The sequence below is a fragment of the Sphingobium cloacae genome (genome assembly GCF_002355855.1).
Classification (GTDB): Bacteria; Pseudomonadota; Alphaproteobacteria; order Sphingomonadales; family Sphingomonadaceae; genus Sphingobium; species Sphingobium cloacae.
The window spans coordinates 733,624-790,271 of the sequence record NZ_AP017655.1; the positions used below are offsets into that span (position 1 = coordinate 733,624).

A 56,648-nucleotide genomic window follows, 5' to 3' on the forward strand; every position below is an offset into this window, starting at 1 on the left:
GGCACGCCGTTCGTCACTGTCCATCGTGACCTTGGTCATCTTGGTGTCGACCAGGCTGGGCGCGATGCCGTTGACGCGGATGCCTTCGCCTGCCCATGCGATCGCCAGCGCCCGGACCAGGTTGACTGCGCCCGCCTTGGACGCGGCATAGGCGGGATTGCCGAAGGTCGCCTTGAACGCGCCGATGGAGCTGACGACGATCACCGCGCCCTTCGCGGCGGCCAGCGCCTCGCGGAAACGGTTGGAGATGTGGAGCACGCTGTCGAGATTGACGGCCATCACCTTGCTCCAGCCCTCCGGCTCGAACTCCTGCCGGCGATAGAGCACCGCGCCCTGCGAATGGATCAGCACGTCCAGTTGCCCGAACGGCGCGGGCGCGGCGGCGATGGCGGCGGGATCGCTCACATCGACCTGCGTATAGCCCAGCCCCTCCATGTCGGAGCCTTCCTCGCCGGCATAGTCGGCGCCGCTGGCGCGGGTGCCCCAGACATGGACCTGCGCACCCCGCTGGTGGAAGGCTTGCGCCATGCCGTTGCCGATGCCGCTCGATCCGCCGACCACCAGCACGGTCTTTCCGGTGAAATCCAGTTCGTGGCTCAAAGGGAGTATCCTCTCTGCATGTCAGCGGATCAGGGTTTCTGCGCGTTCGAACAGGTGAACGGCGCGGCCGTGCAGTTTCTCGCCAGTGTCGCGCGGCGCTTTTCCGGCGCAGGCGCGGGCGTAAGTGCCTTCCAGCAGGATGCCGAGTTTGTAGCAGGCCAGCACATGATACCAGTCCACCGCCGACAGATCGCGCTCCGACCGGCCAGCGTAGCGTGCCACCAGTTCATCCGCGCTGGGGAAACCTTCCCACGGCCTCACCGAAACCGTGCTTCCCGACTTGCCGTCCGGCCATGTCGCCAGCACCCAGCCAAGGTCCAGCAGCGGATCGCCGATCGTCGCCAGTTCCCAGTCGATGATGGCGGCCAGTTCCGGCCCGTCCTTGCGGTACATGACATTGGCGAGGTGATAGTCGCCATGCATGATCCCCGGTTTGAAATGAGCGGGCCGATGCCGCTCCAGCCATGCGCCCACGGCTTCCACCGAAGGCAGGGCATCCGGGCCGGGCCAGCCGTCGAACTCGGCATAGCCAGCCATCTGCCCGCGCCAGCGGTCGACCTGCCGCCCCAGGAAATTGTCCGGCCTGCCGAAATCGGCGAGGCCCAACGCCTCATGATCCAGAGCGCCCAGTGCCGCGATCCCGTCCATCAGGGCAAGGCCCATGGCATGGCGCATCGCCGCCGACCCGGCATGAGGCTGCGGTAGCTCTCCCACCGGATTGAAGCCGTCCACCGGCTCCATCAGATAGAAGGCGACACCCAACACGCTCTCATCCCCGCAATCGGCGATCAGGGCGGGGTGGGGCACGTCCGTCCCCGCCAGGGCGCGCAACACCCGCGCTTCGCGCCGCATGGTTTCATTGCTGTTTGCGCGCAGATGAGCGGGCGGGCGGCGGAACACATAGTCACGGCCATCGCGGGTGAAGCGCAGCAGGATATTCTGCGTTCCTCCAGCCAGCGGCGTGACATCGGCAACCGGACCGGAACCAAGTCCCCGATCCGTCATCCACGCCGCCAGCGACTCGATGTCGACTGCTGATTCCACTTAGGCATCCCTCGCTTTTTCGACTGTTGAGCCGTCGATTAGGTCAAATGGATAATGCACTTGACGAAAAGCGATTGCAATGAGATTTTGCACACATGGTTAGACTTCAACTCGCCAAGACCGATGACGCCCCGCGTGGCGCGGCCGCCGAACACATCAAGAAAGTCGCCCTGCGCCTTTTCGCGGAACGGGGCGTGGACGGCGTAACCGTGCGGGAAATCGCGGCGGCGGCGGGCCAGAAGAATCATGGCGCGGTCGGCTATCATTTCGGGTCGAAGGAAGCACTGGTCCGCGCCATCGTCATGGATGGAGCCATGGCGCTGGACCGGGACCGCAATGCCGCGCTCGACCGGCTGGAGAGCGAAGGCGGCCCCCGCTCGATTCGCGAGGTGGTGGACGCGCTGATCGAGCCGGTGCTTGCCCTGTCTGACGAACATTATGTCCCCTTCATCGTCATCTTCGCGATGACGCACCGCGACATGATGCTGGATGCGCTCGATCCTGCGGCCAACAGCGCCTATGGCCGGGGTCTCGACCATTTGCGGCGATTGATGCCCGATCTGACGCCTGCCCTCCAGAACCAGCGTTTCGTGTTTATGGGCGCTTATATCTCGGCGGTGCTGTCAGCGCGGCAGCGGGCGCTGACGGATCATAGCCGCGAACATCCCATGTGGGGCAGCGAAGCCAGCGTCGAACATTTCCTGCAAACACTCGTCGCGCTGCTGGAAGCGCCCGTCGATTTACCACCCTCCCTCCTAAAAGGGATAGGCAAGCGCGGCGAGCTTGTGCCACAAGTTTCCGGTCCGGTCGGTTAGATCGCAGAACATAAGAAACGGGGAGTGGAGCAGGGCAATGACGGGGACGGACGGATATATGGCCATGCTGCGCGACATGCCGCTGGACGATCTCATGGCGCGCGCTGCCGCGTTGCGGGATGAAGGGCATGGGCGGGTGCAGAGCTGGTCGCGCAAGATATTCATCCCGTTGACGCAGCTTTGCCGCAACCTCTGCCATTATTGCACCTTCTCCCAGCCGCCCCGGCCGGGCGAGAATGCCTATATGACCCGCGAGCAGGTATTGAATGTCGCGCGCGCGGGGCAGGCGGCGGGCTGCACGGAGGCGCTCTTCACCCTTGGCGACAAGCCGGAACTGCGGTTCCGCGCCGCGCGGGAGGAACTGGCGGCGCTGGGGCACGAAAGCACTCTGTCCTATCTGGCGGAGATGGCCGCGCTGGTGCGCGACGAAACCGGCCTCCTTCCCCATATCAACGCCGGTGTCATGAACCGCGAGGAGATGGCGGCGCTTCGTTCCGTCTCCGTGTCGCAAGGATTGATGCTGGAGTCGATCTCCGACCGGCTTTGCCAGAAAGGTGGGGCGCATTACCGCTCGCCCGACAAAGAACCGGCGGCGCGGCTGGAAACGATCCGGCTGGCGGGAGAGCTTCGGATTCCCTTCACCACCGGCATTTTGATCGGCATCGGCGAAACGCGCGAGGAACGGATTGAGGCGCTGGAAGCGATCCGCGATCTGCACCGGACCTACGGCCATATCCAGGAAGTGATCGTCCAGAATTTCCGCGCCAAGCCGCGCACGGTGATGGCCGACGCGCCGGAACCGGACATGGACGAACTGCTCTGGACCATCGCGGCGGCGCGCATCATCCTGGGGCCGCAAATGAATATTCAGGCTCCCCCCAATCTGTCGGCGGCGGACTTCCCCCGCCTGATGGCGGCGGGGATCAACGATTGGGGCGGCGTCTCCCCCGTTACGCCCGACCATGTGAACCCCGAAGCGCCATGGCCCGAAGTCGAACGGCTGCGGATGGCGACCGAAGCCAAAGGACGGATGCTGGTTGCGCGCCTGCCGGTCTATCCCGCCTGGGCGTTGGATAATGACCGCTGGCAGGACGCCGCCATGAAGGGGCATGTCATGGCCCATGCCGACGCCTCCGGCTTCGCCCGCGAGGATGCATGGTCGCCCGGCATCGCGCTGGATGCGCGGATATCGCGCCCGTCCACCCTGCCGGTCGATCCAAAGATCGCCGCCATCGTGGACCGCGCCATGGAAGGCGCACTGTTGGAAGAGGAGGAGGTCACAACCCTCTTCGAAGCACGGGAAGCCGATCTGGAGCATGTCTGCGACAGCGCCGACCGCCTGCGCGAAGCGGTGATGGGCGACACGATCACCTATGTGGTCAACCGGAACATCAACTACACCAATATCTGCGCCTATAAATGCGGCTTCTGCGCATTTTCCAAGGGCGACAAGGCCGAAGCCCTGCGCGGCAAACCCTATGACCTCGATCTGGAGGAAGTCATCCGCCGCGTACGCGAGGCGTGGGACCGGGGAGGCACGGAAGTCTGCCTGCAAGGCGGCATCCACCCCCACTATACAGGCGACACCTACATCAATCTCGCCCGCGCCGTGCGGGCCGCCGTGCCGCAGATGCACATCCACGCCTTCTCCCCGCTGGAGGTGATGCAGGGCGCGGTGACGCTCGGCATCCCGGTTGAGGATTATCTGCGCTGCCTGAAGGAAGCAGGGCTGGACACGCTGCCCGGCACGGCCGCCGAAATACTCGACGATGAAGTGCGCGACCTGATCTGCCCCGACAAGCTCAACACGCAGCAATGGCTGGACGTGGTGGAAACCGCGCATCGGGTCGGCTTCACCACCACCGCGACGATCATGTTCGGCCATGTCGACACGCCCCGCCATTGGGCGCGCCACCTGATCCGCATCCGCGATCTCCAGCGGCGCACTAGCGGCTTCACGGAGTTCGTGCCGCTGCCCTTCGTCCATATGGAATCGCCCATGGCCCTGCGCGGGCGGGCGCGGCGCGGCCCCACCTTCCGCGAGGTGCGCCTGATGCATGCCGTCGCGCGGCTGGCGCTGCATCCGCATATCCGTTCCATCCAGACAAGCTGGGTGAAGTTGGGCGAGGAAGGCGTGAAAGCCTGCCTCCAATCCGGCGCCAACGATCTGGGCGGCACGCTGATGAACGAGAGCATCTCTCGCGCGGCGGGCACGCAGCACGGGCAGGAAATGCCGCCCGCCGCCATGGAGGCGCTGATCCGCTCCATCGGCCGCACTCCGCGCCAGCGCAGCACCGCTTACGGCCAGGTTGCCCAGGACATTCACGATCGCGGCATGACTGCCGCCGAACTCGCACCCATGGTCCAGACCCCGCCGCGCAAGCATCGGCGGGACACGGACCCGAAGAAACTGGAGAGGTTTGAATATGCAGAATGCGGCTTCGGCGACCATCGCCGTTCTGGGCGGCACCGGCAAGGAAGGCGGCGGGCTCGCCCTGCGCTGGGCGCATAAGGGGCACCGTGTCATCATCGGCAGCCGCACCGCCGAGCGCGCGCAGGAAGCTGCGGCGGAAATGAACGCGACGCTGGGCACGAACAACGTCACCGGCGCGGCCAATCCCGACGCGGCGGCGCAGGCGGACATTGTCGTCCTCGCCGTGCCCTATGCCGCGCAGCAATCGACGGTGAAGGAAGTCGAAGGCGCGCTGGCGGGCAAGATCCTGATCGACGTGACCGTCCCACTGGTCCCGCCCAAGGTCAGCCGGGTCCAGCTTCCCGATGGCGGATCGGCCGTCGAAGCGGTGCAGAAGCTGCTCGGCGAAGGCGTGAAGGTCGTCTCCGCCTTCCAGAACATCAGCGCCCATCACCTCACCCATCTGGACGCGGAGATCGAATGCGACGTCCTCGTCTGCGCGGACGATGTCGAAGCGGGCGACACGGTGGTCGCGCTGGCGCAGGAAATCGGCCTGCGCGCTTGGTATGCCGGGCCGCTTTGCAATTCCGTGGTGGCGGAGGGGTTGACCTCCGTGCTGATCGCTCTCAATCGTCGTTACAAGGTGCCCGGTTCGGGCATCCGCATCACGGGGGTTTGACTATTCCATCATGACTGCCGCCGCATCGGCCACGGCCACGCTGCTTGCCCTGGGCGGCATTCCCATGATCGGGCTGGGCGACGATCTGGCCGCGATCATCCTCGACGCGGTGGAGCGGTCGGGCGAAGCCCTGCGGGACGGCGACATCCTCGTCCTCGCGCAGAAGATCGTGTCGAAGGCGGAAGGGCGGGTCGTGCCTCTGGCGCGGGTCACGCCGTCCGCCGAAGCGGTGGACCTCGCCGAACGTTGCGACAAGGACCCGCGCCTCGTCGAACTCATCCTGTCTGAAACCGACAAGGTGATGCGTGTCCGCAAGGGCGTGTTGATCGTCCGGCACCGGCTGGGGCTGGTGCTGGCCAATGCGGGCATCGACCAGTCGAACATCGCGCAGGAAGGGGAAGGCGTCGCTCTCCTGCTCCCACTCGATCCCGACGCCAGTTGCGCGGCCATCCGGCAGGAAATCGCGCGTCGGACGGGCAGGGACGTCGCCATCCTCATCATCGACAGTCTCGGCCGGGCATGGCGCAAGGGAACCTGCGGCATCGCTATCGGCGTCAGCGGCATGGCGGGCTTGCTGGACCTGCGCGGCGCGCCGGACCTGCACGGGCGCCAGCTTCAGACCAGCGAACTCGGCCTTGCCGACGAAGTGGCGGCGGCCGCTTCCCTCGTCATGGGGCAGGCCGATGAAGGGCGCCCCGTGGTGCTGGTCCGCGGCATCGGACGCGGACGCTCCGAAGGCCGCGCCGCCGATCTCATCCGCGAACCCGAAATGGACCTTTTTCCATGAGCGTCCTCGCGTTGGCAGGCGGCGTGGGCGGCGCAAAGCTCGCCAATGGGCTTGCCGCGATCCTGCCGCCGGGAACGCTGACCGTGGCGGTCAACACCGGTGACGATTTCGAGCATATGGGGCTGCTCATCTGCCCCGACCTCGACAGCGTCACCTATGCGCTGGCGGGCATGAACAATACGGAACTGGGCTGGGGCGTGGCGGGCGAAAGCTGGACCTTCATGGACGCCACAGCACGGCTCGGTGGGGAAACATGGTTTCGCCTCGGCGACCGCGATCTGGCGACGCACATCCTGCGGCGACAATTATTTCAGCAGGGCAGCCTTTCCACCGCCACGGACGACATCCGCCGCCGCCTCGGCATCGTGCAAAGGATCGTGCCGATGAGCGACGATCCCGTCCGCTCCATCGTCTCGACGGACCGGGGCGACCTCAGCTTTCAGGATTATTTCGTGCGCTATAAATGCGTGCCACGCTTTCTTTCGATCCATTTCGAAGGCGCGGAGACAGCGAAACCCAGCGCGGGGCTGCTGGCCGCATTGGACGATCCCGCGCTGGAGGCCATCATCCTCTGCCCCTCCAACCCGCTGCTGTCCATCGCCCCGATCCTGGCGATTCCCGGCATCCGCGAGCGTCTCGCGGGAAGGACCGTGCCTTGCGTCGCGCTCTCGCCCTTCATCTCCGGCCAGGCGGTCAAGGGACCGGCGGCCAAGATCATGGCCGAACTGGGCATCGCGCCGACGCCATCCGCCGTAGCCGCCCATTATGACGGCCTGATCGACGGACTGGTGATCGACACCGCCGACGCAGCCGCGATACCCGGCGAGCGGCCCGCCCTTTTCGCGACGGACATATTGATGCGCGATCCCGCCGATCAGCAGCGTCTGGGCGGGGAAGTGCTGGACTTCGCGCGCAGCCTGACCTGACCTTTCATGACTGCCGCCATCGTCATTCCGGTCAAGCCGTTCGACCAGGCCAAGGCCCGCCTCGCTCCCGTCCTGACGCCGGAGGAGCGGGAAATGCTCAGCCGTGCTTTCTTCCGTCATGTCCTGACGCTGGCGACGGACCGGGCGCTGGATGCGGACGTGATCGTCGTCAGCCGGTGCGAGCAGGCGCTCGGCATGGCGCGCGAGGCAGGCGCGCAGGCCATGGTCGAACAGGGGCAGGGTCAGAATGAAGCGCTGGAGCAGGCGATGGAGCTGGCCAATGGCCCCGTCCTGTTGCTGAGTTCGGACCTACCCTTCCTTGCCATGCAGGACATCGCCGTCATGTTGACCCTTGGCGCAACGACGGACTTGGGCATTGCAACGGACCGCGCGAAAACCGGCACCAATGCGCTTTTCCTCGCCCGCTCCGGCATGATCCGGACTCGCTTCGGTCCGGACAGCCGCGCCTTGCATCAGGCGGAAGCGGAAAAGGCGGGATTGCGCTGGACCTTGATCGAGCGCCCCGGCCTAGCGTTCGATGTGGATCGGCCGGAGGACCTGCCTTTTCTCCATAACGAGTCATAAAAGGGTTAGACAAAATCCCTCCCGCCATGATAGCCAAAAATTGCATTATGGTATAGTATTGGAGGCAAGTGGATGGCGGAGGCATATATCGCCGCTCTGGCGCGGAGCGCGGGCGGCAGGCGCGGTGGCAGGCTGGCGGGCGTTCATCCCGCCGATCTGGCCGGGAAAGTCCTGTCCGCGCTGGTCGAACGCAGCGGGATCGATCCGCAGGCGGTGGAGGATGTCATCATGGGCTGTGCCTGTCCGGGCGGCGAGCAGGGCGCGAACATCGCCCGCAACGCCGTGCTGGCGTCGGGCTTGCCCGAATCCGTCCCCGGCACCCATGTGGACCGCCAGTGCGGATCGTCGCAGCAGGCGCTGCACTTCGCCGCCGCCACGGTCATGTCGGGCATCATGGATGTCGTCATCGCCGCGGGCGTGGAAAGCATGACCCGCGTTCCCATGGGCCTGCCCTGGACCTTGCCCGCGCAGCACGGCTTCGGCACCTATCGCAGCCCCGGCATCGAAGCGCGCTATCCCGGCAAGCCGTTCAGCCAGTTCGGCGGCGCGGAAATGCTGGCGGAGAAATATGGTTTCGAGCGGCCTGAACTGGACGCCTTCGCGCTGGAAAGCCACCGCCGCGCCGCCGCCGCGTCGCAGGCGGGCAAGTTCGACGCGGAAATCGTCCCGCTGGAGGTCGTGACGCCCGAAGGCGAAACGATCGTCCACAAGACCGACGAAGGCATCCGCTTCGACGCCAGCCTCGAAAAAATCTCCAGCGTGAAGCTGTTGCAGGAGGGCGGCGTCATCTCGGCCGCCAACGCCAGCCAGATTTGCGACGGCGCGGCGGCGCTGCTGGTCGTCAACGAGCGCGGCCTCAAGACGCTGGGCCTCACGCCGCTGGCCCGCGTGCATCAGATGACGGTGCTAGGCCATGATCCGGTCATCATGCTGGAAGCCCCCATCCCGGCGACGCAAAAGGCCCTGGACAAGGCGAGCATGAAGCTGTCCGACATCGACCTCTACGAAGTGAACGAAGCCTTCGCTCCCGTCCCGCTGGCATGGACTCAGGCGCTGGATGCCGATCCGGCCCGGCTGAACGTCCATGGCGGCGCGATTGCGCTGGGTCATCCGCTGGGCGGATCGGGCGCGAAGCTGATGGCGACGCTGGTGAGCGCGCTCCATGATCGCGGGGGGCGCTATGGCCTTCAGACCATGTGCGAGGCGGGCGGCATGGCAAACGTCACCATTGTCGAGAGGCTGTAAGGCCATGGCGCGCATCGCTTTGCCGGAAGGCGAGGGGGAGGAAGGCCAACGCATGTGGTCGCTGCGCCCCACACTGGGCGAGGCCGCGCGCGCCTTCGGCGAAGCGTTGCAGGATGAAGCGCGGCTGCCGGTGCGCGTTCGCGAGGCGGCCCGCATCCGCATCGCGCATATCAACGGCTGCATCCCCTGCTCGGAAACGCGGGTGGAAGATGGCGAAAATCTGGGTTTGGACGAAGATTTCTACGCCCATGTCGATGACCCGGCCCGGCGCGGGGACTATAAGCCGCGTGAGGCGCTTGCCATCGGCTTCGCGGAACGCTTCGCCGTTGGTCCCTCGGCCTTCGACGATGCTTTCTGGGCGGATTTGAACAGCCATTTCAGCGCGGATGAACTGGTGGAGCTTGCCGCCCATTGCGCCAAATGGCTGGGCCTTGGCCGCCTGAACGCCGTGATGGACATCAGCGTCTCCTGCCCGATCCGCATCCCGGCAGGGCAGGAGAATTAGGCGCGCCGAACAGCCTTTTAACCTTGCCCGGCCTGCTTCTTGTTCGCTGACGCCATGGCCTTCGCGTCCAGCCCGCCGACGAGGTTCCCCGTCATCAACTGGTTATGCGCATGGGCCAGATGGTGCATGTGGAACACGCCGTCCATCGCCTGCCGCTTGCCGCGCAGGTCTTCCACGAAATTGAACGCCTGCTTGGTGAGCGCCAGTCCAAAACGGTCGCGCTCGGCGATCTCGGCGGCGATCTTCGCCACTTCCTCACGCAGCGTCTCGCGCGGGAAAATCTCGTTCACCATGCCGAACTGATAGGCTCGCTGCGCCGGCATCCGCCGCCCCAGCAGCAGCAGTTCGCGCGCCACGCGCGGCGGCAGCTCGAACGCATGGGCGAAATATTCCACCCCCGGCTGCGCCATCCGCAGCACCGGGTCCTGGAAGAAGGCATCGTCCGACGCGACGATCAGGTCGCACACCCATGCCAGCATCAGCCCGCCCGCGATGCAGGCGCCCTGCACCATGGCGATCATCGGCTTGGGAATATCCTGCCAGCGGCGGCACAGGCCCAGATAGCCGTCCTGTTCCAGCACATATTGCCGTTCCGCGCCGCCCTTGTTGCGATGATCCCACCAGAGCGTCGTGCGCTCGCGGGCCATGTCGCTGTCCTTTTCGGGGGTGCCGATGTCGTGCCCCGCGGAGAAATGCTTGCCTTCGCCGCCCAGCACGATGACCTTCACCTCGTCATCCTCGACCGCCCGCTTGAACGAAGCGTCGAGCTGCGCCAGCAGCCGGTAATTCTGGGCATTGGAATATTGCGGGCGGTTGAGCATCACCCATGCCACGCCATCCTCGACCTTGTAGGTCACGAATTCCGGCTGATCCTGTGCTGCGTTATCGGTCATCGTCTCTCCTCCTCAGCGCGGAGCCATGCGGATGGCGCCGTCGAGACGGACATCCTCGCCATTCCAATAGTCATTCTCGATCATCGCCACGGCCATCGCCGCGAACTCGGCGGGCTGGCCGAAACGCTTGGGGAAGGGCACCGTCGCGGCCAGCGACTGGCGCACCGTGTCGGATGCCCGCGCCATCAGCGGCGTATCGAAAATGCCCGGCAGGATCGTGTTCACCCGGATGCCGTCATTCATCAGGTCGCGCGCCATCGGCAGCGTCAGGCTGACCACGCCGCCCTTGGACGCGGCATAGGCGCACTGGCCGATCTGCCCATCCTCGGCCGCCGCGCTCGCCGTGTTGATGATGACGCCGCGCGCGCCATCCTCCAGCGGCTCCAGATCCAGCATTCCCCTGGCCGACTTGGCGCAGCAGCGGAAGGTGCCGATCAGGTTGATCTGGATGATCCGCTCGAACGCGTCGAGCGGGAAATGCCTGGTCTCGCCCGTCGCCTTGTCGCGGCTGGCCGTCTTGACCGCATTGCCGGTGCCCGCGCAATTGACGATGATCCGTTCCTGCCCATGGACGGCGCGGGCCTTTTCGAAACCGGCGTCGACCGATGCCTCGTCCGTCACGTCGACCTTGCAGAAGGTGCCGCCGATCTCCGCCGCGACCTTGTTCCCCGCTTCCTCGTTGAAGTCGAACAGCGCGACCTTCACGCCCCTGGCGGCCAGCGCCCGCGCCGTGGCCTCGCCCAGTCCGGAGGCTCCGCCCGTCACCACGGCGGCCACATTCTCGTTCAGTTTCATGCGTCGGTCCTTTCCTTCTTGCGACGCTGGGCGATGGCGCCTTCCGCCGTCAGCGCGTCGAGCGCGCCGTCGTCGAGGCCGAGCCATTGCCCCAATATGTCGCGGGTATGTTCGCCGACATGCGGCGGGTGATAGCGATAGTCGGCGGGCGTCGCCGACAGCTTGCCGGGATAGGCGACGGTCGGGATCTCGACGCCATCCTCCTCGCGGCGGAAACGATGCACGGTGTTGCGCGCTTCGATGAACGGGTCTTCGAACACGTCCTTGATGCTGTTGACGGGACCGGCGGGCACGCCGCGCGCCACGAAGCGTTCCATCAGTTCGTCGCGCTTGAACGGACGCACCATGTCCTGCACGGCCGCTTCGATCTCGTCCCGGTTGGCGAGGCGCGCGGCGCTGGTGGCGAAGCGCGGATCGGTGCCCAGTTCGGGCCGCCCCATCTCGTCGCACAGGGCGCGGAACTGGCGGTCATTGCCGACCGCGATGATCATGACGCCGTCCGCGACGTCGAATGTCTTGTAAGGCACCACGGTCGGATGCCGGTTGCCGAGGCGGCCTGGCACGATGCCTCCGACCAGCCAGTTCATTCCCTGATTGGCCAGCATCGCGATCTGCGTATCGAGCAGCGACACGTCGATCCGCTGCCCTTCGCCCGTGCGCTCGGCATGGCGGAGCGCCGTCAGGATCGAAACCGTCGCATACATGCCGGTGGAAAGGTCCGCCATGGCGACGCCCGCACGCAGGGGACCGCCGCCTTCCTCGCCGGTGATGCTCATGAAACCGCCCATGCCCTGCGCGACGAAATCATAGCCGCCGCGATCGGCATAGGGGCCGTTCTGGCCGAATCCCGTGATCGAGCAATAGACGAGGCGCGGATTGATCGCGCGCAGGCTTTCATAGTCGAGGCCATATTTGCGGAGGCCCCCGACCTTGAAATTCTCGACCAATATGTCCGCTTCCGCCGCCAGCTTGCGGATCAGTTCCGCGCCCTGCGGCGTCGCCAGGTTGATGGCGGCGGATCGCTTGTTGCGGTTGCAGGACAGATAATAGGCGCTGGTGCCGATCTCCGGCTCGCCCGCTTCATCGGTCAGATAGGGCGGCCCCCATGCGCGGGTGTCGTCGCCCTGTCCGGGCAGTTCGATCTTGATGACGTCCGCGCCGAAATCCGCCAGAATCTGCGTCGACCATGGCCCGGCCAGGACGCGGGAAAGGTCGAGGACCTTCACCCCCTCCAAAGCGCGCCCGCTCATCCGGCCCGCCTGTCAGACAGCCTGAATATCGCATGGGGAGAATGTCGCATCCGCTCCGCTTCCTGTCGCCTGTTCCGATAATACGGGGATACAGATAACGGGCAGCGGAGCGAAGTACAATAATTATTGCACCATGGGATACTTTTCAGTCTATTTTTTCGTGGCCGCCGCGAGATAGGCGATCAGATTGGCGCGGTCGGCGGCATTGGGGATGCCGGCAAAGACCATCTTGTTGCCCGGCACCAGCGCGGACGGCCTGGCGAAGAAGCCGTCCAGCGTCTTCGCGTCCCAGCGGATCTTCGCCTTCTGCATGGCCGGGGAATAGACGAAGCCGGGGACCGTCCCGGACGTGCGCCCGAAAAGGCCCGCCAGCGACGGCCCGATCTTCTTCACGCCAGGCTCGACCGAATGGCAGACCGCGCAGCGGAGGAACACCAGCTTGCCCTTGGCGGCGTCCCCGCCCTGGGCCATGGCGGGCGCGGCGGTAAGGGCTGCGGCGGCGAACGCCACGATCCCCATGAATGGCGCAATCGGCTTCATATTTCCTCTTTTCTTCCCTACAGGCTCAAAATTATACCCTTATGCATGAATGGCCATAAGGCCGCCAATCTGAACAAAGGTTGAAGGCCGTCAACCCCTCTCGCCGCCGGCGACAACAGGAAAGATTCTCGATGAAGGACAAGGCCGCAACCGGGCAGATCCGCCTTGGCGCAGGCGCGCTCATGCTGGCCTTGCTGGTCAATGTCATGTTCGCCCTCAACGTCATCGCCATCAAGGTGGTGGTCGACGCCACCGCGCCCCTGCTGGCGGTGTCGTTGCGGATGGGCGTGGTTTTCCTGCTGTGCGGCTTCGCCTTGCGCCCGACGCCGGGCAAGGTCAAAAGCCTCGCGCTGTACGGGATCTTGAATGGTGGCCTGTTCCTGCTGCTGATGAACGTCGCGATGGCCATGGCGACCAATGTGGGGGCGCTCGCCATCGCCGGGCAGCTCAGCGTTCCCTTCTCCCTCCTTCTCGGCGCGCTGCTGCTGGGGGAGAAGCTGAGCCTCCGCAAGCTGGCCGGCGTGTTGCTGGCCTTTGCGGGCGTCGCGGCGCTGGTGTTCGATCCCCATATATGGAGGGAGGTGCCCGCCGTGCTGGTGATGGCGCTCGCCGCCCTTGTCTGGGGCGGAGGGACGCTGGTGCAGCGCCGCCTGACCGGCGTCAGCGTGATGAACGGGCAGGCATGGAACGGGCTCATGGGCGCCGTGACGCTCGCGCCTTTCGCGCTGATGTTCGAGCGGCCCGCCATTGCGGGGCTGGCCCATGTCGGCGCGGCCCCGATCGGATGGTTCGTCTTCAGCTGCGTCGGCGCAACGGTGATCGGGCAGGGGGCTCTGGCCTGGCTGCTGCAACGCTATCCCATTTCCTCGATCATGCCGTTGATCCTTGCCTCGCCCGTCATGTCCACGATCTTCGCGTCGCTCTATTTTTCGACGCCCATCACCCCCATCATGATCGCGGGCGGGACATTGGCCCTGATCGGCGTCGCCATCATCGCCCTCTCTCCCGATCGCAAGCTGGCCCCATGAAGAGGCCGGAACGGGCCTCCACCGCGGATCAGACCGCCGCCGTCGCCGACATCACCTGCCTGCCGTCCCCGGCGAAGGCGCCGATCCCGACCGCCTCGCCGCCGCCGCGCAGGACGAGGTTCAGCGCCTCCCCCGCCACCGCGGGCGACATGCCCCGGAACGCGAAGCGCTTGAGCGCATTGTCCCCGAAATGCCGCTGCGCCAGATCGAGCAGCAGCGTGGCCGTCAGCGGCCCATGCACCACCAGCCCGCGATAGCCTTCCTCATCCCGCGCATAGGGCGCGTCATAATGGATGCGGTGGCTGTTGAAGGTCAGCGCGGAATAGCGGAACAGGAGCGGTTCCGAAGGCGTCAGCACCCGGTGCGCGTCCCATCCCGTCGGGTCGAAGCGCCCCTCGCCCGGAGGCGGCGGCGCGGCGGGCGTTCCGGCGGGGGGGGCCTCGCGATAGACGATGGACTGCACTTCCCTTACGCACGGAACGCCGTCGCCATGGGTTTCATGCGCCACGTCCACGAAGACCAGCCTGCCCGATCCGCCCTGCTTTTCCGCCACGGACGCGATCCGGGACGTGCGCGAGACGCTCTGGCCGGGACGCAGGGGCGCAAGGAACTCGACCTTGCTCGACGCCCACATGCGGCGGGGGAGGGGAACCGGCGGCAGGAAGCCGGCCGGGCTGTCGTCGTCGCGCAGCGGATGCCCGTCCGGCCCCAGCTTCGCGGTGGGCGCGTCCGGCGTGCAAAGACACCAGTGGAACGCCTGTGGCACCGCGCCGTCCGCAGGCGCGGCCCGATCCAGCGTGGCGAGCCAGCGCGTGAACAGCCCTTCGTCGACGCGGTCGGTCCGCTTTTCCTCGCGGCCGATCCAGTCCTGCCATTCGCTCATCAGTTGCGGCCCCCGATCAGGCCCTTCGCGATCACCTGCGCCTGGATTTCCGCCGCGCCCTCGAAGATGTTGAGGATGCGGGCGTCGCACAGCACGCGGCTGATCTCATATTCCAGCGCATAGCCGTTGCCGCCATGGATCTGGAGGCTGGCGTCCGCGTTCGACCATGCGGCGCGCGCGCCCAGCAGCTTCGCCATGCCCGCCTCGATGTCGCAACGCTTGCCCGAATCCTTGGCGCGCGCGGCGGCATAGCTCAGTTCGCGGGCGGTGACGAAATCCACGAGGCTGGCCGCAATCTTGTCCGACACGCGGGGGAAATGGAGGATCGCCTTGCCGAACTGCTTGCGGTTGATCGCATAGTCGAGGCCGAGTTCCAGCCCGCGCCGCGCCACGCCGACGGCCCGCGCCGCCGTCTGGATGCGCGCGCCCTCGAACGTGCGCATAAGCTGCTTGAAGCCCTGGCCTTCCTCGCCGCCCAGCAGGGCATCGGCGGGCGCGCGCATCCCGTCGAACTGCAACGCATATTCGCGCATTCCCCGATAGCCGAGCACCTCGATCTCGCTGCCCGACATGCCTTCGGCGGGGAAGGGGGCGTCCTCCGTCCCACGCGGCTTGGGCACGAGCAGCATGGAAAGGCCGCCATAGGCCTTCTCATTCGGCAAGGTCCGGGCCAGCAGCGTCATGAGGTCCGACCGCGCCGCATGGGTGATCCAGTTTTTCGCCCCGTCGATCACCCATTCACCATTGGCGTCCCGCCGCGCCCGCGTTTGCAGCGAACCGAGGTCGGACCCGGTATCCGGTTCGGTGAACACCGCGGTCGGCAGCACTTCGCCGCTCGCGATCTTCGGCAGCCAGTGCGTTTTCTGCTCGTCCGTGCCGCCCAGCACGATCAGTTCGCCCGCGATTTCCGACCGGGTGCCGAGCGACCCCGCGCCGATCCATCCGCGCGAAAGCTCTTCGGTCACAAGGCACATGACCAGCTTGTTGAGGCCCAGCCCGCCAAACTCCTCCGGGATGCAGACGCCGAACGTGCCGAGATCGGCCATGTGCTGCACCGTCTCGTCGGGGATCAGGTCGTTCGCCAGATGCCACGCATGGGCGTTGGGAATGATCTCCGCATCGGTGAAGCGGCGGAACTGGTCGCGGATGGAGTCCAGCTCCGCGTCATGGAAACTCTCGGTCGGCCAATGCCCCTGCGCCAGCGCTTGCGCCAGCGCCGCGCGGGTCGGGGCCTGATCCTCGTTCAACAGGGCTTCGCAGGCGTCTTCCAACGAACGGCCCGCCGCGCCGATGCCCAGGTCGGAAGGACGGAGCAGTTCATTCTGACCCATGGGCAGGCCGCCCGCCAACTGACCGATGGTTTCGGCAAAGGCGATGCGCGCCACCCTATTGTCGAGCGGGTTCGCGCCATTATTGGCCTGCGCCCATTCCAGCGTCGCTTCCAGGGCGGCGACGCTGGTCGCGATCCAGGCGAAGCCATGGGCCGCGCGCTGGTCTTCGTCGATCCGTCGCGTGGCCAGCCGCTCCGTCAGGGCCGCCTGCGCCACGGAGCGGAAGGATTGCGCGGCTTCCAGGCAGGGCTTCAGGTCGTCAATGGTGGTCGTCATGGTCAGGCGGCCCGTTCGAAGATGGCCGCGATGCCCTGACCGCCGCCGATGCACATGGTTTCAAGGCCATAGCGCCCATCGCGGCGAACCAGTTCGCGCGTCAGGTTGGCAAGGATGCGCCCGCCCGTGGCGCCGATGGGATGGCCCAGCGAAATGCCCGAACCGTTGACGTTCAGTATGTCGTTGCGGCTGTCGTCCTCGCTCCAGCCCCAGCCCTTGAGGCAGGCGAGGGCTTGCGGCGCGAAGGCTTCGTTGAGTTCCACCAGATCGATGTCGTTCCAGCCAAGGCCGCTGCGCGCGAACAGGCGCTCCACCGCCGGGACGGGGCCGATGCCCATGCGGCTGGGATCGCAGCCCGCCGCCGCCCAGCTATGGAACCAGGCGATGGGTTCCAGGCCCAGTTCCTCCAGCTTGTCCTCCGCCACGACCAGGCAGGCGGCCGCCGCGTCATTCTGCTGGCTGGCGTTGCCCGCCGTCACGACCGCGCCGGGGATGGTCTTCGCCTCTATGGCCTTGAGCGCGCCCAGCGTTTCCATGCTGGCGTCCGGGCGATAGCCTTCGTCATGGGCGAAGATCACCGGATCGCCCTTGCGCTGGGGCACGGCAACGGGGACCAGTTCATCGTCGAACAGGCCGTTCTTCCACGCGGCGGCGGCCTTCCGGTGCGACTTGACCGCGAAGGCGTCGCAGGCTTCGCGGCTGATATGATAATCCCTGGCGAGGTTTTCGGCCGTTTCGATCATGCCGGTGATGACGCCGAAGCGTTCGACCGGCTGCGACATGACACGGCCGCGCGTCAGGCGGTCGTGCAGCATCATGCCGCCGCCGCGCGTTCCGCGACGGCCTTCGGTCGTGTAATATTCGACATTCGACATGCTTTCGACGCCGCCCGCGACCACGACATCGGACATGCCGGTCTGGATCATCATCGCGGCGTTGACGATGGCCTGAAGCCCCGACCCGCAACGGCGGTCGAGCTGATAGCCCGGCACCTCGATCGGCAGCCCGGCGGCCAGCCAGGACCAATGCCCGATGCACGGCGCTTCGCCATTGCCATAGCCCTGCGAGAAGACCACGTCGTCGACGCGCGTCGGGTCGATCTTCGTGCGCTCGATCAGGGCCTTGAGCACGACCGCACCGAGCTTCCCGGCGTCCAGGCTGGCGAGGCTGCCGCCGAACTTGCCGACAGCGGTGCGAATGGGGGCCACGATGGCGGCGCGTCTCAACGTCATGGAATGATCCTCCGGTCAGGCATTGCCGACGATGCCGGCGTCGATCAGGCGGGCGATCTCGCCCGATGAAAGCGAAAGAAGGGAAGCCAGCACCTCTTCGCTGTGCTGGCCGTTGCGGGGCGCCGGACGCGGCGCCTGCCGTTCCAGTTGCGGCACGGTCGCGAACGCGCCCGCCGCGGGATAGGAAAAACCGCTGGGATTGTCGGTCGCGCCGAAAATGGGGTTGTTCTTCACCAGCTCCGGGTCGTTCGCGGCATCCAGCATCGTCCTGTAAGCGGAATGCACGACCCCGCCCGCATCGAAAGCCGCCGCCAGATCGGCATGGCTGCGCGCGCCCACGGCTTTCTCGACGATCGGGAACAGGGCTTCGCGATGCGTGAAGCGGATGCCGTCATCCCGGGCGAAGGAGACGCCGAGCTTCGCCTCCAGCGCGGCCACCTCATCGGCGATGCCAAGCGCGGCGAGCAGGTTGCTCCACTGGCGCGGCGTCACCACCGCCAGCATGGTGCGCACGCCGTCCGCCGTCACGAAATCGCGCCCGAAAAGGCCATAGATGGCGTTGCCCAGGCGTGGCCGGTTGGCGCCTTCATAGAGGACTTCGGCGATGCCGCCGACATTGGCGACCGTTCCGATCGCGACGTCGGACAGGGGGATGCGAACCTCGCTGCCCGCGCCCGTCTCCGCGCGGCGGCGCAAGGCGGCGAGCAGCGCGAAGGCTGCATAGGCCCCCGATAGCAGATCCCATGCAGGAAGGACATGGTTCACCGGCTCCGGCCCCGGCCCGGTCAGCATCGGATAGCCGACCGCATTGTTGACCGTATAATCCAGCGCGGGCGAGCCGTCGGCCCACCCCATGACACGCACCGTGACCAGATCGGGCCGCCCTTCGGCCAGCACTTCATGCGCCATGAAGCCCTTGGCCGGAAAGTTGGTGATGAGCTGGCCGGTCGCCCGCACCATCTGCTGCAACAATTCCCGCCCTTCCGGCCTGGACAGGTCCAGCGCGACCGACTTCTTCGCCCGGTTGAGATTCTCCCAGTAAAGCGAGTCGTTGTTCTTCGTCACCGGCCAGCGATGAAAGTCCGGCCCGCCCCCGACCTGATCGACGCGGATCACCTCCGCCCCCAGTTGCGCGCAATAAAGGCCCGCGCTGGGGGAGGCGACGAAGGAGGAAGCCTCCAGAACCGACAGACCGGAAAGCAGGTCGTACATGGTGGCCGCCCTTATGCGTTCGCGTGGAACTCGCGCAGCATATGCTTCGCGATCTGGAGTTGCAGGATCTGCGTCGTGCCTTCGTAGATGCGATAGATGCGCGCATCGCGGAAGAAACGCTCGGCGTCATATTCGGCCAGATAGCCCGCGCCGCCATAGACCTGCACGCAGGCGTCGACCACGCGGCCGCACATTTCCGAAGCGAACACCTTGAACGCAGCCGCCTTGCGCAGGACATTCTCGCCCGCGTCGGCGCGGCGCGTCACGTCCTCCAACATGCATTCGGCGGCATAGATGTCGATCTCGCTCTGCGCCAGCATCTGCTGGATGAGCTGGAAATTGGCGATCGGCTCGCCGAAGGCCTTGCGCTCGGTCGCATAACGAACGGCGGAATCCAGCGCGCGGCGGGCATAGCCGGTCGCCGCCGATCCGACCGAGATGCGGCCATTGTCGAGGCTCTTCATCGCATAGACGAAGCCCTTGCCGGTCTCGCCGCCCAGCAGGGCGTCGTCGGGCACATGCACGTCTTCCAGGATGATGTCCGCGATGGTGCTGCCCGCCTGGCCCATCTTCTTGTCGGACTTGCCGACCGAAACGCCGGGAGTGTCCATCAGCACGATGAAGGCCGAGACATGGGCGTTCTTGGGCAGGTTCTCCTTGCTGGTGCGCGCCATGATCAGCGCGACCTTCGCGTAGGGGGCATTGGTGATGTAGCGCTTCGTGCCGTTCAGTACCCAGCCATCGTCGGTCTTGACCGCCGTCGTCTGCATGCCAGCGGAATCCGATCCCGCGCCCGGTTCGGTCAGGCCGAAGGCGGCGATTTCACCGGCGGCCACGCGCGGCAGCCATTCCGCCTTCTGCGCCGCCGTGCCGCCATTCTTGAGCGCCGAACAGAACATGCCGATGTTGATCGAGACGATCGACCGGAAGGCGGGCATCGCATAGCTGATCGCATGGATCGTGCGCGCATATTGGCTGACGTTCATGCCCGCGCCGCCGAACTCCTCCGGCATGGTGAGGCCGAACAGGCCCATGTCGCGCATTTCCTGCACGATCTCCTCGGGGATTTCGTCATTCTCGATGATCTCGCGCTCGGCGGGGATCAGCCGCTCGCGAACATAGCGATTGAGCTGTTCGAGAAACTGTTCGAACGTCTCGGCATCCATGCCGGGATGGGACGTGGTCATGATGCGCGTTCCTCAGATCGGGTCGTAGGGGAAGACGTCGGCCGACACTTCGTCGGCGCGCGCGAAGGAAGGACGGAAAGCCGGGATCAGTTCTTCCGCGATGGCTTCGGGCGTCCAGCCTTCGCTCTTCGCCATCGACCGGACCGGGCGCGGCTTGCCGAACAGCAGGATCTCGTTGCGGCGGACGCTGAATATCTGGTTGCTCACGTCCTTCGACAGATCGGACGCCAGATAGGCCACCAGCGGCGCGATCTTGTCCGCGCTCATCGACTGGAGGCGTTCGACCCGACGCTTCTGGTCCTCCGTTTCCGCGGGAATGGAGGATGTCATGCGGCTCCACGCGAAGGGCGCGATGCAGTTGGAGCGGACGCCCGCGCGCGCCATGTCGAGCGCGATCGACTGCGACAGCGCGACCACGCCCAGCTTGGCTGCCGAATAATTTGCCTGACCCACATTGCCGATCAGGCCGCTGGTCGAGGTGAAGTGGATGAAGCTGCCCGACTGCTGATCGCGGAAATAGGGCGTCGCGGCCTTGGACACGTTGAAGACGCCGGTCAGGTTGACATCGATGACGCTCTTCCAGTCCTCATAGCTCATCTTGTGCCAGATGGTGTCGCGCAGGATGCCCGCATTGTTCACCACCGCGTCGATGCGGCCGAAACGCTGCACGGCATCCTCGATGATGCTGGTCGCGCCCGCCGGATCGGCGACGTTGCCCAGATTGGCATAGGCCTTGCCGCCCGCCGCAACGATGTCGTTGACGGTGGTTTCCGCCGGGCCCGCATCCCCGCCTTCGCCTGCCTGGGCCACGCCCGGATCGTTGACGACGACCGCGGCGCCCTGACGCGCGCAATGCAGTGCGAGCTCGCGGCCAATGCCGCGCCCGGCGCCGGTGATGGCGACGACCTTGCCTTCCAGAATCATGAGTCCGCTCGCTCTTTATGATGAAAAGGATGCGGCACCCGATAGCCCTTTCAAATAATACTTGCAAGATGAGGAATTATTTTTCACATATATGAAAATAAAAGGATTCGAATGACTGGTCCCGTCCGCTCCGTTTCTCAGGCTTTCGCCATTATCCGGCTTCTGGCCGAAGGGCGTCCCCTGTCGCTTTCGGACATCGGGCGATCCCTGGGACTCAGCCCGTCCAGCGGCCTCAACCTGTTGCGGACACTGGTGGAGGAAGGCATTGTCGAGCGCGACGCGCAGGGGAAGCGGTATCAGTTGGCGCAGGCGTGGAGCCGGTTCGATGCGCTGAGGGAAGGGGGGGCGCAGGGCGTCGTGGACCGCTCGCGGCCCTTACTGGCCCGGTTTGCGCGGACGCATGATGTTTCGACGGCCTTGTGGCAGCTTGTTCCCGGCGGGCGTCTGCGCCTGGTGGCCTATGGCGAAAGCGCCGGGCCCATGCGGATTCACCTGACGGAAGGGCAGCGCCAGCCCCTGGGCGGCGGCGCGGTCGGCCGTGCCCTGGCGGCGGCGCAAGAGGTGGACGATGAGGAACTGGAACGGCGCTTTTCCACGGTGCGTTGGCAATCCGCGCTGTCCTTCGCTGAGTATAAGGAGCAGGTCCGCAACGCGGCGCTGCATGGCTTTGCGGTGGACGATGGATATGCGCATGCGGGGATTTGTTCGCTGGCGGTCGCGATGCCCCATTTGCGGACGGGCTTTGGCCTTTCCGCCTCGATCTTCGCCCGTTCGCGTGATGAGAAGGGGCTTTCGGACCTGGGAGAGGCCCTCATCCGCCTGGCCGGCGCACCGGCCTTCCAGTCCTGAAGGGGGGATGATGAAAGGCGCGTTTCTTGACGATCCGGGAAAATTCTTTCTGACAACCGGTCGAAAATCGAGCATGCTTTCCGTCGGTTTCCGACAGAAACGGGACTATGACGACAGGGGGCAAGCGGCGCTGGCCAACAGTTTCGACAGGACGCCCGGTAAAGGCCTGCTCTCCCCCCAAGCTGGAAAGATATGATGACGCAAGTTTCCCCAGGCGGCCTGTTGGTGATCGCCCCCATCTTTGTCCCCGCGACTCGTCCGGAACGCTTCGCCAAGGCGGCCCAGTGCGGCGCGGACGCCATCATCGTCGATCTGGAGGATGCCGTCACCGCCGCCGACAAGGATGCCGCGCGCGAAAGGCTGATGCAGGTGGAACTGCCGCCCGTGACGCGAATCCTGCGGGTCAACGCGGCCGGCACCCCATGGCATGAACGGGATCTGGCCGCCGCCGCCCGCCTTCCCTTCGACGCGGTGATGCTTCCCAAGAGCGAGGAAGCGGCCGACATCGCCGCCATACGCGCCGCCGTGCCCGGAAAGCCCGTCATCGCGCTCATCGAAACCGCGCTGGGCGTGGCGCAGGCGATGGCGCTGGCACGGTGCGAGGGGGTGCAGCGCCTTGCTTTCGGCTCGATCGATTTCTCCGCCGATCTGGGCTGCGCCAATGAATGGGACGCCCTGCTTCATGCGCGTTCGACGGTCGTCCTCGCCTCCAGGCTGGGGGGCATCGCCGCGCCGATGGACGGCGTGACGCTGGAACTGGACGACGCCACGAAAGTGCGGGACGATGCGCGCCGCGCCGCCGCGCTCGGTTTCTCCGGCAAGCTGTGTATCCATCCCAGGCAGATCGCGGCGGTTCTGGAAGGCTTCGCCCCCACCGCCGAGGAAATCGACTGGGCGCAGCGGGTGGCGAGCGTCGGGGATCAGGGCGCGGTCAGCATCGACGGCATCATGGTGGACCCCCCGGTGCTGCGCCACGCGGAACAGATTCTGGCCCGCGCGCGAGCCATGCGCGCCGCGGATCGATGAGGCGCGCAATGCCTGTCGGCCTTCCACGTCGGCAATGGACCCTCAGCCGCTTCGGGCCGGGGCCCCATTGAAGAATTGGCCGGAGGGCTTGCGATGGCTCTTCCCTATGCGGCACAAAATTCACAGGAACCTGGAACATGCAGCCTTTCTCGCCCCAAGCCCTTCTCGCTCGCAAAGTTCCCATCGACAATGATTGGTCGCGGCGGGACACGATGATCTACGCGCTGGGCGTGGGGGCGGAGGAACTGCCTTTCGTCTATGAAAAGCAGTTGGTCGCGCTGCCCACCATGGCGGCGGCGATCGGCTATCCCGGCTTTCATTTCTGGATGGACCCTGAACTCGGCATCGACACCGGACGGATCGTGCATGGCGAGACGGAGGTGCTGCTGCACCGCCCCCTGCCTGTCGAAGGGCGATTCTCCAGCATCAACCAAGTCGAACGGATCTGGGACAAGGGGGAGGGGAAGGGGGCCGTCGTCCGCCAGATGCGCCAGATCCATGACGCGCAGGGCGCGCATATCGCCACCGTCACCAACAGTTCGATGTTGCGCGGCAATGGCGGCTTTGGCGGCACCTCGGAAGGGCAGCCCGCGCCGCGGCCGGTGCCGGATGACCGGACCCCGGACGCCGTGGTGACGCTCGCCACCGCGCCCAACCAGGCGTTGCTCTATCGCTTGTCCGGCGATTACAACCCGTTGCACATCGATCCCGCAGCCGCGCAGGCGGTCGGGTTCGAACGGCCTATCCTCCACGGGCTTTGCACCTTCGGCGTGGCGGGCAGGGCCATATTGGCAGCGCTGTGCGGCAACGATCCCGCGCGCCTCAGGAAGATCGGCGTCCGTTTCTCCAGCCCGGTCTATCCCGGCGAAACCATTTCCGTGGAAATATGGAAAGGGGTGGACGGCAATGCCTCCTTCCGCGCCATCGCGAAGGAAAGAGGAGTCATGGTCCTCAACAACGGTTATGCCGAAACCCTTTGACCGGCCATTCGGAACGCCCGGCTGCCGGCGGCAGGCATTTTATGCAACAGCTAAACCGTGGGACGCTTGTCAAATCCTGAAAAGCTTCCCGGTCGAGCGTCCTGCACCACGATCTCAGCCACCTTCGCGGCGGGCGGGCCATCATGCGCCAGTTGAATGATCCGGTCCACGGCCTCCGGGGGGCCTTCCACGACGGCTTCGACAGTGGCATTCATGCAATTGCGAACCCATCCGGTCAAGCCTAGCTGACGGGCCGTCGTCACCATCCAGTTGCGATAGAATACACCCTGTACCCGGCCACGAATGACGAGGTGGCGGGTAATGACGCTCACCGGACCCGCTTGATCCAGCTTTGGCCGTCGCGGGTTTCGACCTTGAAGTTGCCTACCGATTTCACCAGATCGGTCAGCCGCTTGAAACCATAATTGCGGACGTCGAAACTGGACCTGTTCCCCGCAAGCTGACCCACTTCGCTCAATCGGGCGAAACCCTGTTCGTCGCGCTTGACCGCGCCATAAGCGTCGATGAGCAGCTTCAGCACATCTTCGGAAACGGCGGAGCTTTCCTCCTCCGGCTTTGCGGGGATGGCGTCACCCGCGTCGGGAAGTGGATCGGGTGCCATGTCCGCGTCGCGACTATGGCCCAAAGCTTCGACATCGATAAATCGGGTGCAGGCGCTTCGGAAGGCCTGCGCCGTTTTCGCCGAGCCGAAACCATAGACCGGAATGCCTTCCTGCCGGATGCGTGTCACCAAAGGCGTGAAATCGCTGTCGCTGGACATCAGGCCGAAGCCGGTGACGCGTCCGCTCGCCATCAGGTCCATGGCGTCGATGGTCATCTTCATGTCCGTCGCGTTCTTGCCTTTGGTCAGGTCGAACTGCTGCTGCGTTTCGATGGCCTGAGTGACGGCCTGCGCCGCCCATCCCTTGAGGGCGGGCTTGCTCCAATTGCCATAGGCCCGGCGGATATTGACCGTTCCCAGTTCTGCCAGAACGGTCAGCACCGGGTCGAAATAAGCGGCGGAAACATTATCCGCATCGATCAGCAGCGCGACGTTGCCCGTCCGTACTTCCGACGACATCAGCCAGCGTCCAGCGGGGCGGGGTGGAACTGGCCCGTGCTTTCGTCGAGCAGGTGCAATTGTCCATCGGCGATCGCGAACAGGGAGCCGATCAGCTTCAATTCGCCCGACCTTTCCTTGGTACGGATGCAGGGAAAGGTCCGCAGGTTGGCGAGGCTGACCTTCACGCCTTCCTGTTCCATGGCCCGATGGGCTTCATGGCCGCGATCGTCGCCGAACCGTGCGACGACATTCTCCCGCGCTTCATCCAGCATGTCGATCCAGTTGGCGATGAAGCCGCCTTCTCCGGGAGGCGCATCCTTCAATTCCTGGCTGAGCGCCGCCTTGCAGCCGCCGCATTTGCCATGGCCCATCACGACGATTTCGTTGACCTTCAACACCTGCACCGCAAATTCCAGCGCGGCGGAAACGCCATGATGGCCGGGATTGGTTTCGAAAGGCGGGACGAGAGCCGCGACGTTGCGGACCACGAACACTTCGCCGGGACTGGTATCGAAAATCTGGGCGGGGTCGACTCGGCTGTCGGAGCAGGCAATGACCATGACCGTCGGACTCTGCCCCTCGGCGAGTTCGCTCCATCTTTCCCGCTGTTCGCCCCAACCGGTGTTGCGGAAACGGCGGTAACCATCGAGCATGTCGGCAAAGTCAGTCATGATTTGTCTCTGCCGCACAAGTTGAGGGCTGGCAAGTCCCCGGCCGGATCGCTATCTGGGGGCGCATGAACGACATGGCTCCCCAACCTCTGCCTGCTCCTTCCGGACGTAGCCGCAAGCCCGACTGGATACGCGTGAAGGCGCCCACCAGCGCCGGTTATCACGAAACCCGCAAGCTGATGCGGGACAAGGGATTGGCGACGGTTTGCGAAGAAGCGGCCTGTCCCAATATCGGGGAGTGCTGGACCAAGAAGCATGCGACCGTCATGATTTTGGGTGACGTATGCACGCGGGCCTGCGCCTTCTGCAACGTCAAGACCGGCATGCCGCGCAAGGTCGATCCCCATGAGCCGCAGAATCTGGCGGATGCCTGTGCGGAAATGGGTCTGGAACATATCGTCATCACTTCCGTCGACCGCGACGACCTGCCCGATGGTGGGGCCTCGCAGTTCGTGAAGGTGATCGAGGCGCTGCGCCGGACGACTCCGGACACCACCATTGAAATCCTGACGCCCGATTTCCGCAACAAGCATGAGCGGGCCGTGGAAATGATCGTGGCGGCGCGGCCCGATGTCTACAATCACAATCTGGAAACCGTACCCCGGCTCTATCCCACGATCCGGCCCGGCGCGCGCTATTACGCGTCGCTGCGATTGCTGGAGTCGGTCAAGAAGCTCGATCCATCCATCTTCACCAAGTCCGGGGTCATGCTGGGCCTTGGAGAGGAGCGGCTGGAGGTTCATCAGGTGATGGACGACATGCGTTCGGCCGACATCGATTTTCTCACGATGGGGCAGTATCTTCAGCCCACGCCGAAGCACGCGAAGGTCATGGAATTCGTGACGCCCGCAGCTTTCAACGCCTATGCCGCGATTGCCCGCGCGAAGGGATTCCTGCAAGTCGCGGCCAGCCCGCTGACCCGGTCGAGCTATCATGCGGGGAAGGATTTCGCGGAAATGAAAGCTGCGCGGGAGTCGCAACTGGCAAAGGCAACCAGGTAGAGCGATGCCCAAGCATAATGAGACGCGGCCGCTTCCCTACACGCCTCAGCAGATGTTCGACCTCGTGGCGAATGTGGCGGCCTATCCCGAATTTCTTCCCTGGGTGAGCGCGATCCGTGTCCGGTCCGACAGCGAGACGGAAATGGTTGCGGATATGATTGTCGGTTTCAAGGGGATCAAGGAGAGCTTCACCTCCCGCGTGGAAAAGCACCGGCCGGATGCGGTGCGGGTCGATTATCTGGACGGTCCGCTGAAGCATCTCCACAATCAGTGGAATTTTCGTGATGACGGCAAGGGCGGCGTGCTGGTCGATTTCGAGGTTGAATTCGAATTCAAGAATCGCCTGTTCGAAATGCTGGCGGGGCAGGTGTTCGACAAGGCGCTCCGCAAGATGATCGGCGCGTTCGAGGCGCGGGCAGCGGCGCTTTATGGAGCAGGCGCCTCGGGCAGCAGCAGTTCCAGCGCGCAGAGCGCCGCCTGAAGGCGGACGCCGCCCCGACCATTGTCTTCGAAATAGTGCATGTCGGCGACGACCTTGTCGGGACTACCGCCTCGCTCGGCACGGGCAAAGACGACGGTGCCCACGGGTTTCTGTTCCGATCCGCCGTCAGGCCCGGCGATGCCCGTAATGGCGACCGCGATATGGGCATGGCTTTTGACCAACGCGCCCTGCGCCATCGCCCATGCGGTTGCGATGGAAACTGCGCCGAAAGTTTCCAGCACATCTTGAGAAACCTTGAGAAGTTCGGTTTTCATTTCATTGGAATAGGTGATGAATCCGGCTTCAAAGACGTCTGACGAACCGGCGATCTCCGTCAAGGCCGCGGATACCAGGCCGCCCGTGCAGCTCTCTGCTACGGCGACGGTACGACCCGCGCGCCGGTTCGCCGCGATGACGCGCTCGGCAAGTTCGATCAGAGGGGCGGGGAGGATATGGTCGGGCATGGAATCAGAATAGCGCCGGAAGGGAAAGGGTTGCAACCGCCTGTGCGGCTATGCCTTCCCGCCGTCCCGCGAAGCCCAGCCGCTCTGTAGTGGTGGCCTTCACGCTGACACGTTCGACGGAGAGGCCTGCGATTTCGGCGATCCGTTGCCGCATGGCCTCTCTGTAGGGGCCGATTTTCGGCGCCTCGCAGATGATGGTGAGATCTATATGCTCAACGGCTCCCCCCCGCGAAGCGACACGATCGCAGGCATGGATAAGGAAGCGATCGGAGGATGCGCCTTTCCATTGCGGATCGGACGGCGGAAAATGGCTGCCGATGTCACCATCCGATAAAGCTCCGAGAATCGCGTCCACGACGGCGTGGAGCGCGACATCGGCGTCGCTATGCCCGGCCAGGCCAAATTCCGAGTCGACTCGCACGCCGCCCAGCCATAACTCTGCGTCCGCTGTCAGCCGGTGCACGTCATAGCCCATGCCGACGCATGTCCTGCGCCCGTTCCCAAACAGCGCCTGCGCTTTCTCGAAATCTTCCGGATAGGTCAATTTGAAGAGCCTTTCATCGCCGCGGACCAGCACGACGTCATGACCACAGGCCCTGAGCATTTGCGCGTCGTCCGTCGCTTCCAGCGCGTTATTCCATGTCCGATGGGCGGATAATATGGCGTCGAAATGAAAGGCCTGTGGCGTCTGCACATGGCGAAGGGAGGAGCGCGGAACGATGGCCCCGGCCATGCCTGTGTCGTCCGTTACCAGTGTATCCGTGACGGGGAGGACGGGGATCGCGCCCTTTGCGCCGTTCAGTGCGTCGGTCAATCGGCGGACAACAGCAGGCGGCAGGAAAGGGCGCGCGGCATCGTGGATGAGTATTTCCCTTGCCCCGCCGCATCTGGCGATATGCTCCAGCCCGGCATGGACGGACCCCCGCCGGCTGCTGGCGCCTTCTATGAACGCTGCGACCGGGCGAGTGGCGAGGAGGTTGCGAGCCTCATGCTCCTGTCCGGGACCGATGACGACGAAGATAGCATCGATCCCCTCGCACATCGTCAAGGCGTCAAAGGCATGGGCGAGGACTGCTTTTCCTGCGACAGTCCGGAATTGCTTGGGGGTCTCGCCACCCGCACGGCGGCCCTGCCCCGCGGCGACCAGCAGCGCCGCCCTGTTCAGCCTATCCCTCGTCGCCATCCATGCGCGCATAGTCCAGCCGGAGCGCCCCGCCTAGCCCCAGCTTGCCGTGGAGAGGATTTTACGTTAGGGGCATTGCCTGTTTTTTAGGCAATTCTTTCCATGCGCAGACTTTCCCCTATCGCCATCGGGCCCGTAACGATCGATATGCCCGTCATTCTCGCGCCGATGACTGGCGTGACCGACATGCCCTTCCGCACGCTTGTCCGTCGCTATGGATCGGGATTGAACGTGACGGAGATGATCGCGTCTGCCGCGATGATCCGTGAAACGCGCCAGTCCTTGCAAAAGGCGGCGTGGGATCCGATGGAAGAGCCGGTGTCGATGCAGCTTGCAGGTTGTTCTCCCGTGGAAATGGCCGAGGCGGCGAAGCTGAATGAGGATCGCGGCGCGGCCATCATCGACATCAATATGGGATGTCCGGTGAAGAAAGTCGTGAACGGCGACGCGGGCAGCGCGCTTATGCGCGATTTGCCGCTGGCGGCAGCGCTGATCGAAGCCACCGTGAAGGCCGTCAATGTACCTGTGACGGTGAAGATGCGGATGGGATGGGATCATGCCAGCCTCAATGCGCCGGAACTGGCCCGTATCGCTGAGGACCTTGGCGCGCGCATGATCACCGTCCATGGCCGCACCCGATGCCAGATGTACAAGGGCACGGCTGACTGGTCTTTCGTGCGGAAGGTGAAGGAGGCTGTTACCGTTCCCGTCATCGTGAATGGAGACATTTGCTCGATAGAGGATGCAGAGACGGCCCTGGAACAGAGCGGAGCCGATGGCGTCATGATCGGGCGGGGGGCTTATGGGCGGCCCTGGCTGATCGGACAGGTGATGCACTTTTTCGCTACCGGGCAGCGGCGTTGCGACCCTTCGCTCCTGGAGCAATATCAAACCATCATAGAGCATTATGTCGCGATGTTGAGGCATTACGACAAAGTGACCGGCGTCAATATGGCCCGCAAGCATATCGGCTGGTATACCAAGGGCTTGCCTGGATCGGCGGAGTTCCGCAACGCCGTGAACCAGGAACCGGATAGCGAAAAGGTGCTGGATATGCTCGCCCGCTTCTATGAGCCCTTGCTGACGGCCGAACAGGCCGATGAGGCGCGCAAGGCTGCGTGACGATGGCGATGGCGTCCATCCCGCCGCCATGTTCGCAACAGGACGGTCCCACTCTTTCCGAATTGATGACGGCTCTTCCCATCGCCACGCTGGTGGTGCGTCCGGATAACAGCATTGCCGACGCCAATGTGCGCGCGGAAACGCTGCTCAACATGGGGCGCGCAGCGATTGTGGACAGCGACATCGCGCGCACGCTCCGCATGGCGGATAAGGGTGCGCCCTTCGATATATGGCACAGCAACAAGCCCATCGCCGCCTATGACGTGAAGGTTCATATCGGCCGAATGGCGGAGATGGAGGTCGACCTGATGATCGCCCCCGTCACCGATCATGAGGGCTGGCGCATCGTTTCCATCCACAGCCAAAGCCAGGCTCGAAGGATTGGCCGCCATACGGCTTCCGGCGGGGCGCGCTCCGCGATGGGAGCCGCTGCCATCCTCGCCCATGAGATCAAGAATCCGCTTTCGGGGATCAGAGGAGCGGCGCAATTGATCGAGTCCGGCAATGATGGCCGGGATTGCGCGCTGACCCAATTGATTTGCAATGAGGTGGATCGCATCGCGGCCTTGATAGACCGCATGCAGGACTTCACGTCCGATAGGTTGCCGGAATGCCAGCCTGGCAACATCTATCCGTTTCTCGACCGCGCGACGGAGATATCGCAGGCAGGTTATGCAAAAAGCATAGATATCATAAAACGTTATGATCCTTCCTTGCCATTCGCCAATATGAATGGCGACGCCTTGGTCCAGATCATGCTGAACCTTCTGAAAAATGCGGCGGAAGCGCTGGAAGATGTCGATCGACCCTGGATCAGGGTCGAAACCGCTTTTCGTCATGGCGTGTCGGTGGTCGTGGAAGGGGGCAAGGGCAGCGCTGCCCTGCCGATAGAAATTCTGGTCGTGGATAATGGCGCTGGCGTCCCCGATCATATCCTGGATCACCTTTTCAACCCTTTCGTGACCGGCAAGCGCGACGGGCAGGGATTGGGACTGGCCCTGGTGGACAAGCTGGTGCGCGATATGAACGGCATCGTTCAATATTCGCGCGATCGCGAAGCGGGCGAGTCCACCTTCCGTATCCTGCTGCCCATGGGAGCTATGTAAATGCGGAGAACGGGCTCCATATTGGTGGTTGATGATGATCCGGCCATCTGTGTCGTGGTCGGAGAGGCGCTTCGCCGACAGGGACACAAGGTAAAGATCGCCTCCTCCATTCGCGAACGGACGGCATTGTTGGAGACGTTCGCGCCCGACGTGCTGATCACGGATGTGATGCTGCCCGACGGTGACGGTCTGGAGGATGTCGCGGACATCCTCGCGCGCTCGCCGGAATTGCACATTATCATTCTTTCGGCGCAGAATACTCTGAACACGGCGATCCGCGCGACGGAAAAGGGGGCGTTCGAATATCTTCCCAAACCGTTCGATCTGAACGAACTGACACGCGCGGTGTCTGACGCGCTCAGAATGAGGGAGGGGGAGGAAGCGGAGTCGATCGAGGCCAATCTTCCGCATGATGGACTGCCTTTGGTGGGGCGTTCTCCCGCCATGCAGGAGGTTTACAGGACCGTTGCCCGCGTTCTTTCCAATGATCTCAGCATTTTGGTATTGGGAGAGTCGGGCACTGGCAAGGAGTTGGTGGCCGAAGCCATCCATAGCCTCGGCCAGCGACGAACGAAGCCTTTCGTGGCGATCAACATGGCTGCCATTCCGCGTGAGCTTATCGAATCGGAACTGTTTGGTTATGAAAAAGGCGCCTTCACCGGCGCGCATGCCCGCACCGCAGGAAAGTTCGAGCAGGCGCAGGGCGGCACGCTGTTTCTCGATGAGATCGGCGACATGCCGATGGAAGCGCAGACCCGGTTGCTCCGGGTGTTGCAGTCCGGCGAGGTCACGACGGTCGGTGGATCGAAACCCGTTCGCGTCGATGTCCGCATCATCGCCGCGACCAATAAGAATCTGCCGCAACTGATCGAGGAAAATCGGTTTCGGCAGGACCTTTATTACCGTCTGAATGTCGTTCCCATCTCTCTGCCGCCTTTGCGCGAACGACGCGAGGATGTCATGCTATTGGCGCGGCACTTTCTCGACCAGGCGGCACAGGAGGGGCTTCCGCGCAAATCACTGTCCGACGAGGCCGCGCAATTGCTGATGCTTTATCATTGGCCCGGCAATGTCCGCGAATTGCAGAACCTCATGCAGCGCCTGGCGGTGCTGAGCCGCGAAAATGTGATTGCAGCGGACATATTGCGGCATGCGCTCCCCCTGGATGCGACCCTTGCCGATATCGCCGCCCCGTCCGAGCATCTCGCGCAGGCGGTGCGGGAATGGGCAAAGCGCCAGCTAGGTGTCGGACTGTCCGACCTGCATCGCAATCTGCACGACGATCTGTTGGCGGTGGTCGAACCGATCCTGCTTGAGGAAACACTGACGCGGGTCGACGGCAACCAGCTTCGCGCGGCGGGGCTATTGGGCATCAATCGCAACACATTGCGCAAGAAACTGACGGATTACGGTCTGGACCCGCTGCAATTGCGGTTGAACGACTGATCGGCGACAGGACGAACGGACAATCGCGTTCGACAAGCGGCGTCTGACGGAAGATTCCTGTGTTTGATCGGGCACATTATTGTTGTAACCATGCCACTATGGATCGCGCGACAACCATGCCCTCCGGGGTTTTCAGGATGAAGAGATATCTTCGCCGGTTTTCGCGCAACGGGCGCCTTGCGACGTTGGTGGAAATCACCACGCTGGTGCTTTTCGTTGCCGTGGCGGGGCTGACCTATCATCTCCTGTCAGGGCAGGGGCAATCCTACACGCTATTGACGCCGCCCATCGTCGCTCTTCTGCTGGTCGCCAACCTGGTGCCGGCGATTGCGCTGCTGGTGTTGTTGGGGCGCAGGGTCGCAAAGCGGCGCGCCGCCCAATCGGCCATCGGCAGCGATGGGCAACTTCACGTTCGGCTGGTCGCGATGTTCTCGATCGTGGCCAGCGTTCCCATGCTGCTGGTCGTGATCTTCGCTTCGCTTCTGTTCCAATATGGCGTGCAATTCTGGTTCTCCGACAGCGCGCGCGGGATGCTCCAGAACGCCACGGATCTGGCACGGGGCTATTATGAGCAGAATCTGCGGGAAGTCGGCGACGAAACGGTCACCATGGCGGGCGACCTGCGCGATTATCTCAATCAATCAGAGGTTTCGAGTCCCCGCTTTGCCGAGGGATATATCTATCAGGTCGTGACGCGAAAGCTCAATCGGTCCGCCATTATCGAGGTGGGCCGCGATGGCGTCGCCCGCACCGCCGCGACGGTCGATCCCGATAGCCGCCCGGCAGCGGAGATGCTTTCCGCCGAGACCGTGAAAAAACTGGCATCGGGGCAGAATGTCGTGGTGGATGCCAAACCCAACCAGATCGAGGCCGTCACCCTGCTTTATCCGGGACGGCGCATCTACCTCTATGCGACACGGGATTCAGGCTCCTCCGCCTTCAGCAATGTCGAGCGCGCGCAGAAAGTGCTGGCGGACTATGATATCTTCGCCGCGCAATCGCGGGCACTGCAATTACGCTTCAACATGGCCTTGTTCGTTGGCTCTTTGCTGCTGGTGGGCATCGCCGTTTATATCGCCTTGGCTGTGGCCGACTGGATGGTGCGTCCAGTCAATGAACTTGTCACGGCGGCGAGGCGGATCACCGCGGGCGACCTGTCCGCCCGCGTCACGAGCCCTTCCAGCCGGGATGAAATCGGCACGCTCGCATCGGCGTTCAACCGGATGACGCAGAGACTGGAGGCGCAGACAGGCGCCCTGGTCGCCGCGAACAGCCAGCTTGACGAGCGGCGCGCCTTTATCGAGGCCATTCTTTCGGGGGTCAGCGCCGGTGTCCTTTCCGTCGATCGGCGAGGCATCATCCAGTTGCTCAACAGTTCGGCGGCCGCGATCCTGGCGCAGGATGGCGACGACCCGGTGGGGCGTCCCCTGGCGGAACTGGCCCCCGAATTATGGGAGATGATTGCGTCGGATGACGATGCCGGCATCGTGCAGGTGCGCACCAATGCAGACATCAGCACCTTGGCGGTGAAGGTTTCCGCCGACGCATCCAGCCACATCCTGACCTTCGACGACATCACGCAGCAGCTTTCCGACCAGAGGCGCGCGGCATGGTCGGATGTGGCGCGCCGCATCGCGCATGAAATCAAGAATCCCCTGACGCCGATCCAGCTTGCCGCCGAACGGCTGCAACGCCGCTACGCGGAAGAGATCAGCAGCGACAAGGCGACTTTTTCACGGTTGACCGGCACGATCGTGAGGCAGGTGGGGGATTTGCGCCGTATCGTGGATGAGTTCTCCTCCTTTGCGCGTATGCCCAAGCCGGTTTTCCGGCGCGAGGCTGTCGGCGACATAGCCCGCCATGCCCTGTTCCTGCACGAAGTCGCGCATCCCGATATCCAGTTCCAATTCCTTTCCAAGGCGGAAGACTTGGAACTGGTGTGCGATCGACGGCAATTAGGGCAGGCGCTCACGAATATCGTGAAGAACGCTGTCGAAGCCATTGAACCAAAATCGGTTTCTGAGGGTGGAAATCCTCGGGGGCATATTTGCATGTCCTTGGGGCGGGAAGAGGACAGCCTGATCGTGGAAGTTCGCGACGATGGCATCGGCCTTCCCCCCGAACGCGACCGGATACTGGAACCCTATATGACCACCCGCTCGAAGGGGACGGGTCTGGGCCTCGCCATCGTCAAGAAGATTGTCGAGGAGCATATGGGGGAAATCCGCTTCGACGATGCCGAAGGCGGGGGAGTGCGGGTGACCCTGCGTTTCCCCATCACGGCGCTGGAAAAACTGGAAGATGGGCAGATGATAGCCCTGCCTAAAGGAAAAGTGACGGCCCATGGCGCTTGATATTCTGATAGTGGACGATGAAGAGGATATTCGCGATCTGGTCGCGGGTGTGCTGGAGGATGAAGGATTCACGACCCGCACTGCCGCGCATAGCGATGCGGCTATCGAGGCGCTGGATGCCCGGCGGCCGTCGCTCGTCCTGCTCGATGTCTGGCTTCAGGGATCGCGGATGGACGGTCTCGATCTTCTGGACGAGATCAAGCGGCGCGACCCGACCATTCCGGTGCTGATGATTTCCGGCCATGGCAATATCGACACGGCCGTCGCCGCGATCCGCAAGGGCGCGACGGATTTCATCGAGAAGCCTTTCGAGGCGGACCGGCTCCTGCATCTCGTTTCGCGCGCCACGGAAACGGAACGGTTGCGCCGGGAAAATCAGGTTTTACGCGCGCGCTTCGGGCAGGATGACGAGTTGACGGGCACGTCCGCCGCCATCAACGCCGTCCGCGCCACCATCAAGAAGGTCGCGGGCACGGGAAGCCGCGTGCTGATTTCCGGCCCTGCGGGCGTGGGCAAGGAAGTGGCCGCCCGCATGCTCCATAGCTGGAGCGGGCGGGCGGACGCGCCTTTCATCATCGTCGCCGCCGCGCGCATGGACCCGGACAGGGTCGAGGAAGAATTGTTCGGCGTGGAAGACCCCAGCGGCCTGGTTCGACCCGGTTATCTGGAGCAGGCCCATGGCGGTACGCTCTATCTCGACGAAATCGCTGATATGCCGTTGACCACTCAGGGCAAGATTCTGCGCGTCCTGACGGACCAGAGCTTCACCCGCGTCAGCGGCCAGAGGCATGTCAAGGTCGATGTCCGGGTCATATCGTCCACCGCGCGCGACCTGGCGGTCGAAATAGAGGAGCGCCGGTTTCGCGAGGACCTCTTCTATCGCCTCAATGTCGTGCCGCTGACGATTCCGCCCCTGGCGGAACGGCGCGACGACATCCCCCCGCTGGTCGAACATTATCTGGCCCGGTTCGCGGCCGATCGCCGGGTGCCCTCGCCGGAGATTGCGAGCGACGCCATGGCCGCCTTGCAGGCCAACGAATGGCCGGGGAATGTCCGCCAGCTCCGCAATGTGATAGAGCGCACGATGATCCTTGCGCCTGGCGACCGGATCGGGCGCATCGAACTGGACATGCTGCCCGCCGAACTCACCAGCGGGGGCGGAGACGAAGGAATCGGGCAGTCCGCCATCATGGGCGCGCCTCTCAGGGAAGCGCGCGAAAGCTTCGAGCGCGAATATCTGCGTATCCAGATCCGGCGCTTCTCGGGGAACATATCCCGCACCGCCACATTCATCGGGATGGAGCGCTCGGCGCTTCATAGAAAGCTCAAGCTGCTGGGCATTACGGAGGGCAAGGATAGCTGACGGGATGCCGGGTGGACGGCTCTTCGCAATTGCGGTAAAGTCCGTTCGCTTCCGATTGGCGGAGGCAGGCAAGACATCCTGCCCAGGGATGCAGGTGCGGGTAACGTCCCGCCAATAAAGGACTGGTGAAGACCATGGCCGATAAAGTGAACAATCTACAGGATATTTTCCTCAACAGCCTGCGCAAGAGCAAGACCCCCGTGACCATGTTCCTGGTCAAGGGCGTGAAGTTGCAGGGCATCATCACCTGGTTCGACAATTTTTCGGTATTGTTGCGCCGTGACGGGCAATCGCAGCTTGTCTACAAACATGCGATCTCGACGATCATGCCTGCGCAGCCGATGGACCTTACCGATATCCGCAAGGCAGGCGACGCGAACGGCAAGTCGCGGCTGTTGCAGGAGATATTCCTGAACGCCGTGCGGACCTCTGGCAGTCCGGTGACCATGTTCCTTGTGAACGGCGTGATGTTGCAGGGCGAGATCGCGGCTTTCGATCTGTTCTGCATGTTGCTGGAACGCGACGGCATGGTGCAGTTGGTTTACAAGCACGCCATTTCCACGGTGCAGCCGCTTCATCCGGTCGACCTGACCGGCGAAAGCGAAGACTGATCCCTTGCTCTTGCCTGTCCGTCTGATCGTTTAGGCTCGCATGGCGACCTTCAACCGCGATTCATCCGATGAAGTCAGCCGCGGCGCGCGGGCTGTGGTCGTGCGCGCGGAAACGCAGGGCGCGGAACGGCGGGACAGCGACGCGCGACTGGAAGAAGCGAAGGGGCTTGCGCTGGCGATCGGCATAGAGGTCTGCGCGGCGCAGGCCTTTCGCGTTCGCGACCGCAAGCCTGCCACCCTGTTCGGCAGCGGGCAGGTGGAAAGCATCGCGGCGCTGGTGGAGGCCGAGCAGGCGGAACTGGTCATCGTCGATAACGCACTCAGCCCGGTCCAGCAGAGCAATCTGGAGAAGGCGACCTCCGCCAAGGTGATCGACCGGACGGGATTGATCCTCGAAATCTTCGGGGAGCGGGCGGCGACCAATGAAGGGCGCTTGCAGGTTGAACTGGCCCATCTCGACTATCAGGCGGGCAGGCTGGTGCGGAGCTGGACCCACCTTGAGCGGCAGCGGGGCGGGTTCGGCTTCCTCGGCGGTCCGGGCGAAACGCAGATCGAAGCGGACAGGCGGATGATCCGCGACCGCATGGCGAAAATCCGCCGCGAACTGGATCAGGTGACGCGTACGCGGGGATTGCACCGCGCGCGGCGGCAGCGGGCGCCGTGGCCGGTGATTGCGCTGGTCGGCTATACCAATGCGGGGAAGTCGACCCTGTTCAACCGGCTCACGGGAGCCGATGTCATGGCGCAGGACCTGCTGTTCGCCACGCTCGATCCGACCATGCGGCAGATTGCCCTGCCCGGGCTGGACAAGGCGATATTGTCGGACACGGTGGGTTTCGTCTCGGACCTCCCGACGCAGTTGATCGCGGCCTTTCGCGCGACGCTGGAAGAAGTGCTGTCCGCCGATCTTATCGTGCATGTCCGCGATATTGCCCATCCCGATACCGAAGCGCAGCGCGAGGATGTTCTGGACGTGCTGGGCGAACTGGGCGTGACCGGGGATGGCCGGGGAGATGGTGAAGCGGGCGACGAGCCGCCTCCCGTCATCGAGGCTTGGAACAAACTTGACCTGCTCGATCCGGAAACCTCCGCCACCATGCGGGAGGTGGCGGAACGGCGGGACGATGTGGTGATCCTGTCGGCCCTGACGGGCGAAGGCGTGGATCGGCTTGAGCGGGCGATCAGCGGCCGGTTGACGGCGGGAGCCAGCGTTCATGTCCTGCATGTGCCATCGGCCGAAGGGGCGGCGCTCGCCTGGCTGCATGAGCATGGCGAGGTGTTGTCGACCCGTTCGGAGGCCGATGAGATGATCGTCGAGGTGCGCCTGTCCGATTCCGCGCTGGCGCGCTTTCTCAAGCGGAACAGCGGCTGAGGCCGGTCAGGCCTAGTCCGCTTTCGCCTTGCCTTTGGCGCGCTGCCACAGGGCTTCCTTGGCGTCGAGGGACAGGCTGGCGAAGGCGTCGCCCGCCATGTCCTCCATCTGGCGGAAACGTCGTTCGAACTTGGCGTTGGCGGCGCGCAGGGCGACTTCGGGATCGACCTTCAGGTGACGGGCGAGATTGACGACGGCGAAGAGCAGGTCGCCGATTTCCTCCTGCCGGTCCTGCGGAGAGACGGCGGCTTCGACCTCGGCCAGCTCTTCCTCGATCTTGGCCCGGACGCCGGTGGTGTCGGGCCAGTCGAAGCCGGTGCGAGCGGCGCGCTTCTGGAGCTTCTCCGCGCGCAGGAGCGCCGGGATGGCGAGGGCGACGCCGGCCAGCGCGCTGGGATCGGGTTCCTTTTCGGCGCGTTCGGCGGCCTTGATGCTTTCCCATTGGGCGTGGCCGTCCTCGCGATGGGCGGTGTCGCCGAACACATGGGGATGACGGCGGATCATCTTGGCGGTGATGCCGTCGATCACGTCCTGCAAATCGAAATGTCGGGCCTGTTCCGCCATGCGGCTGTGGAAAACGACCTGGAGCAGAAGGTCGCCCAGTTCGTCGCACAGGGCGGGCATGTCGTTGCGCTCTATGGCGTCGGCGACTTCATAGGCTTCCTCGATGGTATAGGGGGCGATGCTGGCGAAGTCCTGCCGGATGTCCCAGGGGCAGCCGGTGTCGGGATCGCGCAGGCGGGCCATGACGGTGGCGAGGGGCATGATGTCGGCGGGGCTGGCTTTGGGATCGGCGGGCATCGGTGAATCCATGAACGAGATGGCGAAGCTATAGCGTTTTGAAGGGGTTTCCTACAGGGGTGTCCGCCGGGTCCTGTAGGAAATAGGAAATGGCCTGTCAGGCCGGGTTCACCCCAGCTTCACCATGGTGCGGCCGATATTGGCGCCTGTGAAGAGGCCCCAGAAGGCGTCGAGGGCCTTGTCGATCCCTTCATAGACGGTTTCGGCCTGCGCCATCCGGCCCGCGTCGTGCCATGCGACCATGTCGGCCAGCATCTGCGGCTCCAGGTCCATATGGTCGAGGGCGATATAGCCTTCCATGCGGATGCGCTTGGTCATCAGCATGGTGAGGTTGCGGGGCACGACGGGCGCTTCGGTGAGGTTATATTGCGAGATCATGCCGCAAATGGCGAAGCGCGCGAAATCGTTGGCGAGCGACAGCGCCGCCTGAAGATGATCGCCCCCCACATTTTCGAAATAGACGTCGATCCCCTCCGCGCCGATGGCCTTCACCTCGCGGGCGAGCGCCTTGGTGAGGCTGGGTTCGGCCTTGTAGTCGATTGCGCCGTCGACCTTCAGCACGTCGCGCAGGAAGGCGACCTTTTCCGGGCCGCCCGCCGATCCGATGACCTTGTGCCCTTTGTTCCGGGCGATCTGGCAGGCGATGGAGCCGACCGCGCCCGACGCGGCGGAGACGAACACCACGTCGCCGGGCTTGAGCGCGGCGATCCGCAACAGGCCCGCATAGGCGGTGAGGCCGGGCATCCCGGCATAGCAGAGATAGGCCTGGGGCGGCAAAGCCCTGTCGCGCCGTTGCAGGGCGGAGGCGGGGGCGTTGAAGGCTTCGCGCCAGCCCAGACGGGAAAAGACGAGATCGCCCGGAGCGAAGCCGGGGTCGTTGGAGGCGGTCACTTCGCCGATGGCGGGACCTTCCATCGGGGCGTCGAGGGCGAAGGGGGGAATGTAGCTCCTGACGTCGTTCATGCGGCCGCGCATCGCCGGGTCCACCGCCATCCAGAGATTGCGGACCTGAACCTCGCCCGCCGCCGGGGGAGGGAGTTCGCGGGCGACGGTCGCGAAGTCTTCCGGCACGGTGTCGCCGGCGGGGCGTCGCTTCAGATGGATTTCGCGCGATTGCATGGCGGGGTCCTTGCTGTTGAAGGTGGATGATGTGGGGTGGAGAGCCGACGGTTTGCTTTCTCAACGTCTCGCCTGACGGCAAAGCCTAGCCTTGAACCGCTGTTCTCCCCCTCATCCCACTGCGCCTAACCTTACTTCGTCGGGCAAGGCTGCGTATCCTTCTCCCACGAGGGGAGAAGGAGAGACGTTCAATACCCGCGCAGGCGCGCCCAGCGTTCGCGGTGCCATGCGGTGCCGCCATAGCATTGCTCCGCGACGCGCGCGCGCTTGAGGTAGAGGCCTGCGTCATGTTCGTGCGTCATGCCGATGCCGCCGTGAAGCTGCACCATCTGGGACGAGATGAAATGAAGCGTCTCGCCCGCCATCGCCTTGGCAAGCGAGGAAAGGGCGGGAATGTCCGCGTCGCCTTCGTCGATGGCGATGAGAGCCGTTTCCACCGCCGAGCGGGTCAGCTGCAATTCCCCGAACATCCGCGCGGCGCGATGTTGCAGCGCCTGAAAGGAGCCGATGATGGCGTCGAACTGAACGCGGGTCTTGAGATAGTCCAGCGTGGTTTCGAACGCCTGCGTCGCGCTGCCCAGCATTTCGGCGGCCAGCCCCGCATTGGCGCGGTCCAATATAGCGTCGAGCAGGTCCGCGCCTTTGCCGACTTCGCCCAGAACGGCGTCCGCGCCGACGGCCATGTCCGAAAGGGTGAAGATGGCGGGGCGGCGGGCGTCGATCTGGTCCATCGCCTGACGGGAGAGGCCATCGGAGCCGGTTTCGATAAGGAAGAGCGTCAGCCCTTCGCGCTCGCCGGACGCGCCGGACGTGCGGGCGGCGAGGATCGCGACATCGGCGATCATGCCGTCCTGCACCGCGCGTTTCGTGCCATCAAGGGTCCAGCCTCCGTTCGAGGCCGTGGCGGTCAGGGCGGTCTTTTCCGGGGCGTGATGCGGGCCTTCGTCGATGGCGAGCGTGCCGATGGCCGATCCGTCCGCGATAGCGGGGAGCCAGCGGGCCTTCTGATCGGGGGAGCCGCCCAGCCGAAGGGCCGTCGCCGCGACCAGCGCCGAGCTCAAAAGGGGAGAGGCGGCAAGGGTGCGGCCCAGCTCCTCCAGCACCAGTCCCATGCCGAGATAGCCGAAATCCGACCCGCCATATTGTTCGGGCACGAGGATGCCGGCCCAGCCCATCTCCGCCATTTCCGTCCATGCGGCAGGGTCATGGCCCGATGAATCGGGCTTTGCGCCGCCGCCATGATCGTAAAGGGCGCGCAGGGCGGTGACGGGCATCCGGTCGCGCGCCCATCCGGCCGCCATGTCCTTCAGCATCGCCTGTTCGTCGTTCAGCACCGCCACGGGGCGTCCTCCTCCATATCGTTCATCCCCATCAGGCCGGGAGGCCGAGGGTCCGCTTGGCGGTGATGTTGTTCTGCACTTCGTAGCTGCCGCCGTAGATCGAGAAAGCCTTGCTGTGCAGCCATGCGCGGGTCGCTTCCAGTTCGTCCTCCGCATAGGCATCCCCGGACCAGCCCAGGCCGTTGGAGCCGAGCAGTTCGACCAGAAGCTCCGACCGCTGCTGGATGATTTCCGACCAGAGATTCTTGAGCGCGGAAATGGGGGTCTCCGCGCCGCCCTTCGATTCCTGGCCGAAGCGCCGCACGGTCGCCATATAGGCTTCGTGCCGCATCGCGTTGCGGATCATGCGGGCGCGCAGGTCGGGATTGTCGATGCGGCCCAGCGCGTCCGTGCCGACATGGCGATGGGCGAGCGGGGCGAGGGAGGTGATCTCCGCCTTCACTTCCGACAGGCTGTTGCGTTCGAACTGGAGCAGCCGTTTCGCGATGGTCCAGCCCTGATTGACTTCGCCCACCAGATTGCCCTTGGGCACCTTCACATCGTTGAAGAAGACCTCGCAGAAATGGGTCGATCCGCTGATGAGGACGATGGGGCGGGCTTCGACGCCCGGCGATTTCATGTCGATCAGCAGGAAGCTGATGCCGCCCTGCTTGCGGCTGGTATCGGTGCGGACAAGGGCGAAGCACCAGTCGGCCTGATCCGCGCCGGAGGTCCAGATCTTCTGCCCGCTGACCAGCCAGTGATCGCCCATGTCGACGCAGCGGGTTTGCAGCGAGGCGAGGTCCGATCCCGCGCCGGGCTCCGAAAAGCCCTGGCACCAGCGCCGTTCATGCCCGGCGATGGGGGGCAGATGCTCCCGCTTCTGTTCCTCATTGCCATATTCCAGCAGGGTCGGGCCCAGCATCATCGTGCCGAAGCTGCGGATCGGGTTGAAGGCGCCGATGGCCGTCATCTCCTCGGCCAATATGCGTATCCCCGCTTCGTCCATGTCCGCGCCGCCATAGCGGCTGGGCCAGTGGGGGACGCCCCAGCCCTTTTCCTGCATCCGCCGGCGCCAGAGTTGATAATCCGGGCTGGCGGCGGCGGCATGGGCGTCGCTCTGGAAGACGAGGCCGCTGACGCCGGTCAGGGAGGGCGGGAAGCTGGCCTTCAGCCATGCGCGGACTTCCTGTCGGAAATCCTGCCCCTCCATCGCTTTGGCGTCCATCATCTCTGGTCCCTGTCTTCCATCCGGGCGAACCGGCAATCCCGCCCTGCATAGGCAGCGAGCCGCGCTCCTGTGCGGAATCATTAAGGCACTCTTCGCGCCAAGGCTAGTATATTTTTGCACCATAGGATAGTTTTGTGCTGGCGGGCAAAAGGGTGATTGACACGGGGGCGCCCTTTTATAAACTGCACTATGTTGCAATATTATGGGGCCGTCCCTGCGAGGCGGACCGATTCAGGAGAGTGACGGATGGAAACCATGGCTGCCCGGCCCGTGCCCGACCATGTGCCGCCGCATATGATCGGCGCGTTCAACCTGTTCGACGCGCCCGGCATGACGCCGACGCCCCATGGCGATCCGCAGGCGGCGGCGGCGGTCGTGCATGACGGGCCGCCGATCTTCTATTCGCCGGGCAACACGCGCGACGGGCGCGGCACCTGGGTCATCACGCGCGCCAAGGACCAGCGTCGGGTGTTGCAGGACCCGGAGACCTTCTCCAGCCATCGCGCCATCTTCGCCTCCGCGCTGGGGGAGGATTGGCCGATGATCCCGCTGGAGCTCGATCCGCCCGAGCATGGGAAATTCCGTTCGCTGCTCAATCCGCTGCTGTCGCCCAAGCGGGTCATGGCGCTGGAGACGGCGGTGCGGGAACGGGCGGTGTTCCTGATCGACCGGATCGCGGCGGCGGGGACGAGCTGCGACGTCATGACGGATTTCGCCTTTCCCTTCGCGGTGAATATCTTCCTGCGGTTCCTGGGACTGTCGGACGACCGGCTGGACGAGTTCGTCGGCTGGGCCAACGACCTGCTGCATGGTGACAACCGGCAGCGCCCGGCGGCGGCGCGGACGATCATCGCCTTCATCGACGATCTGGCGGCGCAGCGGCGCAAGGCGCCGGTGGACGATTTCATGTCCTTCCTGGTGCAGTCGAAGGTGGACGACCGGCTGCTGAACGACATGGAGATACGCGGGACGGGCGTGCTGCTGTTCGTGGCGGGGCTGGATACGGTGGCGGCGGCGATCGGGTTCGACCTCAATTATCTGGCGCGCCATCCGCAGGATCAGGAACTGCTGCGGCGGGAGCCTTCGCGGATCGTGCTGGCGGCCGAGGAGATGCTGCGCGCCTATCCGACCGTGCAGATGATCCGGGTGGCGACGAAGGACATCGACTTCGAAGGCGCGCCGATCCGCAAGGGCGACTATGTGTCCTGCGCGACGATGATCGCCAACCGCGATCCCGAGGAGTTTCCCGAACCCAACCGCATCGACCTGGGACGCGAGGATAACCGGCATACCGCCTTCGCCTATGGCCCGCACCGTTGCCTGGGATCGCATCTGGCGCGGCGCGAGATCGTGGTCGGGCTGGAGGAATGGCTGAAGCGCATCCCCACCTTCCGCATCAAGGAAGGCACCGCGCCCATCACCTATGGCGGGCATGTGTTCGGGATCGAGAACCTCATTCTGGACTGGTCCTGAAGGATAAGCGTCATGAAGATCATCGTGCACAAGGAAAAATGCCAGGGCCATGCCCGCTGCTGGGCGAAGGCTCCGCAGATCTTCGAACTGGACGACGAAGGCTATATCATGCCCGGCGACATCGACGTCGCGGAGGAGGATGAACGGCTGGCGTGGAAAGGGGCGAAGTCCTGCCCCGAACGGGCGCTTGAAATCCTGAAATGAGGGGAGGGGGCTGGGTCAGGTCCTGATCCAGACCCCCTTCGTCTGAAGATAGGCTTCGATATGTTCGGAGCCGCCTTCGCGGCCGAAGCCGCTCATCTTGTAGCCGCCGAAGGGCACGGAGGGGTCCATCGCGAAATAATGATTGACCCACACCGACCCGGCGCGGATGCGCTGGACCGCCTCCATCGCCTTGCCGATGTCCTTCGTCCAGACGCCGCCCGCAAGGCCGAAGCGGGTCGCGTTGGCGCGGGCGACGACCTCGTCGAAATCGTCGAAGGGGAGGATGCAGGAGACGGGGCCGAAAATCTCTTCCCGCGCGATGCGCATGTCGTCCTTCACGTCCGCGAAGACAGTGGGCGCGACATAATGGCCCTTGTCGAGATCGCCGCCGGTGACGCGCTGGCCGCCGGTCACGAGCCGCGCGCCTTCCTGCGGGCCGAGGTCGAGATAGGAGGAGACGCGGGCGAATTGCCTGGCGGACACCAGCGGGCCGATCTGCGTGTCGGGGTCGAGGCTGGGGCCGATTTTCAGCGCCGCGCCGAAGGCCGCGACCCGCTCCACCATTTCCTCATAGACCGGGCGCTGGACGAAGAGGCGGGTGCCCGCCGCGCAGACCTGTCCTGAATTGTTGAAGACCCCCATGGCCGCCGCTGGCGTGGCGAGGTCGAGATCGGCGTCGGCGAAGATGATGTTGGGGGACTTGCCGCCCAGTTCCATCGTGACGCGCTTCACCGTGCCCGCCGAGGCCGCGATGATGCGCTGGCCGGTTTCGCAGGAGCCGGTGAAGGCGACCTTGTCGACATCGGGGTGGGTGGAGAGGGCCGCGCCGACGGCTCCCGCGCCGGTGACGACGTTCACGACGCCGGGGGGCACGCCTGCTTCAAGGCAGAGTTCGGCGAAACGGAGCGGGCTGAGCGAGGCGTCCTCCGCAGGTTTGAGGACCACGGTGCAGCCGGTGGCGAGGACGGGGCCGACCTTCCATGCGGCGCTGAACAGCGGGCCGTTCCATGGGATGATCGCGCCGACCACGCCGACCGGCTCGCGCAGGGTGAAGGACATGAGATCGACGGGGAAGGAATTGGAAAGCGTCTGGCCGTGAATGGCCGTCGCCGCGCCCGCGAAATGGCGCAGCGAACGCTGGAGCATCCCGCGAAGGCCGCGCGCCGCCGTGATCGGGCGGCCCATTTCGATGGAATCGAGCAAGGCGAGATCGTCGAACTCCGCGTCGACGAGATCGGCGAGTTTCAGGAGGACGGCCTGCCGGTCGGCGGGCTTGAAGCGGCTCCACGGGCCTTCGAAGGCGGCGCGGGCGGCCTTGACGGCGCGGTCCACATCCTCCGCATCGGCCAGGGCCAGTTCGGCCACCAGTTCGCCGGTCGAGGGGCTGAAGCTTTCGAAACGGCGGCCGGACAGGGCGTCGACATGCCGGCCGTCGATCAGCAGTTGCTTGGGCTTTCCATCCAGGAAGGCGGGGCGTCGGGTTTCGATCATGGATATGTCCTCAAAGGGCGGCGTGGTCGGCATGGGCGCGGCGCATGGACCGGCGGCCGAGGGCGAAGAGCAGGGCGGCGGGCAGGAGCACGCACAATATACTGATGATGAGGGACGTGCCGACCTTCATTTCGTCGCCCAGCACCTTGTCGGTGACGAGGCCGATGAAAGCCGGGCCGCCCGCCATGGCGATGAGGCCGGACGCCAGCACGTAAAGGGCGGAAATGCGACCCCGCAAATGCTGGGGCGTGACGACCTGAACCGTCGCCGGTCCCATGCTGGAGGTGGAGAGGATCAACGCCATGAAGGCCCAGTAGCAGCCCATCGCGATCCACGGGCTTTCGACCAGGAACACGGCGACGCCGAAGGGCGCGGCGGCGATGACGGTCCAGAAGCACCAGAAGAGGTGCGCGTCCGCCCGGCCCGCGCGATAGAGGCGGTCGACCATCCAGCCGTGAAGCGGGATGCAGGCCGCGCCCGCGATCTGGGCGATGCCGATGACGGGGCCGATGCGGCCCGGCTCCCAGCCATGGACGCGCGACAGGAAAACCGGGGTCCAGAGCTGGAAGCCGATGGTCGCGGCATAGGCGAGGCCGAAGCCGACGAAGCTCGCCACGTAAAGCGGCTTGTAGCGGCGCATGAAGGCCCATGCCTCGCCATAGCCCGCGCCGCCGGTGGAGGGGGCGGCCTTGCGACGGGGCGGCTCACGGAACAGGAAGACGAGGAAGGCGAGGAAGATGCCCGGCGCGCCGGTCAGGATGAAGACCTGCTGCCAGGGCTGCAACAGGCCGAAGATCGGCCAATGCGCGGGGCCAGCCTTCATCGCCGCGCCGACGATGGGGCCGCCGACGAGGAAGACGATGCCCGCCCCCATCACGCCGCCCATGATGAACACGGACATGGCGAGCGAGAGCCTGTGCGGCGGGAAGCTGTCGCCGACCACGGAATAGCTGCCGGTGCCGAAGCCGGATTCGCCCGCGCCCACGCCCGCGCGGGCCATGGCGAGGGCCATGAAACTGCCCGCGAGACCGCAGGATGCCGCCGCGATGCTCCACACCGTGACGGACAGATAAAGGACGATGCGGCGGCTGAAGCGGTCCAGTGCCATGCCGACGGGAATGGCGCAGAGGCAGAAGAGGATGGCGAAGGCGGGCCCTTGCAACAGGCTGATCTGAAGGTCCGACAGTCCCAGATCCCGTTTGATCGGGCCGACCATCAGGGCCATGATGTTCCGGTCCGTCAGGGACAATATGTAGAGGAGGAACAGGATGGCGACCGTCATCCAGCCCATGGCGGGCGAGGGATAGGTTGCCTGCGCGGCGGCGCCGGGCCGATCCGGGGGAGTCGGTTCGCGTCGCGATTCGCCCGGTTCCGATCCGGCGAGGGTCGCGGTCATGACCGGTGGGCCTGCCCGCGGGAATCATGGCGGGAAAAGGGGCGTTTCCCTTGGGTTTCGAACACTCGCTTCTCCGTCGCTGACGCCGCGCCGGGCAGCGCGATCTCTTGATGGGATGCCCGCATGGTCGCGGGGCGACGCCATAACGCACATTTCTGCACCATAGGTCAATATCTGTGTTTCGGGAAAGGCGGTTGGGGCGGCGACAATAATTGTTCCCTTCAGTGCAAATTTTGTTGACATCCCGATCCAATGCGATAGTGATAAAAATGCACTATAGGTCAGAAATGCTTCATCCAGCGATCCTAGGTGCATTTAACGCAGGGAGAGGACAGCAAATGTTCAAGCACAGGATTCTTGCCTCGTCGCTGGCGCTGGGGGTTAGCGCCATAGCGATGACAGGCCCGTCATGGGCGCAGGAAGACGCCGCCACGCCGCCGCAGCAGGCCGCGCCGCAGGACGATGCGCAGCCCGGTTCGGCCGATATCGTCATCACCGGATCGCGCATCGTGCGCGACGGCTATACCGCGCCGACGCCGGTGACCGTCGCGACCGCCGACGAACTGGCCAAGACCACCCCGTCGAGCATTCCCGACGCGCTCAACAAGCTGCCGCAGTTCGGCAATTCGCTCAGTCCGGGCAAGTCGGCGAACAACTTCGCCAGCATCCCGATCCACGGCAATGTGCTGAACCTGCGCAGCCTGGGCACGCCCAGCAACAATCCCAAGGGGCCGTTGCGCACGTTGATCCTGTTCGACGGCATCCGCGTGCCGCCGACCACCTATGTGGGCACGGTCGACACCAATGTGCTGCCGCAGCTGCTGATGCAGCGGGTCGACGTGGTGACGGGCGGCGCTTCGGCCGGTTACGGATCGGACGCGGTCGCCGGCGTCGTCAACTTCGTGCTCGACAAGAATTTCACCGGCATCAAGGGCGTCGCCCAGGCGGGCATTTCCTCGCGCGGCGATGCGGGCAACCAGCGCATCGGCCTGGCGGGCGGCTGGGATTTCGGCGGCGGCAGGGGACATATCCTGCTGAGCGGCGAATTTGCCAATAATGACGGCCTGCTGCGCAGCCAGCGCGCGGGCGGGAACGACGGCTATGCCTTCGTGGGCAGCAAGGTGGGCTGCGCCAATCCCAATCCGCTGACCGACCCGACCGCCTGCAATCCGGGCGGTTCGCTCAATCCCTATACCATCGGGCGCAATGTCCTGATCTCGGCGCTGGCGCCCAATGGCCGGATCGTCGGGGCGAGCAGCACCGCCAATCCCTATATCGGGCAGGTCATCAACAATGACGGCACGACCCGTCCCTTCAATCCCGGCACGGCGGTGGGAACCCCCGGCTTCCAGATCGGCGGGGACGGCTATGGCATTCCGGCGGACAACGCCGCCATCGCGCCCTTCAAGACCTATCAGACGTTCGGCCGCGTCAGCTATGACCTGACGCCGGACATCAATGCCTATGTGCAGGGCGTCTGGTCGCGCACGGACATGCGCTATACGACGCAGCAGAACGCGCTGGTGCCGCCGTCGCTGGGCGTGCGGGTCTACAAGGACAATCCCTACCTGTCCGATGCGCTCAACAATTCGCTCGCGACGGCGGACGACTTCCTGCTGATCGGGCAGACGCAGGCGGGACAGCCCAAGCCGGTCGCCGATGAGCGCACCGACTTCTGGATGGCGACCGCCGGCTTGCAGGGCAGCTTCAGCGACTTCAAATGGGCGGTCAGCTACACCCACGGCGAGTCCAAGCACAAGATGGACAATTCCGGGCTGTACGACACCAGGAAGCTCTATGCGGCGGTCGATGCGGTGAGCGATGGGAACGGCAATGTCGTGTGCCGCGTGTCGCTCGATCCGACATTGGCGTCGCAATATAGCGGCTGCCGTCCGATGGATGTCATGCACGGCAACCCGGCCGCTTCCACGCCGGACGGCTATGCCTACGCCACCGGCACGTCCAGCTATCGCGCGCGGTTGAAGCAGGATTCGGTCGAGGCGAGCCTGAGCGGCAGCCTGTTCGAACTGCCCGCCGGTCCGGTCGATTTCGCGATCGGCGCGGAATATCGCAAGGTTTCGCTGGACCTCACCAGCAATGCCGATCCGGCGACGCTGACGGACCGGGATGCCTATTTCGCCGGGCTGCGGGGCGTTCCCGCGGGCGCGCTCTATTACTGGCTGAACAATGTCGGCGCGGCGCACGGCAGCGTGAACGTCAAGGAAGCCTTCGCCGAACTGGCGGTGCCGATCCTGAAGGACACGCCCTTCTTCGAGGAACTGAGCCTGAACGGCGCGGCGCGCATCACCGATTATTCCACATCCGGCACGGTCAAGACGTGGAAGGTCGGCGCGACGTGGAAGCCGGTGCAGGACCTGCTGCTGCGCGGCACCATCTCCCGCGATATCCGCGCGCCCAACCTGTTCGAGCTGTATGCGGGCGCGCAGAGCGGCATCGGGATCGTCAACGACGCCGTGATCAGGGACGGCAGCGGCAACCCGGTCTATGGCAGCGGACAGAACGTCAACGTCAACAGCGTGACGGCGGGCAATCCCGGCCTGAAGCCGGAAATCGGCAGGACGCTGACCTTCGGCGGTGTCATCACGCCGCGCTTCCTGCCCGGCTTCTCGCTGTCGATCGATTATTACCGCATCAAGGTGACCAACATCATCGAGACGCTGACGGCGCAGCAGATCCTGACCAACTGCTACAATGCCGGCGGGTCGGGCGCGGTGGAATGCGGCCTGATCGACCGCGACACGCCGACGACCTTCCCCAGCCTGGTCCACATCGTTCCGGCCAATATCGCCTTCCTCAAGACGGCGGGCCTGGACTTCGACGCCAGCTATCGCACGACGCTGGGCAATGGGGCGCTGGGCATCCGGCTCTATGCCAACTATCTCGACAAGTTCGACGCCCAGCAATATACGGGCGCGCCCATCGCCCACTATGCGGGCGTGAGCGTGGTCGGCTCCAACCCGGCGGGCCTGCCCCGCTGGCGCGGCAACCTGGCGGTCGACTATAGCAACGGCCCGTTCGGCGTGACGCTTTCCGAACAGTATATCGGCAAGATGCGGCTCGACATTCCAGGCGGCACGAAGCAGATCCAGTTCGTGGATTCGCATGTCAAGCCGGTCTGGTATACCGACCTGTCGGTCCGCTTCACCATCCCGCACGGCAAGGGCAATTTCGAGTTGTTCGGCAATGTGAACAACCTGTTCGACAAGGACCCGCCGCTCATTCCCGGCACGATACCTGGCGTGAACCTGCCGACGAATATCGCCGTCTATGACTTCATCGGACGCGCCTTCACGGCGGGCGTGCGGTTCAAGTTCTAAGGCGGATTTCTGCTTGGAAAAGGGGGCCGGGGCATGTTTGTCCCGGCCCCTTTTTTGTGGGGGATTTGTGGGAGGTAGGTTCGGGTGGGTTGTGGACATAATTTCCCCTCGCTCCATGCGGGAGCGGGTTGCGAAGACTTGGCAGCTTGCTGCCTTGGTCGTAGCTGGGTGAGGAGCATACGCTGTCAGCAAGGCGTGGCCACTTCGCCTCCGCCGTCTTATCCAATTGGGCCTAATCTCACTTCGTGTCGTGACCAGAACCGGTCCTATTCCGCCGCCACCAGCCGGAAACCCGACCGCCGGTTGCGCGCCCGATATCCATCCGCTTTCGGCTCCATCCGCTCGAACGCATGGATCGCGAGGCCCGGAATCAGCGCGATCGCGTCCACCTGATCCGCGCCGAGGGCATAATCGTCCCCCAGGAAGACCCGCGCCGCCATCCCGTCCCGCACGGGGGCGCGCAGGAAGACTTCGCTGCGCCCGCCCCGCGCGCGCGACAGAAGCTGCGCCAGCGCGGCCACCGCCATCGGATCGCTCACATCGACCGTCAGTTCCATGCGCGAGGCATTGGCGATCTGCTGGAAAGGCTCCACTCCCCGCACGGTGACGCGCGGCGTTTCTTCGCCGGGCAGGCGGTCCAGTTCCACCATCAGCAGCGCGCAATCGCCTTCCCGCGCCATGTCCTCGATGGCCTTGCAGGCATCCTCGTCGAAGCAGCTCGCCTGAAACTGCCCGCTATTGTCGGAAAAGGTCGCCGACGCATAGCGCGCCCCGCGCTTCGTCTCGCGCCAGCGCACATCTTCGACCATCGCCGCCATCACGCCATTGACGCGCCCGCCCTCGGCCACCGGCTCGGAACAGATCGTGCCATAGCTTTTCGCCCCGCGCGCATCGGCCAGATGCCTGAAACGATCCACCGGATGCGCCGAGAAATAGAAGCCGAACGCCTCCTTCTCCTGCGCCATGCGGTCGGCGGTCGACCAGGTCTGATGCGGCGGGATGCGGACATCGGCATGGGGCGTTTCCTCCCCGCCGAAAAGGCCGCCCTGTCCGCTTGTCCGCGCTTCGGCATTGCTGGCCGCCACCGTCAGGATCGTTTCCGCCGCCGCATGGACGCCCGCGCGGTCGGCGTGGATGTCGTCGAAAGCGCCCGCCGCCGCGAGGCTTTCCAGCTGCCGCCGGTTGAGCAGGCGCGGTTCTATCCGGTCGGCAAAATCGTCGAGCGACTGGAAAGGCCCCCGTGCCTCCCGTTCCTCGACGAGCTGCTCCATCGCCTTCTCGCCCACGCCCTTGAGGCCGCCCAGCGCATAGCGCACCGCGAAACCGAGACGCGGATCGTCGCCTTCGAACTCGACCGCCTCGACCGAGAAATCCGCCCCGCTGCGGTTGATGTCCGGGGCGAGACAAGTCAGCCCCATGCGCCGCATATCGTCCACGAACACGGTCAGCTTGTCGGTCAGGTGGATATCGAACGCCATCGACCCGGCATAGAATTCCGCCGGATAATGCGCCTTGAGCCACGCCGTCTGATAGGCGAGCAGCGCATAGGCCGCCGCGTGGGATTTGTTGAAGCCATAGCCCGCGAACTTGTCGATCAAATCGAACAGCTCGTTCGCCTTGGCGGGCTTGATGTCGCTCCTGGCGCAGCCCTCCACGAAGCGGGCGCGCTGGGCGTCCATCTCCGCCTTGATCTTCTTGCCCATCGCACGGCGCAGAAGGTCCGCGTCGCCCAGCGAATAGCCCGCCAGTATCTGCGCGGCCTGCATCACCTGTTCCTGATAGACGAAGATGCCATAGGTTTCTTCGAGGATCGGTTTCAGGAGAATATGGGGATATTCAATCTCTTCCTGTCCGTTCTTGCGACGGCCGAACATCGGGATATTGTCCATCGGACCGGGGCGGTAGAGCGACACCAGCGCGATGATGTCGCCGAAGTTGGTCGGACGCACGGCGGCGAGCGTCTTGCGCATCCCTTCCGATTCCAGCTGGAACACGCCCACCGTGTCGCCGCGCTGGAGCAGGTCATAGACCGCCGGATCGTCCCAGCTCAGGCCGTCGAGATCGACCTCCACGCCCCTTGCCGCGAGCAATTGCACCGCCTTCTGCAACACCGACAGCGTCTTGAGGCCCAGGAAGTCGAACTTCACCAGCCCCGCGCCCTCGACATATTTCATGTCGAACTGAGTCACCGGCATGTCGGATCGCGGATCGCGATAGAGCGGCACCAACTGGCTCAGCGGCCGATCGCCGATCACCACGCCCGCCGCATGGGTGGAACTGTGGCGCGGGAAGCCTTCCAGCTTCATCGCATAGTCGATCAGGCGCTTGACCTGCGCGTCATTATCATATTCCGCCCGGAATTCCGACACGCCGTTCAGCGACCGTTCCAGCGTCCAGGGGTCGGTCGGATGGTTGGGCACCAGCTTGGCGAGCCGGTCGACCTGCCCATAGCTCATCTGCAACACGCGGCCCGTGTCCTTCAGCACCGCGCGGGCCTTGAGCTTACCGAAGGTGATGATCTGCGCCACATGGTCCGCGCCATATTTCTGCTGGACGTAGCGGATCACTTCCCCGCGCCGCGTTTCGCAGAAGTCGATGTCGAAGTCCGGCATCGACACGCGCTCGGGATTCAGGAAGCGTTCGAACAGCAGCCCCAGTTGCAGCGGGTCGAGATCGGTGATGGTGAGCGCCCACGCCACCACGGACCCCGCGCCGGACCCGCGCCCCGGCCCCACCGGAATATCGTTAGACTTCGCCCATTTGATGAAGTCCGCGACGATCAGGAAGTAACCGGGAAAGCCCATCTGGACGATGATGTCGGTTTCGAAGGTCAGCCGGTCGAAATAGGGCTTGCGCGCCTCCTCGCCGGTGATACCCAGCTTCTCCAGCCGCGCCTCCAGCCCGGCCGCCGCCTGTTCCCGCAGCATCCGCGCCTCGCCCTCGATATCGCCCGCCAGGCTGGGGAGGATCGGTTTGCGCTTGGGCGCGGCCACCGCGCAACGCTGCGCCACGACGAGGGTGTTCGCCAGCGCTTCGGGCAAATCCTCGAACAGCCGCTTCATCTCGGCGGCGGGCTTCATCCATGCGTCGGGCGAACTGGTCCGCCGGTCCGGCGTCTCCACATAGGCGCTGTCGGCGATGCAGAGCATCACGTCATGCGCCGCATGGAAATGCGGCTCGGCAAAGCAGGTGGGGTTGGTCGCCACCAGCGGCAGGTTCCGCGCATAGGCAAGGTCGAGCAGATGCGGCTCCGCCTTCCCCTCCACCGGGTCCAGCCTGCGGCAAATCTCGACATAGAGCCGGTCGGGGAACAGCACCTCCAGCCGCCCGGCATAGGCCAAAGCCGCCTCCGGCTGATCCTCCGCGAACAGGCGGGCAAGAGCGCCCTCGCCTCCCGCCGTCAGCGCGATCAGCCCATCGGTGCGGCCTTCCATCGCCTCCAGCGTGACGTGCGGCACTTCCTCGACCGGCCGGTCGAGATGCGCCATCGACACCAGCGCGCAGAGATTGTCATAACCCTTGGCATCCTGCGCATAGAGCGTCAGCCAGTCATGCACCGGCGGTGCATTGGGGGGGCGTCCGGGCCGCAGCACGCCGACCATCGCGCCGATGATCGGCTGCACGCCTTCGCCCTTGCAGGCGTCGGAAAAGGCCATCGAACCGTAAAGCCCGTTCCGGTCCGTGATCGCCGCCGCCGGAAAGCCCAGCGCCTTGGCCTGCTTCGCGATCTTCTTGGGGTCGATCGCCCCTTCCAGCATGGTGAAGGACGACAATATGCGAAGGGGAACGAAACCGGCGTGAGGCATGGCCGCATTATGCACCCCCAACGTCGCAATGCCAGCCCCCGATCATCAAAAGCTGGGGATAAGGGCGACAGATTGCACTTGCCTTCTCGCCACGAAATTGTTCCACTCCCCGTAACGAACGGAGGGAGAATGCCAAGATGACGGACGTGAACCCGGTTTCCACCCCGCCCAGCATCGTCGACAGGGCCAAGGCGATCATCCTCAAGCCCAAGGAAGAATGGGGCGTCATCGACACCGAACCGGCGACCGTCGGCGGCATCTTCACCGGCTATGTGATGATACTCGCCGCCATCCCGCCGCTCGCCGCGCTGATCGGCGGGCAGATCTTCGGCTATGGCGCCTTTGGCATCACCTTCCGTCCGTCGCTCATGGGCGCGATCAGCATGGCCATCGCCCATTATGTCTTCGCGCTGATCGGCCTTTTCGTCCTCGCGCTCATCATTGATGCGCTCGCCCCGCAATTCGGCGGACAGAAGGACAGGGTGAAGGCGTTCAAGGTCGCCGCCTATTCCGGCACGGCGGGCTGGCTCGCGGGGATATTCGCGCTGGTGCCGTCGCTCTCGATCCTCGGCATCGTGGGGCTCTACAGCCTCTACCTCCTCTATCTCGGCCTGCCGCGCCTGATGAAGGCGCCGGAGGACAAGGCGCTGGTCTACACCATCGTGACCATCGTCGCCGCCGCGATCCTCTTCATGATCGCAGGCGCGCTGGCCCGTCCCTTCGGCTCCATGTTCGGCGGCGCTTACGGCCCCTCCACGGTGAGCGGCGAAATGACCGTGCCGGGCGTCGGCAAGGTCGACCTCGGCAAGCTGGACGCCGCCAGCAAGCAGATGGAATCGGCCGCGAAGAAGATGGACGAAGCGACGCAGAACGGCGCCTCCGCCGCCATCGCGCCCGCCGCCCTTCAGGCGCTGCTCCCCGAAAAGATCGGCCGCTTCAGCCGGACCGAGGTCGAAAGCAGCGGCATGTCGGCGGGCGCCCGCGCCAGCGCGCGCTACACGGCGGGCGATGACGACATCGATCTGGAAGTCACCGACATGGCCGTCGCGGGAGCCTTTGCCGGCCTCGGCGCGGCGCTCAACGTCCAGTCCAACAAGCAGACCGCGACCGGCTATGAGAAAACCGAGACCGTCGATGGGCGCATCGTGACCGAGGAATGGGACAGCGAGAGCCGCCACGGCAAGTTCGGCACCACGCTCGCCAACCGTTTCATGGTGGAAGCCAGCGGCACCGTTGCCAGTATCGACGAACTGAAAGCCGCCGTGAACGCGATAGGCTTCGACCGCCTCGCCGCGCTGGCGAAATAAGGGCCCAAGCGGAACGGGGGATTCAGGTGGGGTGCGGGTGGCCCGGACTTCAATTTTGAGGGGTTCCAGACACCCATTCCGGCTCGCCCTGAGCTTGGCGAAGGGGTAGACGGCTCATTTCGTTCGGGACCATGGGCTTGCGTGGCTATCGACGGATGAAGAGAAGGGCCAGCGCGCTGCCGAGCTGGACGGCGGCCATGTCCTTTTGCGGGTCCCAGGCATCGCCCTGCTGGCCGTTATAATAGTCGGCCGTCTCGCCTGCCGCGACGATGGTCAGCAGCCATTCGAAGATTTCATAGAGCGCGCTGGCAAGGCCGATGGCGGCGAAGGCGAACAGGAGCCCGGCCGTCTTTCCCATGCCGCCATGGCGGCGCGCGATTTGCGCGAAGGGGCCGGTGAGCAGCGCGCCGAACGCGAAATGGACGAGGCGGTCATAGCCGTTGCGGTGCAGGTCCAAGGCAATGGAGATGTCCGTGCCGAACAGGGCGCGGCTCCAGTCGTCATAGGGGACGTAGGAGTAGATGTAGCGCGCGCCGAGCGTGTGGAGCAGCAGGAAGAGGGCGATACAGGCCAGCGCGTTGTCGGAGAGCGGCCAGCGGCGCAGGAGCCACGGCGCGGCAAGGAGAAGCGCGACGGTGGGGCCGTGCTGTAGCGGCGCAAGGTCGGGATAGGGCTGCGCGACGTTCGCCAGCGCGACTGCCGCGAGCAGCAGCAGGATCGTCCAGCGCTGCCGGTTTGGAAGAGCCTTCCAGACGGCAGCGCCGGGGATCATGAGCCTCAGCCCTTTTTCAGGTGGCGGCGGCCCAGCAGTTCGGCGATCTGGACGGCATTCAGCGCCGCGCCCTTGCGGAGATTGTCGCTGACGCACCAGAGGTTGAGGCCGTTCTCGATGGTCGAATCCTCGCGCACGCGGCTGATGAA

Annotated in this window: 52 protein-coding genes (2 of these 52 only partly in view); 26 read left to right on the forward strand and 26 right to left on the reverse strand. The window is 64.7% G+C overall.

The features are described from left to right. Together SCLO_RS03635 and SCLO_RS03640 are read right to left on the reverse strand one after the other, a co-directional pair. Positions 1-600, reverse strand: the 5' portion of a protein-coding gene (locus SCLO_RS03635; protein ID WP_066515870.1) for an SDR family NAD(P)-dependent oxidoreductase. The gene continues 141 nt to the left of window position 1, outside the view; only the first 600 of its 741 coding nucleotides appear in the window; its start codon is at positions 598-600; its stop codon lies off the left edge, out of view. Between the two features lie 21 nt (positions 601-621). Further along, the gene (locus SCLO_RS03640; protein ID WP_066515874.1) at positions 622-1,644 is read right to left on the reverse strand and encodes a phosphotransferase family protein; all 1,023 of its coding nucleotides are present in this window, start codon (positions 1,642-1,644) and stop codon (positions 622-624) included. 95 nt (positions 1,645-1,739) lie between these two features. Here SCLO_RS03640 and SCLO_RS03645 point away from each other — a divergent pair, with 95 nt between their 5' ends. From SCLO_RS03645 to SCLO_RS03680, 8 genes are all read left to right on the forward strand, one after another. Continuing rightward, positions 1,740-2,459, forward strand: a complete 720-nt coding sequence (locus tag SCLO_RS03645; RefSeq protein ID WP_066515876.1) for a TetR/AcrR family transcriptional regulator — start codon at positions 1,740-1,742, stop codon at positions 2,457-2,459. Positions 2,460-2,496: 37 nt separating this feature from the next. After that, positions 2,497-4,971 (forward strand): 5-amino-6-(D-ribitylamino)uracil--L-tyrosine 4-hydroxyphenyl transferase CofH, encoded by a 2,475-nt coding sequence (gene cofH, locus SCLO_RS03650; protein WP_083949029.1) that lies wholly within the window; start codon positions 2,497-2,499, stop codon positions 4,969-4,971. Then, entirely contained in the window at positions 4,886-5,551 is a 666-nt protein-coding gene (npdG, locus tag SCLO_RS03655) for an NADPH-dependent F420 reductase (RefSeq protein ID WP_066515878.1), read from the forward strand. The genes cofH and npdG overlap by 86 nt, the downstream gene beginning before the upstream one ends. Positions 5,552-5,561: 10 nt before the next feature. Beyond that, complete coding sequence (cofE, locus tag SCLO_RS03660) at positions 5,562-6,338, forward strand: coenzyme F420-0:L-glutamate ligase (RefSeq protein ID WP_066515880.1); 777 nt, start codon at positions 5,562-5,564, stop codon at positions 6,336-6,338. Next, positions 6,335-7,264 carry a 2-phospho-L-lactate transferase gene (gene cofD, locus SCLO_RS03665; RefSeq protein ID WP_066515883.1) on the forward strand — a complete coding sequence of 310 codons (930 nt, stop codon included), beginning with the start codon at positions 6,335-6,337 and terminating at the stop codon, positions 7,262-7,264. Before cofE ends, cofD begins: the two co-directional genes overlap by 4 nt. A gap of 6 nt (positions 7,265-7,270) precedes the next feature. Beyond that, positions 7,271-7,849, forward strand: coding sequence for a 2-phospho-L-lactate guanylyltransferase (cofC, locus tag SCLO_RS03670; protein ID WP_066515885.1), 579 nt, complete (start codon positions 7,271-7,273; stop codon positions 7,847-7,849). Between the two features lie 72 nt (positions 7,850-7,921). Continuing rightward, positions 7,922-9,094, forward strand: coding sequence for an acetyl-CoA C-acetyltransferase (locus SCLO_RS03675; protein WP_066515886.1), 1,173 nt, complete (start codon positions 7,922-7,924; stop codon positions 9,092-9,094). A gap of 4 nt (positions 9,095-9,098) precedes the next feature. Further along, on the forward strand, positions 9,099-9,599 hold the full coding sequence (locus tag SCLO_RS03680) for a carboxymuconolactone decarboxylase family protein (RefSeq protein WP_066515897.1): 501 nt from the start codon (positions 9,099-9,101) through the stop codon (positions 9,597-9,599). Positions 9,600-9,616: 17 nt separating this feature from the next. Here SCLO_RS03680 and SCLO_RS03685 read toward each other — a convergent pair whose 3' ends face one another. From SCLO_RS03685 to SCLO_RS03700, 4 genes are all read right to left on the reverse strand, one after another. Beyond that, positions 9,617-10,492, reverse strand: a complete 876-nt coding sequence (locus SCLO_RS03685; RefSeq protein WP_066515899.1) for an enoyl-CoA hydratase — start codon at positions 10,490-10,492, stop codon at positions 9,617-9,619. A 12-nt stretch (positions 10,493-10,504) separates the two neighbouring features. Beyond that, entirely contained in the window at positions 10,505-11,287 is a 783-nt protein-coding gene (locus SCLO_RS03690) for an SDR family NAD(P)-dependent oxidoreductase (RefSeq protein WP_066515906.1), read from the reverse strand. Next, positions 11,284-12,537, reverse strand: coding sequence for a CaiB/BaiF CoA transferase family protein (locus SCLO_RS03695; RefSeq protein WP_066515907.1), 1,254 nt, complete (start codon positions 12,535-12,537; stop codon positions 11,284-11,286). Before SCLO_RS03695 ends, SCLO_RS03690 begins: the two co-directional genes overlap by 4 nt. 150 nt (positions 12,538-12,687) lie before the next feature. After that, positions 12,688-13,077, reverse strand: coding sequence for a c-type cytochrome (locus tag SCLO_RS03700; protein WP_066515908.1), 390 nt, complete (start codon positions 13,075-13,077; stop codon positions 12,688-12,690). 131 nt (positions 13,078-13,208) lie between these two features. Here SCLO_RS03700 and SCLO_RS03705 point away from each other — a divergent pair, with 131 nt between their 5' ends. After that, positions 13,209-14,105 (forward strand): DMT family transporter, encoded by an 897-nt coding sequence (locus SCLO_RS03705; protein ID WP_066515910.1) that lies wholly within the window; start codon positions 13,209-13,211, stop codon positions 14,103-14,105. Between the two features lie 28 nt (positions 14,106-14,133). Here SCLO_RS03705 and SCLO_RS03710 read toward each other — a convergent pair whose 3' ends face one another. From SCLO_RS03710 to SCLO_RS03735, 6 genes are read right to left on the reverse strand one after another with little or no spacing between them, the layout of a single operon-like run. Next, positions 14,134-14,988 carry an FAS1-like dehydratase domain-containing protein gene (locus SCLO_RS03710; protein WP_066515913.1) on the reverse strand — a complete coding sequence of 285 codons (855 nt, stop codon included), beginning with the start codon at positions 14,986-14,988 and terminating at the stop codon, positions 14,134-14,136. Next, positions 14,988-16,595 (reverse strand): acyl-CoA dehydrogenase family protein, encoded by a 1,608-nt coding sequence (locus SCLO_RS03715; RefSeq protein WP_066515915.1) that lies wholly within the window; start codon positions 16,593-16,595, stop codon positions 14,988-14,990. The genes SCLO_RS03710 and SCLO_RS03715 overlap by 1 nt, the downstream gene beginning before the upstream one ends. A gap of 2 nt (positions 16,596-16,597) precedes the next feature. Beyond that, positions 16,598-17,827 carry an acetyl-CoA C-acetyltransferase gene (locus tag SCLO_RS03720; protein ID WP_066515918.1) on the reverse strand — a complete coding sequence of 410 codons (1,230 nt, stop codon included), beginning with the start codon at positions 17,825-17,827 and terminating at the stop codon, positions 16,598-16,600. Between the two features lie 15 nt (positions 17,828-17,842). Continuing rightward, positions 17,843-19,039: a CoA transferase gene (locus SCLO_RS03725; protein ID WP_066515922.1), complete on the reverse strand. Its 1,197-nt coding sequence runs from the start codon at positions 19,037-19,039 to the stop codon at positions 17,843-17,845. Between the two features lie 11 nt (positions 19,040-19,050). Then, positions 19,051-20,226, reverse strand: coding sequence for an acyl-CoA dehydrogenase family protein (locus tag SCLO_RS03730; protein ID WP_231923340.1), 1,176 nt, complete (start codon positions 20,224-20,226; stop codon positions 19,051-19,053). A 12-nt stretch (positions 20,227-20,238) separates the two neighbouring features. After that, positions 20,239-21,150: an SDR family NAD(P)-dependent oxidoreductase gene (locus SCLO_RS03735; protein WP_066515928.1), complete on the reverse strand. Its 912-nt coding sequence runs from the start codon at positions 21,148-21,150 to the stop codon at positions 20,239-20,241. A gap of 111 nt (positions 21,151-21,261) precedes the next feature. Between SCLO_RS03735 and SCLO_RS03740 the strand changes: the two genes are divergently transcribed. The 4 genes from SCLO_RS03740 (at position 21,262) to SCLO_RS03755 (ending at position 24,005) form a co-directional block, all read left to right on the forward strand. Beyond that, positions 21,262-21,999, forward strand: coding sequence for an IclR family transcriptional regulator (locus SCLO_RS03740; RefSeq protein WP_066515931.1), 738 nt, complete (start codon positions 21,262-21,264; stop codon positions 21,997-21,999). Positions 22,000-22,006: 7 nt separating this feature from the next. Continuing rightward, positions 22,007-22,195: a hypothetical protein gene (locus SCLO_RS03745; RefSeq protein WP_066515934.1), complete on the forward strand. Its 189-nt coding sequence runs from the start codon at positions 22,007-22,009 to the stop codon at positions 22,193-22,195. A gap of 29 nt (positions 22,196-22,224) precedes the next feature. Continuing rightward, on the forward strand, positions 22,225-23,025 hold the full coding sequence (locus SCLO_RS03750; protein ID WP_231923341.1) for an HpcH/HpaI aldolase/citrate lyase family protein: 801 nt from the start codon (positions 22,225-22,227) through the stop codon (positions 23,023-23,025). A 137-nt stretch (positions 23,026-23,162) separates the two neighbouring features. Then, positions 23,163-24,005: a MaoC family dehydratase gene (locus tag SCLO_RS03755; protein ID WP_066515942.1), complete on the forward strand. Its 843-nt coding sequence runs from the start codon at positions 23,163-23,165 to the stop codon at positions 24,003-24,005. 50 nt (positions 24,006-24,055) lie between these two features. Here the strand turns inward: SCLO_RS03755 and SCLO_RS03760 are convergent, their stop codons facing one another. From SCLO_RS03760 to SCLO_RS03770, 3 genes are read right to left on the reverse strand one after another with little or no spacing between them, the layout of a single operon-like run. After that, complete coding sequence (locus SCLO_RS03760; protein ID WP_066515944.1) at positions 24,056-24,337, reverse strand: acylphosphatase; 282 nt, start codon at positions 24,335-24,337, stop codon at positions 24,056-24,058. Next, entirely contained in the window at positions 24,334-25,086 is a 753-nt protein-coding gene (locus SCLO_RS03765; RefSeq protein WP_066515946.1) for an NYN domain-containing protein, read from the reverse strand. The genes SCLO_RS03760 and SCLO_RS03765 overlap by 4 nt, the downstream gene beginning before the upstream one ends. Further along, positions 25,086-25,739: a carbonic anhydrase gene (locus tag SCLO_RS03770; protein WP_066515948.1), complete on the reverse strand. Its 654-nt coding sequence runs from the start codon at positions 25,737-25,739 to the stop codon at positions 25,086-25,088. Before SCLO_RS03770 ends, SCLO_RS03765 begins: the two co-directional genes overlap by 1 nt. 65 nt (positions 25,740-25,804) lie before the next feature. Here SCLO_RS03770 and lipA point away from each other — a divergent pair, with 65 nt between their 5' ends. Both lipA and SCLO_RS03780 read left to right on the forward strand, forming a co-directional pair. Beyond that, a complete protein-coding gene (gene lipA, locus SCLO_RS03775) occupies positions 25,805-26,740 on the forward strand; it encodes a lipoyl synthase (protein WP_066515953.1) in 936 nt (311 codons plus the stop codon). Positions 26,741-26,744: 4 nt separating this feature from the next. After that, entirely contained in the window at positions 26,745-27,221 is a 477-nt protein-coding gene (locus tag SCLO_RS03780) for a type II toxin-antitoxin system RatA family toxin (RefSeq protein ID WP_066515957.1), read from the forward strand. Here the strand turns inward: SCLO_RS03780 and SCLO_RS03785 are convergent. After that, positions 27,167-27,685, reverse strand: coding sequence for a CinA family protein (locus SCLO_RS03785; protein WP_066515959.1), 519 nt, complete (start codon positions 27,683-27,685; stop codon positions 27,167-27,169). The genes SCLO_RS03780 and SCLO_RS03785 overlap by 55 nt on opposite strands. 4 nt (positions 27,686-27,689) lie before the next feature. Beyond that, complete coding sequence (locus SCLO_RS03790; protein ID WP_066515961.1) at positions 27,690-28,880, reverse strand: bifunctional 2-C-methyl-D-erythritol 4-phosphate cytidylyltransferase/2-C-methyl-D-erythritol 2,4-cyclodiphosphate synthase; 1,191 nt, start codon at positions 28,878-28,880, stop codon at positions 27,690-27,692. A gap of 90 nt (positions 28,881-28,970) precedes the next feature. On the opposite strand from SCLO_RS03790, the gene dusB reads away from it, so the two are divergent. The 7 genes from dusB to hflX all read left to right on the forward strand — a co-directional run bounded on the left by dusB (position 28,971) and on the right by hflX (position 38,242). Continuing rightward, positions 28,971-29,990: a tRNA dihydrouridine synthase DusB gene (dusB, locus tag SCLO_RS03795; protein WP_066515963.1), complete on the forward strand. Its 1,020-nt coding sequence runs from the start codon at positions 28,971-28,973 to the stop codon at positions 29,988-29,990. A 2-nt stretch (positions 29,991-29,992) separates the two neighbouring features. Continuing rightward, complete coding sequence (locus tag SCLO_RS03800) at positions 29,993-31,096, forward strand: two-component system sensor histidine kinase NtrB (RefSeq protein WP_096362088.1); 1,104 nt, start codon at positions 29,993-29,995, stop codon at positions 31,094-31,096. Continuing rightward, entirely contained in the window at positions 31,097-32,542 is a 1,446-nt protein-coding gene (gene ntrC / locus SCLO_RS03805; protein ID WP_066515974.1) for a nitrogen regulation protein NR(I), read from the forward strand. Between the two features lie 98 nt (positions 32,543-32,640). Then, positions 32,641-34,896 carry a sensor histidine kinase gene (locus SCLO_RS03810; RefSeq protein ID WP_066515976.1) on the forward strand — a complete coding sequence of 752 codons (2,256 nt, stop codon included), beginning with the start codon at positions 32,641-32,643 and terminating at the stop codon, positions 34,894-34,896. Then, positions 34,886-36,259: a nitrogen assimilation response regulator NtrX gene (ntrX, locus tag SCLO_RS03815; protein WP_066515978.1), complete on the forward strand. Its 1,374-nt coding sequence runs from the start codon at positions 34,886-34,888 to the stop codon at positions 36,257-36,259. Before SCLO_RS03810 ends, ntrX begins: the two co-directional genes overlap by 11 nt. A 134-nt stretch (positions 36,260-36,393) precedes the next feature. Further along, a complete protein-coding gene (hfq, locus tag SCLO_RS03820) occupies positions 36,394-36,870 on the forward strand; it encodes an RNA chaperone Hfq (RefSeq protein ID WP_066516034.1) in 477 nt (158 codons plus the stop codon). Positions 36,871-36,910: 40 nt separating this feature from the next. After that, positions 36,911-38,242, forward strand: a complete 1,332-nt coding sequence (gene hflX, locus SCLO_RS03825; RefSeq protein WP_066515981.1) for a GTPase HflX — start codon at positions 36,911-36,913, stop codon at positions 38,240-38,242. Between the two features lie 12 nt (positions 38,243-38,254). Here hflX and mazG read toward each other — a convergent pair whose 3' ends face one another. From mazG to SCLO_RS03845, 4 genes are all read right to left on the reverse strand, one after another. After that, positions 38,255-39,043: a nucleoside triphosphate pyrophosphohydrolase gene (gene mazG, locus SCLO_RS03830; RefSeq protein WP_066515983.1), complete on the reverse strand. Its 789-nt coding sequence runs from the start codon at positions 39,041-39,043 to the stop codon at positions 38,255-38,257. Positions 39,044-39,151: 108 nt separating this feature from the next. Beyond that, a complete protein-coding gene (locus SCLO_RS03835; RefSeq protein ID WP_066515989.1) occupies positions 39,152-40,162 on the reverse strand; it encodes an NADP-dependent oxidoreductase in 1,011 nt (336 codons plus the stop codon). 188 nt (positions 40,163-40,350) lie between these two features. Continuing rightward, positions 40,351-41,502 carry an acyl-CoA dehydrogenase family protein gene (locus SCLO_RS03840; protein WP_066515992.1) on the reverse strand — a complete coding sequence of 384 codons (1,152 nt, stop codon included), beginning with the start codon at positions 41,500-41,502 and terminating at the stop codon, positions 40,351-40,353. A 31-nt stretch (positions 41,503-41,533) separates the two neighbouring features. Beyond that, entirely contained in the window at positions 41,534-42,712 is a 1,179-nt protein-coding gene (locus SCLO_RS03845; protein WP_066515994.1) for an acyl-CoA dehydrogenase family protein, read from the reverse strand. 246 nt (positions 42,713-42,958) lie between these two features. On the opposite strand from SCLO_RS03845, the gene SCLO_RS03850 reads away from it, so the two are divergent. Then, entirely contained in the window at positions 42,959-44,185 is a 1,227-nt protein-coding gene (locus SCLO_RS03850) for a cytochrome P450 (RefSeq protein WP_066515995.1), read from the forward strand. A 12-nt stretch (positions 44,186-44,197) separates the two neighbouring features. Then, complete coding sequence (locus tag SCLO_RS03855) at positions 44,198-44,389, forward strand: ferredoxin (RefSeq protein WP_066515999.1); 192 nt, start codon at positions 44,198-44,200, stop codon at positions 44,387-44,389. A 15-nt stretch (positions 44,390-44,404) separates the two neighbouring features. On the opposite strand, the gene SCLO_RS03860 is transcribed toward SCLO_RS03855, so the two are convergent. Together SCLO_RS03860 and SCLO_RS03865 are read right to left on the reverse strand one after the other, a co-directional pair. Beyond that, positions 44,405-45,880, reverse strand: coding sequence for an aldehyde dehydrogenase family protein (locus SCLO_RS03860; RefSeq protein WP_066516036.1), 1,476 nt, complete (start codon positions 45,878-45,880; stop codon positions 44,405-44,407). 10 nt (positions 45,881-45,890) lie between these two features. After that, positions 45,891-47,276, reverse strand: coding sequence for an MFS transporter (locus SCLO_RS03865; RefSeq protein ID WP_083949030.1), 1,386 nt, complete (start codon positions 47,274-47,276; stop codon positions 45,891-45,893). Between the two features lie 338 nt (positions 47,277-47,614). On the opposite strand from SCLO_RS03865, the gene SCLO_RS03870 reads away from it, so the two are divergent. After that, positions 47,615-50,614 (forward strand): TonB-dependent receptor domain-containing protein, encoded by a 3,000-nt coding sequence (locus SCLO_RS03870; protein WP_066516000.1) that lies wholly within the window; start codon positions 47,615-47,617, stop codon positions 50,612-50,614. Positions 50,615-50,880: 266 nt separating this feature from the next. Here the strand turns inward: SCLO_RS03870 and dnaE are convergent, their stop codons facing one another. Continuing rightward, positions 50,881-54,420, reverse strand: coding sequence for a DNA polymerase III subunit alpha (dnaE, locus tag SCLO_RS03875; protein ID WP_066516003.1), 3,540 nt, complete (start codon positions 54,418-54,420; stop codon positions 50,881-50,883). 137 nt (positions 54,421-54,557) lie between these two features. On the opposite strand from dnaE, the gene SCLO_RS03880 reads away from it, so the two are divergent. After that, a complete protein-coding gene (locus SCLO_RS03880) occupies positions 54,558-55,727 on the forward strand; it encodes a Yip1 family protein (protein WP_096362089.1) in 1,170 nt (389 codons plus the stop codon). A gap of 145 nt (positions 55,728-55,872) precedes the next feature. On the opposite strand, the gene SCLO_RS03885 is transcribed toward SCLO_RS03880, so the two are convergent. Both SCLO_RS03885 and SCLO_RS03890 read right to left on the reverse strand, forming a co-directional pair. Then, positions 55,873-56,499, reverse strand: coding sequence for a DUF2238 domain-containing protein (locus SCLO_RS03885; protein ID WP_066521221.1), 627 nt, complete (start codon positions 56,497-56,499; stop codon positions 55,873-55,875). Positions 56,500-56,504: 5 nt separating this feature from the next. Continuing rightward, positions 56,505-56,648, reverse strand: the 3' end of a protein-coding gene (locus tag SCLO_RS03890; protein WP_066521223.1) for an aspartate-semialdehyde dehydrogenase. It continues 882 nt past the right edge of the window; the window shows 144 of its 1,026 coding nt (coding positions 883-1,026); its start codon lies beyond the right edge, outside the window; it ends in the stop codon at positions 56,505-56,507.

Bases quoted from the DNA above. Each gene is read 5' to 3' on its own strand.
- cofD (WP_066515883.1), top strand. From the start codon at position 6,335: ATGAGCGTCCTCGCGTTGGCAGGCGGCGTGGGCGGCGCAAAGCTCGCC.
- SCLO_RS03810 (WP_066515976.1), top strand. From the start codon at position 32,641: ATGGATCGCGCGACAACCATGCCCTCCGGGGTTTTCAGGATGAAGAGA.
- SCLO_RS03705 (WP_066515910.1), top strand. From the start codon at position 13,209: ATGAAGGACAAGGCCGCAACCGGGCAGATCCGCCTTGGCGCAGGCGCG.
- SCLO_RS03695 (WP_066515907.1), bottom strand. From the start codon at position 12,537: ATGAGCGGGCGCGCTTTGGAGGGGGTGAAGGTCCTCGACCTTTCCCGC.
- SCLO_RS03710 (WP_066515913.1), bottom strand. From the start codon at position 14,988: ATGAGCGAATGGCAGGACTGGATCGGCCGCGAGGAAAAGCGGACCGAC.
- SCLO_RS03835 (WP_066515989.1), bottom strand. From the start codon at position 40,162: ATGCAATCGCGCGAAATCCATCTGAAGCGACGCCCCGCCGGCGACACC.
- dnaE (WP_066516003.1), bottom strand. From the start codon at position 54,420: ATGCCTCACGCCGGTTTCGTTCCCCTTCGCATATTGTCGTCCTTCACC.
- SCLO_RS03740 (WP_066515931.1), top strand. From the start codon at position 21,262: ATGACTGGTCCCGTCCGCTCCGTTTCTCAGGCTTTCGCCATTATCCGG.
- npdG (WP_066515878.1), top strand. From the start codon at position 4,886: ATGCAGAATGCGGCTTCGGCGACCATCGCCGTTCTGGGCGGCACCGGC.
- SCLO_RS03725 (WP_066515922.1), bottom strand. From the start codon at position 19,039: ATGTACGACCTGCTTTCCGGTCTGTCGGTTCTGGAGGCTTCCTCCTTC.
- SCLO_RS03855 (WP_066515999.1), top strand. From the start codon at position 44,198: ATGAAGATCATCGTGCACAAGGAAAAATGCCAGGGCCATGCCCGCTGC.
- SCLO_RS03770 (WP_066515948.1), bottom strand. From the start codon at position 25,739: ATGACTGACTTTGCCGACATGCTCGATGGTTACCGCCGTTTCCGCAAC.
- SCLO_RS03735 (WP_066515928.1), bottom strand. From the start codon at position 21,150: ATGATTCTGGAAGGCAAGGTCGTCGCCATCACCGGCGCCGGGCGCGGC.
- ntrX (WP_066515978.1), top strand. From the start codon at position 34,886: ATGGCGCTTGATATTCTGATAGTGGACGATGAAGAGGATATTCGCGAT.
- SCLO_RS03765 (WP_066515946.1), bottom strand. From the start codon at position 25,086: ATGTCGTCGGAAGTACGGACGGGCAACGTCGCGCTGCTGATCGATGCG.
- SCLO_RS03880 (WP_096362089.1), top strand. From the start codon at position 54,558: ATGACGGACGTGAACCCGGTTTCCACCCCGCCCAGCATCGTCGACAGG.
- SCLO_RS03680 (WP_066515897.1), top strand. From the start codon at position 9,099: ATGGCGCGCATCGCTTTGCCGGAAGGCGAGGGGGAGGAAGGCCAACGC.
- SCLO_RS03845 (WP_066515994.1), bottom strand. From the start codon at position 42,712: ATGATGGACGCCAAAGCGATGGAGGGGCAGGATTTCCGACAGGAAGTC.
- SCLO_RS03850 (WP_066515995.1), top strand. From the start codon at position 42,959: ATGGAAACCATGGCTGCCCGGCCCGTGCCCGACCATGTGCCGCCGCAT.
- SCLO_RS03865 (WP_083949030.1), bottom strand. From the start codon at position 47,276: ATGACCGCGACCCTCGCCGGATCGGAACCGGGCGAATCGCGACGCGAA.
- SCLO_RS03715 (WP_066515915.1), bottom strand. From the start codon at position 16,595: ATGACGACCACCATTGACGACCTGAAGCCCTGCCTGGAAGCCGCGCAA.
- SCLO_RS03800 (WP_096362088.1), top strand. From the start codon at position 29,993: ATGGCGATGGCGTCCATCCCGCCGCCATGTTCGCAACAGGACGGTCCC.
- SCLO_RS03645 (WP_066515876.1), top strand. From the start codon at position 1,740: ATGGTTAGACTTCAACTCGCCAAGACCGATGACGCCCCGCGTGGCGCG.
- SCLO_RS03755 (WP_066515942.1), top strand. From the start codon at position 23,163: ATGCAGCCTTTCTCGCCCCAAGCCCTTCTCGCTCGCAAAGTTCCCATC.
- ntrC (WP_066515974.1), top strand. From the start codon at position 31,097: ATGCGGAGAACGGGCTCCATATTGGTGGTTGATGATGATCCGGCCATC.
- SCLO_RS03675 (WP_066515886.1), top strand. From the start codon at position 7,922: ATGGCGGAGGCATATATCGCCGCTCTGGCGCGGAGCGCGGGCGGCAGG.
- hfq (WP_066516034.1), top strand. From the start codon at position 36,394: ATGGCCGATAAAGTGAACAATCTACAGGATATTTTCCTCAACAGCCTG.
- cofC (WP_066515885.1), top strand. From the start codon at position 7,271: ATGACTGCCGCCATCGTCATTCCGGTCAAGCCGTTCGACCAGGCCAAG.
- cofE (WP_066515880.1), top strand. From the start codon at position 5,562: ATGACTGCCGCCGCATCGGCCACGGCCACGCTGCTTGCCCTGGGCGGC.
- SCLO_RS03745 (WP_066515934.1), top strand. From the start codon at position 22,007: ATGATGAAAGGCGCGTTTCTTGACGATCCGGGAAAATTCTTTCTGACA.
- SCLO_RS03690 (WP_066515906.1), bottom strand. From the start codon at position 11,287: ATGAAACTGAACGAGAATGTGGCCGCCGTGGTGACGGGCGGAGCCTCC.
- lipA (WP_066515953.1), top strand. From the start codon at position 25,805: ATGAACGACATGGCTCCCCAACCTCTGCCTGCTCCTTCCGGACGTAGC.
- SCLO_RS03790 (WP_066515961.1), bottom strand. From the start codon at position 28,880: ATGCGCGCATGGATGGCGACGAGGGATAGGCTGAACAGGGCGGCGCTG.
- SCLO_RS03700 (WP_066515908.1), bottom strand. From the start codon at position 13,077: ATGAAGCCGATTGCGCCATTCATGGGGATCGTGGCGTTCGCCGCCGCA.
- cofH (WP_083949029.1), top strand. From the start codon at position 2,497: ATGACGGGGACGGACGGATATATGGCCATGCTGCGCGACATGCCGCTG.
- SCLO_RS03720 (WP_066515918.1), bottom strand. From the start codon at position 17,827: ATGACGTTGAGACGCGCCGCCATCGTGGCCCCCATTCGCACCGCTGTC.
- SCLO_RS03785 (WP_066515959.1), bottom strand. From the start codon at position 27,685: ATGCCCGACCATATCCTCCCCGCCCCTCTGATCGAACTTGCCGAGCGC.
- SCLO_RS03730 (WP_231923340.1), bottom strand. From the start codon at position 20,226: ATGACCACGTCCCATCCCGGCATGGATGCCGAGACGTTCGAACAGTTT.
- SCLO_RS03870 (WP_066516000.1), top strand. From the start codon at position 47,615: ATGTTCAAGCACAGGATTCTTGCCTCGTCGCTGGCGCTGGGGGTTAGC.
- hflX (WP_066515981.1), top strand. From the start codon at position 36,911: ATGGCGACCTTCAACCGCGATTCATCCGATGAAGTCAGCCGCGGCGCG.
- mazG (WP_066515983.1), bottom strand. From the start codon at position 39,043: ATGCCCGCCGATCCCAAAGCCAGCCCCGCCGACATCATGCCCCTCGCC.
- SCLO_RS03685 (WP_066515899.1), bottom strand. From the start codon at position 10,492: ATGACCGATAACGCAGCACAGGATCAGCCGGAATTCGTGACCTACAAG.
- SCLO_RS03860 (WP_066516036.1), bottom strand. From the start codon at position 45,880: ATGATCGAAACCCGACGCCCCGCCTTCCTGGATGGAAAGCCCAAGCAA.
- SCLO_RS03885 (WP_066521221.1), bottom strand. From the start codon at position 56,499: ATGATCCCCGGCGCTGCCGTCTGGAAGGCTCTTCCAAACCGGCAGCGC.
- SCLO_RS03780 (WP_066515957.1), top strand. From the start codon at position 26,745: ATGCCCAAGCATAATGAGACGCGGCCGCTTCCCTACACGCCTCAGCAG.
- dusB (WP_066515963.1), top strand. From the start codon at position 28,971: ATGCGCAGACTTTCCCCTATCGCCATCGGGCCCGTAACGATCGATATG.